This window comes from Tardiphaga sp. (assembly GCF_028290495.1).
In the GTDB taxonomy this organism is placed as follows: Bacteria; Pseudomonadota; Alphaproteobacteria; order Rhizobiales; family Xanthobacteraceae; genus Tardiphaga.
On the sequence record NZ_JAQGJT010000156.1, the window covers coordinates 1 to 57,179 of the forward strand.

Consider the following 57,179-nt stretch of genomic DNA (forward strand, 5'->3'; position numbering starts at 1 on the left):
CGGCGGAGCTGCACCGCAGCGAACAGCGCTATCGTCTGCTGTTCGACGCGTGTCCGCTGCCGATGTATCTCGCCGACATCGAGTCGCACGCCGTGCTGGCGGTGAACGAGGCGGCGTGCGCGCAGTATGGCTACGGGCGCGACGAGTTCCTGCAACTCAGCCTTCTCGATCTGCGCCCCAACGAGGATCGCCTTCGCTTCCTCGCCGTCACACGCGCGCTGGCCAAGTCGCAGAACCTCCACGAGCGCACGTACGCCGGCCTGTGGCGCCATTTACAGAAGAACGGCACCGTGTTCGAGGTCGAAATCTTCGCGTGCCTAACGGAGTACGAAGGGCGGCCCGTTCACCTTTCCGTGGCGCTCGACGTGACGGCCCGCCGGCGCGCCGAGCGTGCGCTGCGCGAGTCGCAGGATCAGCTCCGTCGCGCGCAGAAGATGGAGGCGCTGGGGCGTTTCGCCGGCGGCATCGCGCACGACTTCAATAACCTGCTCACCGGCATCGTCGGCTCGCTCGATCTGATGCGGACGCGGCTGGCGCAAGGCCGCACCGAGAATGTCGCACGCTACATTGATGCCGCGATGAATTCGGCCAACCGCGCCGCGGCGTTGACGCATCGCCTGCTGGCGTTCGCGCGCCGCCAGCCGCTGATTCCGAAATCGATCGACGCCAATGCATTGGTGATTTCGCTGGAGGACCTGCTGCGCCGGACTATTGGCGAACGGCTCGATCTGGAGATCGTTGCCGCTCCCGATCTGTGGTGCACGTTGTGCGATCCGAACCAGCTCGAAAGCGCGCTGCTCAATCTGGCCATCAACGCTCGCGACGCGATGCCGGACGGCGGCAAGCTGACCATCGCCACGGCCAATACCCCGGTGGCTCAAGCGCGCGCCGATGCGCCGGCGTTGGCGCCGGGCGACTACATCTGCATCAGCGTCGCCGATACCGGCACCGGCATGAGCGCGGAGGTGGTGGCGCGCGCGTTCGATCCGTTCTTCACCACCAAACCGATAGGGCAGGGCACCGGATTGGGCCTGTCGATGATCTACGGCTTCGCGCGGCAGTCGAATGGCCATGTCAGCATCGACAGCCGGCCGGGTCGCGGCACCACGGTGAAACTGTATTTGCCGCGCCATTGTGGCGTCGTAGCAGGCGATCTCGTGACCTCGGCACGTGACCCCGCTCCCATCGCCACTGGCGAGACGGTGCTGGTGGTCGAGGACGAGCCGGTGGTGCGTGCTGTGATCATGGAGATGCTGCACGACGAGGGCTATCGCGTGCTCGAGGCCGTGGACGGCCCATCCGGCCTGCGCGTGCTGCGCCGGGAGGGGCGCATCGATTTGCTGGTCACCGATGTCGGCCTGCCCGGCATGAACGGCCGGCAACTTGCCGACCAGGCGCGCGAAACGCGGCCCGGGCTGAAGACCTTGTTCATCACCGGCTATGCCGAAAGCGCCGCCGTCGCCGAAGGCTTTCTGCAGCCCGGCATGGAGATGATCACCAAGCCGTTCGATCTCGACAACCTGTCGCAACGGGTGCGCGAGATGGTGAACAGGTAATTGCACCGCCGCCATCTAACACGGGTGGAACAATCTTCCGGGTTCTCCGGCGCAATCTAAATTCATGCGGCCTCCGCACCACAAACCTCGAAATCCCATCGGCTGATTCGTTCCCGCTCCCGCCGCGCAATTCAGTTCGCGCTGTATCATATCGCACCGGAACCTATCGAAGCGCGGCGGCTTGTTACGGGCAATTCGAAGCGATCATCCCGATCGCATGGAGGACATCATGATCCGTCGTATTCTCGGAGCTACTGCCATTGTCGCCACGCTGGTGATTCCTGTTCTCGCTCAGGCCCAGGGTGTTCCCGGCGGCGTCGAGCGCGGCGCCCGTGACGGTGAACGTGCTGCCGGCCCGGTCGGCGCCATCGTTGGTGGAACCATTGGCGGCGTTGTCGGCGGCGTCGCCGGCGTTCTCGGTGTCGATCAGCGTCCGCGCTTCCGCACCTATGCCGTGGAACAGCGTCGCCCGTCCTATACCTACAACAACGAAGTTCGCGTCGGCGCCGTGCTGCCGGGTGATGGCGTAACCTATTACGACGTGCCGACTGAATACGGTGCTTCGGGATACCGCTACACCGTCGTCAACGGCCGCACGGTTCTGGTCGAGCCGTCGTCGCGCCGCATCGTCGAAATCGTTGAATAATTTCGACTGAAGTTCCATCAATCAGGCCGCCTTCGGGCGGCCTGATTTGTTTGTTCTGTGGCGATTGGCAGCAGTGGTCACGACTCGCGTTTTCACGTAATGTGTTGCTCGAAATAACACCTTGCGGCGGGCGCGAATGCCGCCGGGATCCGGAGTGACGTGGCCCTTGAACGTGAGCGATTCGCTGCTGCCGCGGTCTTTGAAATTCCCGCTAGCCTCGGCCCGCATCATCGCCAGATCGATCTCCCCGCAGGCGTGCAGCCCTATCGCATCGATTGGGTGAATGTCTCCGTGATTGGTGCCATTCATGCGCTGGCCTTGCTGGCGCTGCTGCCGATCTATTTCAACTGGACCGCCGTGATCGTCGCGATCATCTGCGCGCGGCTGTTCGGTCTGATCGGCATCAATATCGGCTATCATCGCCTGCTGACGCATCGCGGCTTCAAATGCCCGAAATGGCTGGAGCATGGCTTCGTCGTGATCGCGATCTGCTGCGCCGAGGACACGCCGGCTCGCTGGGTCGCCGTGCACCGCCGCCATCACGAAAAGTCCGACGAACAGCCCGATCCGCACAGCCCGCTGGCCGGCTTCTTCTGGGGCCATATCGGCTGGCTACTGGTGAAGAACCCCGATCTGTCGCGGCTCGGCATCTACGACCGCTACGCCAAGGACATCCTGCGCGATCCGTTCTACCTGACGCTGGAGCGCCATCTGTGGCAGCTCAAGATCATGCTGATCCAGCTCAACGTATTCTTCTTCGCCGGCTTCCTCGCCGAACTGGCGATGGGCGGCACGTGGTCCGAGGCTGTGATCTTTGCGCTCAGCGTCGTGATATGGGCGGTGTTCGTCCGCACGGTGTTCGTCTGGCACCAGACCTGGGCGGTGAATTCGCTCACCCACATGTGGGGCTATCGCAATTACGCCACCGACGAGGACAGCCGAAACAACTGGTTCGTCGGCCTCTGGGCGCATGGCGAGGGCTGGCACAACAACCACCATGCCGACCAGCGCTCCGCGCGCCACGGCCATCGCTGGTGGGAGTTTGATACCACCTACCTCACCATCCGCCTGCTCGAAAAATGCGGGCTGGCCTGGGATGTGGTGCAGCCGAGAAATCTCAAGCCGTAATTCGAGATATCGGAGCCGCACTGCAACTTTTTGCCACAATCGGCGTTAGAGCTGCATCATGACAAAGCCCGATATCTGGTATGTGGCCTTCGGCCCCGACAAATCCATAAGATCCGATGCGAGCGCCGCTGGCACCGTGCGAACGACCAAGACCTTCAAGTCGGAAATCGACGCCAAGCTGTTCGCCAAGCAGATCATCGCCAAGGGGTGGACCGCCACGGCGGGCACGCTGAATCCGCATCAGCCCAAGCAGACCATCCCCGCCTCGAAGATCGAGCAATGGGCCGACCCCGGTTTCGCGGGGTAGGGCCTTAGGCCTGCCCTGTCAGGAACGGATTTGTCATGCGCTCCTGGCCGATGCTGGAGCCCGGGCCGTGGCCGCAGATGAAGCCGACATCGTCGCCGAGCGGCAGTAGCTTGGTGGTGATCGATTGGATCAGCTGCTCGTGGCTGCAGCCGGGGAAATCGGTGCGGCCGACCGAGCCTGCGAACAGCACGTCGCCGACATGGGCGAACTTCATCGCCTTGTTGTAATAGACCACACTGCCCGGCGAATGGCCGGGGCAGTGCAGGATGTCGAAGTTCAGCCCGCCGACACTGACGCGGTCGCCTTCGTTCAGCCAGCGGTCCGGGGTGAAATTGCGCACGCCGGCCATACCGTATTTGGCGCCGCTTTCCTCGACGAGATCGAACAGAAACCTGTCGTCGATATGCGGGCCGATGATCTCGACCTTCAGCGCGTCGCGCAATTCGGCGGCGCCGCCGACATGGTCGATGTGACCATGCGTCAGCCAGATCGCCTCGACATTCACATTGGCCTTGGCGATTGCGTCCCGGATCAGCGGCACGTCGCCGCCGGGATCGATCACCACCGCTTGCCGGGTGGTTTCGTCCCACAGCAGCATGCAGTTCTGCTGGAACAGGGTGACGGGAATGATGACGGCGCCAGCGGCGGCTTTGTGCTCGTTTTCATGGCTCATCGCGCCACAATGCTGATTTTTGCGGGCGAGCCAAGGGGGAATCCGCTATAATCTTTCGCATGGAATCGACCGTTGCTCCTCTCACGCTGGCGCCCCCGCTCGATCGTCGCCAGTCGGAAACCGCGCTGGCGATCGCGCGCGGCACGGCGCGACTGCTGCGCGGCCTGGGATTTTCCTGTCTCAGTGAGGTGTCATTGCCGTCGGGGCGGCGTGCCGATCTGGTGGCGCTGAACGAGCGGGGCGAGATATGGATCGTCGAGATCAAGTCGTCACTGGCCGACCTGCGCGCCGACGACAAATGGCCGGACTACCGACTGCATTGCGACCGGCTGTTCTTCGCCTTCACGCAGGATCTGTCCTGCGATCTGTTTCCCGGGGATACCGGACTGATCGTGGCGGACGCCTATGGCGCACACATCCATTGCGAGGCGCCGGAGCATCGGCTGCCCGCGCCGACGCGGAAACTGATGATGCTGCGCTTTGCCACAACGGCCGCGCAGCGCCTCAACCGGCTGCATGACCCACAGGGTCATGCAGAATTTCTCAACGAAGTGTAGTTTCTCCCCCGCATACTCACTTGTCATCACCTGCGAAAGCAGGTGATCCAGCATAAACGGGCCTGAGTTTACCGGGGCGCCCGATCAAGCCGGGCGATGACAGGGAGCATGTCGTGAAAAGAACTCGTGATGGTCGCCTCTCAGCGCGGCGCGCGTTTCGCGAGAATCCGCTGCAAGGTGCGGCGGTGCATGTTGAGCCGGCGTGCGGTTTCCGAAACGTTGCGGCTGCACATTTCGTAGATGCGCTGGATGTGTTCCCAACGAACGCGGTCGGCCGACATCGGGTTGTTCGGCAGTTCGGATTTTTCGCTGCCGCTGGCCAGCAATGCTGCGACAACGTCATCGGCATCGGCCGGCTTCGACAGATAATCGACGGCGCCCATCTTCACGGCGGTGACGGCGGTGGCGATGTTGCCATAGCCGGTCAGCACGATGGCGCGCGCATCCGGCCTCTGCAGCTTCAGCGCCGACACCACATCGAGCCCGTTGCCGTCGCCGAGTCGCAGATCGACGACCGCGAAGGCGGGCGCGGATTTGCCGATATGCGCCAGGCCTTCCGAGACGGAGTCGCAGGACGTGACGGTAAATCCGCGGGTTTCCATCGCGCGCGACAGCCGCTCCAGGAACGGCTTGTCGTCCTCGACGATGAGGAGCGAGCGGTCGGTCTGGCCTGTCAGTTCGGCGATGGCGTTCACGTGCGGATACCCTCCATGTTCTTATGCATAGTATATGGCGTGGGCTGCCGCCCCGCCAAGGGCGCAAGCGCCGGAATGGCGGCATCGTGAAGCAAATGCACGCATTTCCCGGCGGCTATTGCCGTATTTGAAGGGCGCAGGCACCATTCGCGGCGTGTTGTCGCAGTTGCGTCGCAACACATCGCCATGAGAGCCGCCGTAAAGGACGCCACTACCGCCATGCCTATCGACGAAACCTCGATCCGCTACGCCGGTTGGCGCATTGTCGGCGTCTGCTTTTGCCTCGCGACATTCGGCTGGGCGCTGGGCTTTTACGGGCAGAGCGTCTATCTCGCCGAGTTGCAGCGCGTGCATGGCTGGCCGGCCTCGACGGTCGCGTCGGCGACCACGTTCTTCTATCTGATCGGCGCGCTGCTGGTGGTGTTCCTCAGCGAGGCGATCCGCGCTTTCGGGCCGCGCGCCTGCCTGCTGGTTGGCGTCGTCGCGATGGCCGGCGCCACGGTGCTGCTCGGCCAGATCACCGCGCCATGGCAGCTCTATGCGGTCAACGCCTTGCTGGCATTCGGGTGGGCCGGCACCAGTCTCGGCGCTGTCACCAACACGCTCGGCCTGTGGTTCGACAAGCGGCGTGGCATGGCGATCAGTCTGGCGCTCAACGGCGCGAGCTTCGGCGGAATTGTGGGCGTGCCGCTGTTGGTGGCTGCGATCGCCCACTTCGGCTTCTCCGGCGCAATGATCGCGGCGGCGGTTGCGATGGTCGTGACGCTGGTGCCGGTGATTCTCTTTTTCGTGGGCAAGCCACCGAGCGAGCGATCATTGATCTCCGGCAATCCCGCGGACACGCAGACCTCGCCGCAGATTCGCACAAGGGCGTTTCGCGATGTCGGCTTCCTCACGCTGATGATCGCGTTTGCGCTGGCGCTGTTCGCACAGGTCGGGTTCATCGTTCACCTGATCTCGTATCTCGATGCCCTGATCGGCCGCGAGCGCGCCGCCGGCGCGATGGCGCTGATGACCCTGATGGCGGTGATCGGGCGGGTGCTGTTCTCGGCGGTGATCGACCGGCTGCCGCAGCGGCGCGCTTCGGCGGTCTGTTTTCTCAGCCAGGCGGTGGCGCTGGTCGTTGTGATCAACGCACGCCAAGATGCGCTGCTGTTTTTCGGCTGTGCGCTGTTTGGCTTCTCCGTCGGTAACCTGATTACGCTGCCGGCCTTGATCGTGCAGCGCGAGTTCGACGCGCGGTCGTTCGGTGTGCTGATCAACCTCATCACCGCGGTAACGCAGGTCACCTATGCCTTCGGCCCCGGCATGATCGGCTGGCTGCGCGATCTCTCGGGCAGCTACGCGGCGCCGTTCTATGCCTGCATGGCGTTGCAATTGGTCGCGGCAGTGCTGATCCTGCTGCGCGCAGCGCCGATCACACCACCCGCTGCGTCAGCAGTTCTTCCAGATCGAGCCGCCGATTGAACATCGCGATGCCGCCGTTGGTGTCGCGCGGCCACTCGGCTTCCGGGCGGTCCCAGTACAACTCGACACCGTTCTGGTCGGGGTCGCGCAGATATAGCGCCTCGCTGACGCCGTGGTCGGCGGCGCCATCCAGCGTGATGCCGGCCTGCAGCACGCGGTGCAGTGCGTCGGCCAGCGCGGCGCGGGTCGGATACAGGATCGCGGTGTGATACAGCCCGGTCGTGCCGAGCGGCGGTGGCTCGCCGCCCTTGCTCTCCCAGGTGTTGAGCCCGATGTGGTGGTGATAGTCGCCGGCGGCAATGAACGCCGCCTGGTCGCCGTAGCGCTGCGTCAGTTGGAAACCGAGCACGTCGCGGTAAAAACCGAGCGCCCGTTCGAGGTCGGCGACCTTGAGGTGCACATGGCCGATTTTCGTGCCCGCGGCGATCGGCTTTGCTTCGTCGGCCATGTTGTCTCCGTATGCGATGACAGAGTGCCAGATCTATGCACGCTTGCCGCCTTCGCAAGCGTGGAGACCTCGCAATCCCGCGGGGGGGAACGAACCCGCTTATCTGATCGGCGGCGCGTACTGGACGCCGCCGGCGCTCCACAGCTGGTTCAGGCCGCGCGGAATCCGCAGCTTCGAGCCAGCGCCGATGTTGCGCTCATAGACCTCGCCATAGTTGCCGACACGGCGGATGATGCGCGCCGCCCAATCCTTGCTGAGGCCGAGTTCCTCGCCATAGGCGCCCTCGGTGCCGACCAGTCGCATCACGTCAGGCTTCTTCGATTTCAGCGCCTCGTCGATGTTCTGCGAGGTGATGCCGAGTTCCTCGGCGTTGATCATGGCATAGAGCGTCCACTTCACGATCATCATCCAATCGTCGTCGCGCTGCCGTACCACTGGCGCCAGCGGTTCCTTCGAGATCACATCGGGCAGGATGGTGTGGTCCTCTGGCTTGCCGAGCGTCAGCCGGAGTGCATAGAGCTGCGAGGCGTCGGCCGTGAAGGTGTCGCACTGCCCGGACGCGTAGGCCTTCGTGACGTCGTCAAGTTTGCCGAATTTCATCTCAGTATATTTGATGTTGTTGGTACGGAAGTAGTCCGCGAGGTTGAGCGCGGTGGTGGTGCCGTCCTGCACGCAGACCTTGCTACCGTCGAGGTCGAGCGCGCCGTCGATGTTGCGCGCCTTCGGCACCATGAAGCCCTGGCCGTCGTAATACGACACCGCCGGGAAGTATAAATCATACGACGTCTCGCGCGACATGCTCCAAGTCGAGTTGCGGCTGAGAATGTCGACCTTGCGGTTCTGCAATTCCTTGAAGCGGTCGGTGGCGTCGAGCGGCACGAAGCTGACCTTCTTCGCGTCATCAAAGATGGCGGCCGCGACCGCACGGCAGAAGTCGACATCGAAGCCGGTCCAGTTGCCCTGGGCGTCCGGCGTCGAGAAGCCGGGCAGGCCGGTGTTGACGCCGCACAGAACCGCGTCGCGCTTGACCGTGCGCTTCAGTGTCTTGGTGTCGTAGCGCTCATAGGTGATCGCGGCGGCCGCAACCGCCGTTGCGGCGACGAGGCCGATTGCGAGGCCCGTGGCAAAGGTCCGTTTCATCGACATTGATTCAACTCATGCGTTATCGGGAAAATTTTGCTTTGAAATCGAAGCGGGGATTACAGCTCGGGCTTTTGTCGCACGATGACTTTGGTGCCGACCGGGATTCGGTCATACAGGTCGGAGACGTCGGCATTGACCAGCCGGAAGCAGCCGGACGAGATCGCGGTGCCGATCGTGTCGGGTTGGTTGGTGCCGTGGATGCGATACACGGTGGCGCCGAGATATAGCGCGCGGGCGCCCATCGGATTGCCGGGACCGCCCGCCATGAAGCGCGGCAGATAGGGCTGCCGCGCGATCATCTCCGGCGGCGGCGTCCAGTCCGGCCATTCCGCCTTGCGCGAGATCTTCAGCAATCCCTGCCAGGTGAAGCCGTCGCGGCCGACGCCGATGCCGTAGCGCAGCGCGCGGCCATTGCCCTGCACGACATAGAGGTGACGGTCCGCGGTGGAGATGATGATCGTGCCCGGCGCTTCGGTGGTGCGGTACAGTACCATCTGCTTCTGGAATTCGGGCTCGAGCTGTACGGATTCGTCCGGCATCAGCCCGGGCTCGTCGCCGCGGTCGGACTTTTGCGCGAAAGCGGGCGCAGCGGCGAGGATCAGCCCGGCGGCGGCGATGATGGAAAGCCAGTGCGCGCGTGGGAAAGACATCTCGCAAGTCTCCGTTCGTCATTTCGGCAGATTTTACCACGGCCTTGTTAACGGTACCAGAGAGCGCGCCGCGCGCATGTCCAGGGCGCGGTGCGGCATCCTTCGCTGCTCCGCGGTGCCATGCTCGTATTGCATCGCGTCCGAGGCAGGAGAGGTTACCGTTATTTGATCCATACCCTTATACCGTAACCGATGATTGCGACGGTTGCGACGCCGCCGGCCCACAGCGTGATGAACCACGCAAGGCGCTGCAGCAGCGGACGCTCTGTCTGGTGCGGGACGGGCGGCATCAGTGATATCCCGCGCCGGCCTGCACCTTGCCGCGAAACACGTAATAGGCCCACCCGGTGTAAGCGAGGATCAGCGGCACCAGCACGCCGACGCCGTAACTCATGAACACCAGACTGTTGTCGGGCGCCGCCGCCTGCCAGATCGTGATGCTGTGCGGCACGATATAGGGCCACATGCTAATGCCCAGTCCGGCATAGGACAGCGCGAACAGCAGGAGCGACAGGAAGAACGGCCGGTAGTCCTGCCGCGCGGCCAGCGCCCGCAGCAGCAGCAACGTCACCACGCTCACGGCGATCGGCACCGGCGCAGTGGCCAGGACGTTGGGCCAGGCGAACCAGCGCGCGGCATATTCGGCGTTAAGGAACGGTGTTGCGAGACTCACCGCGCAGATGAAACCGAGCATCGCAAACAGCAGCCACCAGCTCATCGCATAGGCTCGTTCGCGCAATTCACCCTCGGTCTTCATCACCAGCCAGGTCGCGCCGAGCAGGCCGTAACCTGCGACCAGCGCAAGCCCGGTGAGCAGGCTGAACGGCGTCAGCCAGTCCCACCAGCCGCCACCATAGTGCCGGCCGCTGACGACGACGCCCTGCAGGATCGCGCCAAGCGCGACGCCTTGCGCCAGCGTCGCCAGCAGCGAGCCTCCGGCAAAGGCGATGTCCCACAGATTGCGCTCGCGCGTCGTGCGCCAGCGGAACTCAAATGCGACGCCGCGAAACACCAGCCCGAGCAGCATCGCAATGATCGGCGTGTACAGCGCCGGCATCAGCACGGCATAGGCGAGCGGAAACGCCGCCATCATTCCTCCGCCGCCCAGCACCAGCCAGGTCTCGTTGCCGTCCCACACGGGGGCGACGGTATTCATCATCACGTCGCGGTCTTCCTTTTTGGGAAACAGCGGAAACAGCATGCCGAGGCCGAGGTCGAAGCCGTCCATCACGACATAGACGAACACAGCGAAGGCGATGATGAAGGCCCATACGGTGGCGATGTCGATCATGCCCGTCATGATGCGTGTCCCTCCGGAGGCAGTACGGGCGCGATGCCAGCCGCACGCACCGGGGCTTCGCCGCGGGGGCCCTGTTCGCCGTGATGCGGTGGCGCCGCCATCAGCCGGAAAATGTAGATCGTGCCGGCGGCGAACACGATGAAGTAGACGATGATGAAAGCGACCAACGACGATCCAACCGCCGGTGCGGCCAATGGCGAAGCCGAATCGACGGTGCGCAGCAGGCCGAACACCGTGAATGGCTGTCGCCCGGTTTCCGTCGTGATCCAGCCGGCCAGCACGGCGACGAAACCGGCCGGCCCCATCACCAGCGCGAAGAGATGCAGGAAGCGCGACTGGTACAACTCGCCGCGCCAGCGCATCAGCAGGCTGGTGAGACCGAGCCCGAGCATCAGGAAGCCGATGCCGACCATGATGCGGAACGACCAGAAGGTGATCGGCACCGGCGGCCAGTTTTCACGTGGCACGGTATCGAGCCCGGCGAGCGGCGCGTTGAGGTCGTGCTTGAGGATGAGCGACGACAGTTTAGGCACCTGCAGAGCATAATCGACGCGGGCCTCGCGCTGATTGGGCAGGCCGAACAGGATCAGCGGCGCGCCGTCGGGGTGGCTCTGATAGTGACCTTCCATCGCCATCACCTTGGCCGGCTGGTGTTCCAGCGTGTTGATGCCGTGCTGGTCGCCGGCCAAAATCTGCAGCGGCGCCACCAGTGTCGCCATCCACATCGCCATCGAAAACATCACGCGGGGGCCGGCGAGCCGGAAGTCCCGCATCAGGTGAAACGCGCCGACGGCGCCGACCACCAGCGCCGTGGTGAGATAGGCCGCCAGCACCATGTGGACGAGGCGATACGGGAACGACGGGTTGAAGATAACCTTCCACCAGTCGACGGCGACGAATTGTCCGGCTTCGTTGATGGCGTAGCCGGCCGGCGTCTGCATCCAGGAGTTCGCCGACAGGATCCAGAACGCCGAAATGGCCGTGCCGATCGCGACCATCAGCGTGGCCGTGAAGTGCAATTTGTGGCCGACGCGCTCCAGCCCGAACAGCATCACGCCGAGGAAGCCCGCCTCGAGAAAGAAGGCGGTGAGCACCTCGTAGGCCATCAGCGGGCCGATTACCGCGCCTGTCTTGTCGGCGAAGGCCGACCAGTTGGTACCGAATTGATAGGACATCACGATGCCCGAGACGACGCCCATGCCGAAGGCGACCGCGAAGATCTTGAGCCAGTAGTTGAACAGATTGAGGAATACTTCGCGGCCGGTCCACAACCACAGCCCCTCGAGCACCGCGAGATAACTGGCGAGCCCTATCGAGAACGCCGGGAAGATGATGTGGAACGACATCGTGAACGCAAACTGCGCCCGCGCCAGCACGATCGCATCCCAGCCCTCGAACATCGCGCCACCCTCGTTCGGATCGGACTAAATGATAACACGGCAGCCGCGCCGAGCCTATCGCGCCGCGGTGGACACGTTGTCCATGGGTGAAGGTCTCTCGCGCAGCAAACAGAGAGCAAAAAAAAGACCCGGAAGGGAGGCATCCCGTCCGGGTCGAAGGCTGGAGGTTAAACGTAGAAAACTAAAATAGGTGGCTCACGCCGCGAGGCTATCGATGCCCGCGCTCTTCAGCAGTTCGGCAAGCTGCTTGCGGGCATAGAACATCCGGGTCTTCACGGTGGAGGCGGGGATCCCGATCAAGCCGGCGACCTCTTCGACCGATTTCTCATGGTAATAGACCAGGCTGACGATCTCGCGATGCGCCGGCGACAGTTTGGCGACACAGGCGCGCAGGATGGCGCTGGTGCGGCTGCGGTCTAGTGACGCCTCCGGCGTATCCGCCTGATCGGCGATCTGCATCACATCGTCCTGGTCGATGTCCTCGTGCTTGCGCTGGCGCAACGCAGTCAGCGCCTTGAAGCGTGCGATCGACAGCAACCAGGTCGAAACCTGCGAACGGCCCTCGAACTGGCTGGCGGTGCGCCAGACGTCGAGGAATACCTGGCTGACCAGATCTTCCGCAGACGCGGTGTCGCGCAACATGCGCAGGACGAAGCGATAGACCCGCACATGGTGCCGGGCATACAGCGTGTGCATTGCAGTCCGGTCGCCGGTGGCAATCTTCTCCAGCAACATCTCGTCCGAGGTGGCGCGGGCAGCAAGGATACCTTGCTGGCCTGCGGCGTTGATGGCGATGACGTTCTGCATGATCGGCTCCCGTTGATGCCGCTCGGGCGGCTTCGTTGGGAGGAGTGTTAAGGAACTCCGGTTTCAGCACGTCTGCGCGACAAGCGGAAAATGGTTTCATGCCACCGGGGAATTGTGTCGTCGCACACCCCGCGACGAAACATTCAGGCATGAAATGTCAGCAATTTGAATGGCTTGATTACGCGATAACCGCCGTTTATGGCGGCCTTCCGTAGATCGGTATTTGCTCGTCGGGCTGCAACCAAATCGAGGTTGACGTTTCGCGCCCCGATGAGGCTCAGGCCTTGTCGCCGGCCGGCGAGAACAGGTAGCCGCCGCCGCGGATGGTGCGGATTACCGCGGGCCGCGTCGGATCCGGCTCGATCTTGCGGCGAATCCGCATGATGCGGAGATCAACCGCGCGGTCGAAAGCCTCGGCGTCGCGCGCATTGGCCAGTTCGAGCAGCCGCTCCCGCGACAACACCCGCTTCGGGTTGGCAGCAAATACCTTGAGCAGGCCGAATTCCGACGCCGTCAGCGGATGTTCGTTGCCCTCGTCGTCGCGCAGCGCCTGCGCTTCCAGATCGAGCCATTTGGTGCCGAACCGCACCAGATGGTCGCGGGTGGATTTCGCCGGGGCTTCGGCGGCTGCAGCTTTCGGCACGCTCCGCCGCAACACGGAACGGATTCGCGCCATCAGCTCGCGCAGCTCGCACGGCTTGGCGATGTAGTCGTCAGCGCCGATCTCCAGGCCGACGACGCGGTCGATCGGGCTGGCGGTCGCGGTCAGCATGATCACCGGTACGTTGATGCGGCCCTTGAGGTCGCGGATGATCGACAGCCCGTCTTCCTCGGGCATGTTGAGATCGAGCACCACGAGGTCCGGCAGCTTGGTCTCGATCTCCGCGCGCAGGCTCGTGCCGCCGTCGCACAAGGTCACGGCGAAGCCGTGCATCTTGAGATAATCGCCGACCATTTCGCGGGCGGGCGCTTCGTCGTCGACGATGATGATGTGCGGGCTCTGGCTCATGTCACGCTTTCGGTTGTGGGCAGCGTGATGGTGAAGGTGGCGCCCTGCCCGGGGCCGGGGCTTTCGGCGGTAACCTCGCCGCCATGCATGTCGACGATGCGCTTGACGATGGAAAGGCCGAGGCCGGTGGAGCTTTCGCCGCCGGTCGGCTTGGCGGACAGCCGCTGGAAGCGGCCGAACAGCCGGTCGAGGTCTTCAGGCATCAGGCCCGCGCCTTCGTCACTGACGCTGATATTGATATCGATGCCGTCGCAGCTCACCGCCATCGTGATGCCGCCGCCGATCGGGCTGTACTTGATGGCATTGCTGACCAGGTTGTCGATGGCCTCGCGCATCCGGTCGGCGTCGCATGAAATGAATTCGCGATGCTCCGGGACCGCCACCGTGATCGCCTGCTGCTTGTTGACGGCGGAGGGCTTGTTGGCCTCGGCAACATCCGCGACCAGCGCGGAGATGTCGACAGGCTCGCGGCGGATGGTGATGTCGAAGGCATCCGCCATCGCGTCGTTGATCAAATGATCGACCATCGCAGTCAGCCGCTTGGTGGCGTCGCGGATGTGATCGACTTGAGCCGCGATATTCTCTTTCGGCGATCCCGCCCCGATCAGTTCGGTCAGCATCTCGGTCCGTCCCAGGATGACGCCGAGCGGGTTCTTCAGGTCGTGTGCGACGGTGCCGAGAATCTCGTTCTTGAAGCCGTTGGCGCGCTGCAGCCGCAGCCACTGCGCCGACAGACGGCGGTTGGCCTGCATCAAAGCGCGGGTGCGCTGCGCGACGCGGTCTTCGAGCTGGCTGTTGGCCTCGTGCAGTTGCTGGTACAAAATTACATTATCGAAAGCGATCGACAGCCGGCTGCCGAAGATCTCGACCAGCGCGCGGTCGGTCTCGGACAATTGCCGCTCGGCCTGCAGCAGCACCACCACCTCGCGGCCACTGCCGGTGCGGATGTACAGCACCGTGCGCTGGTCGGCGAAGTCGTGCTTGCGGCGGCGGAAAGCGTCTTCGACCATCAGCCGCAGATCCGGATCGAGCGATTGCGGCGTCGGGCAACCGATAAAGCGGCTGTAGCAGCCCGATCCCGCCAGCACCGCGAAATCGTCGCCGACCACGCCGCTGTCGCGCAGCACAAGTATTCCAGCGCAATCGACATTGAGCAACGACGCGATCTGCGTCAGTACGCCTTCGGCAAGCCGCTGCATCGACTTGAAGTCATACAACGTGGACGCCGCGTCGATAATGATCTCCAGCCCGCGACGCGTCTGCACCATCCGCTCAAGCTGCTGGTAGCTGCGCAAGGCCGCGGTCAGCGAGGTGAACAGCTTGTCGGCGGTGAGTTCGGTCTTGGCCTTGTAGTCGTTGATGTCGTAGTCAACGATCACGCGGCGCTCCGGCGCCTGGCCGGGCTGGCCGGTGCGCAGGATGATGCGAACGGTCTCGTTGTGCAGTTCGTTGCGGATGAACTCGACGAGATCGAGGCCGGCGGCGTCGGTTTCCATGATGACGTCGAGCAGCACCGCGGCGATATCCGGGTTGTCGCGCATCAGGGTCTCGCCTTCGGCCGCGGAATAGGCCGACAGGATCTCCAGCGACTGGCCGTTCAGCGAGTAGTCGCTGAGCGCAAAGCGCGTGCCTTCGTGGACCGCGTGATCGTCGTCGATCACCGCGATCTTCCATTTGCGCGCGGTGGATTCCACCGGCACTTCGCCGGCGTCTTCGATCAGATAGAGGACATCGTCCTGCTCGGCCATGGCGTGGTCCCGTCGGTTGTTCCCGCGGCGGTGGTAGCTCGCGGCATGATAATGCGAAAAGTAGTGCCTTGTCCCAGTCTTGACTCCAGCATCATCCGGCCTCCCAGTTGCTGGGTTACCAGATTGTAGACGATGTGCAGTCCAAGGCCGGTGCCGCCTTCGTTGCGGCGCGTCGTAAAGAACGGGTCGAACGCCTGGCGCTGCACGTCGGGCGTCATGCCGGCGCCATTGTCGGCGAAGCTGATCTCGATATCGTCGCCGCGCAACCGGGCGGTCAGCGTGATCGCGCCGGGGCGGCCGTCGGGGAAGGCGTGGTTGGCGGCGTTCAGGAACAGGTTGGTCAGGATCTGGCCGTAGGAGCCGGGATAGCCGTCAATCATCAGCCCATCCGGTACGTCCACCGTCAGCGTGATCGGCGACTTCTTCAGCACCGGGCGCAGGCTGGCGATGATCTGGTCGGTGGCTTCGGAGAGGCTGAACTGGCGCCGTTCGGCATGTGATCGATCCACCGCCACCTGTTTGAACGACTGGATCAATTCGGCGGCGCGCTGCAGGTTTGAGACCAGTTGCTGCGCTGCATCCTGCGATGTCCTCACGAATTCTTCGAGTTGCGAGCGGCGCAGCGGCGTGTTGCCGCGCAACTCGGCCTCGAACATTTCGGAGCGTCGGGCGAAGGAAGACGCCACCGTCAGGCTGATACCGATCGGATTGTTGACCTCATGCGCCACGCCGGCGACCAGCCCGCCCAATGCCGCCAGTCGTTCGGCGTCGATCAAATTCTGCTGCGCGGCATATAGTTCGAGCAGCGCGCTCTCGGCCTTTTCCTTCGACGCTCGCAATTCCCCTTCGGCATCGCGCCGGGCGATGGCGTTCTGCCGGAAGACCTCGACGGACCTGGCCATCGCGCCGACTTCGTCGCGGGCGCCGGTGCCCAGCACCTGGCGGTCGAGGTGGCCGGAGGTGATGGCCCGCATCGAGCCCATGATCTGCTGCAGCGGCAGCCGGATGCTGAGCGCAATGACGATGCCGGCGATGATGATGACGAACAGGAAGAAGGTGGCGATCAGCAGCACATTGCGGGAAATACTCGCCAGCGTATGGTCGAAGGTCGTCTGCGCCTTCTGCTCGCGCTGCCGCATCAGGACCGACAGGCCGTCGATCGCAGCGATCGTATCGGCCTGGCTGGCGTCGATCGAGTTGCGCAGCAGGTCGGTGCGGCTGGTGAGTTGTTCGGAGAGTTTCCCTAGCCCCTCGCGCAGCGCGACCGCACGGTCCTTCAGCCGCTGCAAGGCGATCTTCTGCAGGTCGTTGTCGGCCTGCTCGGTCATCACCGGGATGGTGCGCTCGATCGTCTCGGTGTTGCGGCGGGCATCTTCGGCGGCGGCCGAGGCCAGCGACAGATAATAGGCATTGGCCGCCACCAACATCGCGGTGAAGGCCTCGCGGGATTTGCCGAATGTCGGCCAGATCAGCGCGTCGCGCTGGCCGGTGGCGCCCTCGATGATCGAATACAGCCCGGCCATGTCCTTGGCGGGCGCCAACACCTGCTCCTCATAGGTCCGGGCGATGGTGGTCTGTAGGCTGCGCAATTCGCCGAATCCACTGAGAAAGCGCTCGGTAACGCGCTCCAGTTCCGCGACCGAGCCCGACAGCATCGGGTCGGTCGAGGCGCGGCTGCTCAGGGTGCCCAGCACCGCCTCGCGCAGCAGCAGGATTTCGGCGAACAGTTCGGGGCTTGGCTGGTTGATGTAGCGGTGGATCAGGTTTTGCAGCCGGCTGGTCTCGCTCTCCAGCAGCGCCAGGATCTGGTCGGACTGCCGGACCTGACGGACATCATCCCAGGCCGAGGACAGAACCTGCGAGCCGCTCCAGATCAGCCCGGCCAGCACCAGCACCACGGCAGAATTCAGCGAGGCGATCGACAGGATGCGCCAGCGGATCGGAATCGCGCGCACAAGCCCGATGAGGCCGGTCCGGCCCATGGCCCCCAGCCCCCTTTGCCGCTGCGAAACTCCACTGTCCTTGGTCGTCACCACGGGTATGTCACGCGACCTTGCAAAAGGTTCAAACGGGGCAGGCAGGGGACCGGCTGTGTGGCCGCTCCCCGATGCGGCAAGGATTTGCCGGGCGGCGGGCCGCGTCAAGCGGGCAGAACGGCCGGATCATGAACTATTAAGTTACACCGGCCGACTGAACTATAGTTTCACTCCGAAAAAACTCCCCCTACAATCAAGACCGCTAACGCCGTCCGGCCGCAGCGCGGTTGTGTGCGGAACAGGTCAGAAGCAGGCAGGCGATGTTCAAGTCGATGGTTCGAATTCCGGCACTGGTCGCGCTGGTGGCCGCATGGGTCGCGCCCGCACAGGCGGCCGTTGAAATCCAGTGGTGGCACGCAATGTCCGGCCAGCTCGGCCGGCAGCTGGAAAAGCTCGCGACTGATTTCAACGCCACCCAGACCGGCTACCGCGTCGTCCCGGTCTACAAGGGCAACTATACCGAGACAGTCAATGCGGCGATCTTCGCCTTCCGTTCGCGCAGCCAGCCGGCCATCGTCCAGGTCAACGAGGTCGCCACCGCCACGATGATGGCGGCGAAGGGCGCGATCTATCCCGTGCACGAGCTGATGCGCGACCAGGCGGAGGCGTTTTCGCCGGCCGCCTACCTGCCGGCGGTCACCAGCTACTATACCGACATGGCCGGCAACATGCTGTCGTTCCCCTTCAATGCCTCGACGCCGATCCTGTACTACAACAAGGACCTGTTCCGCGCCGCCGGGCTCGATTCCGAGACGCCGCCGCGCACATGGTCCGAACTGGGTGGAGCCGCCAAGCGCCTGCGCGCAGCGGGTGCGGCGTGCGGCTTCACCACGTCGTGGCCGTCCTGGATCAACGTCGAGAATTTTTCGGCGTTTCACGATCTGCCGGTCGCGACCCGGGGCAACGGTATGGCCGGGCTGGATGCGGTGCTGACCTTCAACAATGCCGCGATGGTCCGCCACATCGCGCAACTCGCGCAATGGCAGAAGACCAAGGTGTTCGATTATAGCGGTCGCTCGACCTTGGCGGAGCCGCGCTTCCAGAACGGCGAATGCGGCATCTTCATCGGCTCGTCCGGCACCCGTGCCGACATTCTGGCCAATGCGAAGTTCGAGGTCGGCTACGGCATGCTGCCGTACTGGCCGGATATCGCGGCAGCCCCGCAGAACTCGATCATCGGCGGCGCGACGTTGTGGGTGCTGCGCGACCGGCCGCGCGAGGAATACAAGGGCGCCGCCAAGTTTTTCGCGTTTCTGTCGCAGCCGGACGTTCAGGCCGCCTGGCACCAGAACACCGGCTACCTGCCGATCACCCGCGCAGCCTTCGACCTGACGCGCGCGCAGGGCTTCTACGACAGCCATCCGGGCACCGCGAAATCGATCGAGCAGATGACCTTGAAGCTGCCGACGGAAAATTCCCGCGGCTTGAGGCTAGGCTCCTTCACCTTGATCCGCGACGTGATCGAGGACGAACTCGAACAGGCCTTCAGCGGCCGCAAGTCCGCCCAGGCCGCGCTCGACGCCGCCGTCGAGCGCGGCAACAAACTGCTGCGGCAGTTCGAGCGGGCGAATCCGGATCAGTAGGGATGGATGCGAATCTGGCTGTGACGCGAAGCTGCCGATAGCTTCGCTCTCCTACCGAATCGAGAACCGCACCGGCACCGTGAAGCTCAAGGAGGCCTGCGTCATTTCCGGCGGGAAGGCCGGCAGTGGCTGGGCGCGGCGGATCATGGCCATCGTCTCGGCGTCGAGCTCCGGCACCCCGGAGGAGCCGGCGAGCCGGCTGCCCAGCACCTGGCCGCTGCGGCTGACGGTAAAGTTCAGCATTGCCACGCCTTGCTTGCCGGCGGATTTGGCCTCGCTCGGATACTGCTTGTAGCGCTGCAGATGCGCGGCAAGCCGGTCGCGATAGGACGGCAGCGCAGCTGCGGCGGCAGCAGCACCGGCAGACGCGGCAGAGGCCGCGGCGGCCTGACGGTCGGCGCGCGGCGGCGCGGTCGTGCGCGGCGCTGGCGGCTTTTCGCTGGGCTTCTTCTTGACCTCGGCGGGCACCGGCTTCGGCTTGACCTCGGGCTTCGGCGGCTCGGGCGTCACCTTGGCGGGCTCCGGCGGCGGCGGGGTCGGCTCGATCTTCTGTTCGGGCGGCGCCTCGACGGCCGGCTTTTCCACCGGCGGCGTCGGGGCCACCTGTTCCTCGATCTTCTGCGGCTGCACCGGCTCCGGCGGCGGTTCGGCCGGCGCCTCGGCCTGCTGCATTTCCGGGCCGGGCGCGAGATCTTGCTCCTGGATTTGTGGCGCGGCCGATGCCGGCGCCATGTCCACCATGATCGCGGGCATTTCGGCGCCAGCCTTCGCCTGCTCGCGATACCAGGCGATACCGCCGGCGATCAATCCGACATGGATGGCGACGATGACCACTGCCGAGCCGACCCAGCGCAGGGTGGTGCGGCCGGTCGGGGCATGCAGCGCGAATTCATTCATGGCGTGTTGGTGCGTCCGTCGAGGCCGACCAGCGCGACCTTGAGATAGCCGGCGTTGCGCAGCAGGTTCATGACCTCCATCAGGTCGCCGTAGCTGACGGCCTTGTCGGCCCGCAGGAAGATGCGCTCGTCCTTGTTGTTCTTGGTTGCGCCATCCAGCGCGCCGCCCAGCGTGTCGCGCGGAATGATGTCTTCGCCGATGCCGATCGTGAGGTCGGGCTTCAAGGTGACAAAGACCGGCTTCTCCGGACGCGGTGACGGCTCGATAGCGCTGGCCGGCAGGTCCACGCCGAGATCGACGGTCGCCAGCGGCGCCGCCACCATGAAGATGATCAGCAACACCAGGATCACGTCGATGAACGGCGTGACGTTGATTTCGTGCTGCACGTCGAGGTCATCATCCCCGCCGCCGCGCGTGCGTCCACCCAGTCGCGCGCCCACCGGACTACTCCGCCGCCCGGGCGACCGGCACATTGCCGCGCCGGCCGTGGTCGCGGCTGATCAGCAGCATTACCTGTGCGGAAGCGTCGCCGAGCATAGCGCGATACGAGGTCACGCCGCGTACCAGCTGGTTGTAGATCACTACCGCGGGAATCGCCGCGACGAGGCCGAGCGCGGTGGCCAGCAGCGCTTCGGCGATGCCGGGCGCGACTACTGCGAGATTGGTGGTCTTGGCTTCGGAAATACCGATGAAAGCGTTCATGATGCCCCAAACGGTGCCGAACAGGCCGACGAACGGCGCGGTGGCGCCGATCGTGGCGACGACGCCGGTGCCGCGCGAAATCCGGCGCGACATTGCGAGTTCGACACGCTCCAGCCGCAGCGCAATGCGCTCCTTGAAACCGTCATCGAACACGCCGTGCGATAGCATGCCGTGCGACAGCGTCGTCTCGCGCACCGCGGAATGGATCAGCTGCGCCACCGCATCGGTCTTGCCAGCGCTGTCCTGTTCGACCGCGGCAAGCGTCGTATCGCTTTCCAGCAGCTTGAGGCGGCGCTTGGCGATGCTCCGTTCGCGCGCGAGTTCCAGCGTCTTGGCGAGCCACACGGTCCACGTCACCAGCGATGCGAAAGCCAAACCTACCATCACGGCCTTCACCACGATGTCGGCGCCCATGAACATGCCCCAGGGCGACAGGTTGTGCGGCAACGTCAGTTCGGTCGCCGCGGCCAGAGCTGCATTCGGCAACAGAGTGACAGCCGTCAGCGCAGTGACGAGATGGGTCGGGAGATGTTTCATAGAGGCTGCGTTCCGTCGGTCGAGGTGCGTAATGTCAGGGATGATGATGGCGAGATTACCGCGCCTGATGGGCGATGTCGCCACCGGGCGGCTGTGTGCAGTGCAGAATGGAGCTATTCCAACCATCGTCAGAATCGCAAATTGGTGAACAGCCGGACGCCGAGGCCGGGTTGCAGCACTTCCGCCTTCTTGAAGGAGATGTGGTTGCGAACCTGCTCGTCGAGCAGGTTGTCGCCGACGATGCCGAAGGTCATCTCGCGCAATCCGCCGTCGGTTCTGGTGAATGTGTGGGTATAGCTGACCTCGGCCTTCAGCAGATTGTAGCCGGCGGTCGAAGTCTCGTTGAGCGCGATGTCGTCCTGCGTAAAGGCGTGCAGCAGGCCTATTCGCGTCTGCCATTGCGCGCTGCGCCACCAGACGCCGCCGCCCACGCGCATCGGCGCAATGCGCGGTACACTGCTGCCGTCCGCGAAGGTCGCGCGCACCACGTCGAACTGGCCGTCGATGCCGAACATGCCGTCGCCGAGCGGGGCGATGTCGAGTTGCGCGGCGATCTCGGCGCCGCGGAAATTGGCGTCGCGCTGGCCGTAGGCGACCTGCAGCAATGGCCCCGCCGCGCCGCAACTGGCGAACACGTCGGTGCAGAAATTGCCGGTCAACTGCTTGTAGATGAAATCGAGATAGCGCGTGTAATAGAGGCTGGCCTCGAAACGTAGCTGACCGGTGGCGCGCTTCAATCCGACCTCGAGCGATTCAGCGGTCTCCAGCTTCAGGTTGGGATTGCCGATCACGAAGGTGCCGGATGCGCCGTCCGAGCCGCGTGAAAACAGTTCGGGCGCGGCCGGGGCGCGCTGGGCACGTTGCGCACTTAGTGACGCGACCATGTCCCACGGCAGCGATTGCAGCAGCCCCACGCTGAAACTCTTCGGCGCGAAGTCGCGCGTGGCTTCCGACTGCGAGAATATATCGGGCGGCGGCAGGAAGTTCGCCGGAAACACCGGCGCCAAGCCCGATACCGTAATCCCCTCGATGCGGCCGGCAGCCTGCAATTTAAGGGTTTCATGGAGCTGGATCTGCTCGAACGCGAAGCCGGCCACCGCGTCGGTATTGGTCGGCGCGAGCAATCCGCCGAGAGAGCCCTGGGTGCCGAGCTTGCGGTTGCTGGCTTGGATGCCCCAACTGCCGGTCAGCGCGCCCATGGGCGTGGCCACCGCGGCGTGGTCGATCTCGAAGCGGCCCTCGATCTCCTTGTTGGTGATGGTGTTGAGCACGCCGTCGGCGGCGAGGCCGAGTTCGTCGTGCTTGTAGTCGCTGACGCCGAACGAAAAGCGCACCGCGTCGATGCCTGCCACGGGCGCGCGCCACTCGCCCTTGCTGGTGACCTTGGTCTGTTCGAGGCTGATCCGCGAGTTCTGCCGGGCGTCGTTGATCCCCGGAATATGATAGGTGCTGGTAATGTGCTGGATCGCGGTGCCGATATAGCCGCCGTCGAAGATATACGAGCCGCCGATCGCCTGGCCGGCCGATATCAGGCTTGTATTGGCCTGCACGCCGCCGGGAATGCGGTAATCGCCGGCCGTGCGCCCATAGGCATCGACGTGGATGGCGACATGCTCGCCGCTGGCGTCCACGCTGGCCGCGCCATCCATGCCGCTGTCCACCGATGTGGTGCCGCCCTTGAGGCGCGCGCTGAAATGGTCGGGCACGAGATTTTGCGGGATCCGGTTGTTGGTGGCGTTGACCACGCCGCCAATCGCCTGGTTGCCATAGCGCAACGTCGCCGGCCCACGGATCAGTTCGACCTTGTCGGCCGACAGCGGGTCGATTGGCACCTGATGATCCTGGCTGAAATCCGAGGCGTCGTGCGTGCCGATGCCGTTTTCCTGCACGCGGACGCGGTAGTCGTCGAGGCCGCGGATGTTGGGTCGGCTGGCGCCTGGCGCAAAGGTCGAGGCGGCCACGCCGGGTTGGGTCGACAACAGATCGGCCAGCGACGCCGCCGTCGTTCGCTGCAGGTCGGCGCCACTCAGGCTGGTGGTGGACTGGAAGGCGTCGGTGGCGTTGCCGGCCTTCTCGCGGTCGGTCGCGACCACGATCTCCTGCAGCACTTCCTGGGCCTGCAGGTGGCCGCAGCAGGCGGCCGTCATCAAGGCGGCAGTGGCCGAGGCCAACGAGTTCCAGGACCTGAACAACCCCACGCGATACTCCCTCGTGCGAACGCTAATGCGAATTATTCGCAATAAGGGATTGGAACCCGGAGCTTGTCAAGCGGGATGCGTTGGGCAGGTCGCACACGCCCGGCGGGACGGACGCCTGCTCCGCGGCGGGAACCGATGGCTGGCCGGGGGATTAGCCTTGTTCATATTCGACGCGCCGAGCCGAAACGTTCGCCGCACTATCGTTCTGCCGCGCTCTCGCCACGGGGAGCATCGAGATGCTTCGGAGCAAAGCGGCATGACTCAATTGAGCAGCATCGACGAAGGCCGCGGGGCACAAGCCAAGGTGGCCAAAGGTCGGGTCATCGAAACCGATATCCCCGCGCGGCTTGATGCGCTGGTCTGGAGCGGTTTTCACACCCGCGTCGTGACGGCGCTCGGGATCACCTGGATTCTCGATGGCCTCGAAGTGACCCTGGCGGGTGCGCTGTCCGGCGCGCTGAAGGAAGATCCGTCGATGAGGTTCTCGAACTTCGACGTCGGACTTTCGAATTCGGCCTATCTCGCCGGCGCGGTGATCGGCGCGCTGGGATTCGGCTGGTTGACTGACCGCATAGGCCGCAAAAAATTGTTCTTCATCACGCTGGCGCTCTATCTCAGCGCCACCGCGGCCACCGCCTGCTCGTGGAATCTGGCGAGCTATGTGCTGTTTCGCTTTCTCACCGGCGCCGGCATCGGCGGCGAATACACCGCGATCAATTCGACGATCCAGGAACTGGTGCCGGCGAAGTATCGCGGCTGGACCGATCTGGTGATCAACGGCAGCTTCTGGCTCGGTGCTGCGCTCGGCGCGGTCTGTGCCATCGTGCTGCTCGACCCCGCGGTGGTGTCGCAAGCCTATGGCTGGCGGCTGGCCTATTTCACCGGCGCACTGCTTGGTCTCGTCGTGATCTTCATGCGGCTGTGGATTCCCGAAAGCCCGCGCTGGCTGATGATCCACGGCCAGCCGGAGCGCGCGCAGAAGATTGTCGCGGAGATCGAGACCTCGGCGCATCAGAGGGCCGTTCCATCCGCCTTGAAGCTGTTGCCGAAGATAAAATTGACAATGCGCGACCACACGCCGCTGCGCGAAGTAGCAACGACGCTGTTCGTGCTGTACCGGCAGCGCTCGCTGGTCGGTCTGGCGCTGATGGTGGCGCAGGCATTTTTCTACAACGCGATCTTCTTCACCTATGCGCTGGTGCTGACGGATTTCTTCGGCATCGCCTCCAATCAGGTCGGCTGGTACATTCTGCCTTTCGCCGCGGGCAATTTCCTCGGCCCGCTGCTGCTCGGCCGGCTGTTCGATACGCTGGGTCGCCGGCTGATGATCGCGATCACCTATGGCGTCTCCGGCGTGCTGCTGGCGATCTCCGGCTATCTGTTCTCGATCGACGTGTTCAGTGCGCAGACCCAGACCATCGCCTGGATGGTGATCTTCTTCTTCGCCTCGCCGGCGGCGAGTGCAGCCTACCTCACGGTCAGCGAGACCTTCCCGATCGAGGTTCGCGCGTTGGCGATTGCGGTGTTCTATGCGATCGGCACCGCGATCGGCGGCGTAGCGGGTCCCGCATTGTTCGGCGTGCTGATCGACACCGGTTCGCGGCAGAGCGTGTTCGCCGGTTACCTTCTCGGCGCCTTCCTGATGATCGCCGCGGCAGCGATCGGGTGGCGCTACGCCATTGCGGCGGAACGCCAGCCGCTTGAATCCGTTGCCCGGCCATTGGCCGTTGTGGAGTAGAAGATGACGATGACCGACGATCCCACCAAAGCCACCACAGACAACACCCGCGTGCCGGACCCGATTCACGCGCCGGGCGCGGTGATGCCGCCGCTCGGCGAATGTGCGCTGCTGCTCGACATCGACGGCACGCTGCTCGACATGGCGCCGACGCCGCGCGAAGTCTGGGTGCCGCCGGAACTGGCAACCGCGCTCGGCCGCTTGTTGCAACTCACCAACGGCGCGCTGGCGCTGGTGTCGGGCCGTTCGCTCAACGACATCGATCTGATTTTCGCGCCGATGCAGTTTCCCGCCGTCGGCGGCCACGGCGCAGAGATGCGCCTCACGCCGGAAAATGAATCGGTTGCCGCGCACGCGCCGCCGCTCGACAAGGAACTGAAGCGCCGGCTCGCTGCGATCGCCAAGCTCAGTCCCGGCATTCTTCTTGAGGACAAGGGCTATTCACTGGCGCTGCACTATCGCCTTGCTCCGCATGCCGAGCAGGCGATCTACGATGCAGTGTCCGCGATTCGCGCCGACCTGCCGAACGCGCCGATCGAGGTGCTGCCCGGCAAGTTCGTTTGCGAGATCAAGCATTCCGGCTTCACCAAGGCGACCGGCGTGATCGAATTGATGACGCACGCGCCGTTCACGGGGCGCCGTCCGGTGTTTATCGGCGATGACGTCACCGATGAGACCGTGTTTGCGATCATGCCGGGCATGAACGGTCTCGCTTTCTCGGTCGGCCGTCACGCGCAAGGCGTCGCGGGTCATTTCGGCGAGCCGAACGATGTGCGTGCCTGGCTGTCGCAACTGGTGAAGAATTCGAAATCCATCGGTTGACGCAGTGATTCGCGGCCTTCGTGATGGAACTGTTGCTGACAACAGGTTCCATCACGCTCCGCCCAAGTTTGGTTTCAATTAGGTCGAATGGTGGTCTGGAACCATAATGATGAACAGTCGTTTATAATCGACTGAAAATTTTTGGAGGGGACCCCAAAGTGAACCTCGTCGTCGTTTCAAACCGCGTTTCACGCGCATCGGCCAACGAGCCGATGACAGGGGGATTGGCAGCCGCGCTGCTGCCGGTGGTTGAAAAATCCGGTGCCATTTGGGTGGGATCGAGCGGGCGTGTGCGCGACGGCGCGCAGAAGGAACCGTTCGCCGAGATTGAGACGCTGGGCGCGGGCGCGCTTGCGATGCTCGACCTGCCGGCCGCGCATTATGCCGGCTATTACGAAGGCTTTGCCAATTCGGCGCTGTGGCCCGCTTTGCATTCGCGCTCCGATCTGATCCGTTCCTCGCACGAGGATTACAAATCCTATCGTGAAGTGAACTCGTTCATGGCGCGGGCGCTATTGCGCTTCCGCAAGCCGGATACCGTGTTCTGGATCCAGGATTATCACTTCCTCGCGCTTGGCGCAGAATTGCGCGACCTCGGCGTGACGCATCCGATCGGCTTCTTCCTGCATACGCCGTGGCCGACACGCGCGATTTTTGGCGGCGTGCCGAATCATCGCGAGCTGGTCGAGGCGATGCTGGCCTATGACCTGATCGGCTTCCAGACCGATGATGACCGCAACAATTTCCTTTCCTATGTCGAAAACGATCTCGGCCTCGACATTGCCGGCGGCGTCGTCGCCTCCAGGTTTGGCATGTCGCGCTGCGCCGTGTTCCCGATCGGCATCGATCCCGCGAGGTTCGCCGCGCACGCCGCGAAAGCAGCGTCGCATCCCGACGTGTCACGGCTGCGCCGCAGCCTGAACGGCGAGAAGCTGGCGATCGGCGTAGATCGCGTCGATTATTCCAAGGGCCTGGTCAATCGCCTCACGGCGTTCGACCGCATGCTGACCCTGCAGCCGCAACTGAAGCGAACGGTTTCGCTGCTGCAGATCGCGACCCTGTCGCGCGGCACCATCGAGGCCTATGGCGATCTGCAGAACCAGCTCGCCAAACTCGTCTCCGACATCAACGGCCGCCACGGCGAGGTCGACTGGACGCCGATCCGCTACCTCAACAAGGGCTTCAGCCAGACCGTGCTTGCCGGCCTCTACCGCACGGCGCATGTCGGCCTGGTCACGCCGCTGAATGACGGCATGAACCTGGTCGCGAAGGAATATGTCGCCGCACAGAACCCGGTCGATCCCGGCGTGCTCGTGCTGTCGAAATTTGCCGGCGCTGCCAATGAGCTCGATGCCGCGCTGCTGGTCAATCCGCACGACATCGACGGCATGGCCCGCACCATCGCCACCGCTTTCTCGATGCCGCTCCCGGAGCGGCGGATGCGCTGGGAGGCGATGATGGCCAGACTGCGCGCCGGCACGATCCAGGACTGGTTCTCGGATTTCGTCGAGGCCCTGCAGGACGCTCACGCCGCTGGGGCCAAAGCCACCGGCGATCACCCCCCGGAAGATCCGCCGATGGTGTGGCCCACCCGGTCGTTCAGCGCGATTGTCGGCAACCGGTTCCATTAGGGGAGCTCGGGGCGAGCGCCCGGGCTGCCGCCATGCCGCCGCGGGCATAGCATGCGGCGTTTGCGGACTTGCGCGAGCGCGAACCCGTGCGAGCCCGATCAGAACCGGTTTTTAGCCCCGACAAGGCTCCGGGGGCGCCAAATCCGCCCGTTTTGCCAATGCGTTGCGAAAAACTCGGCTGCACGGCCCGCGGTCCCTTGCAAATCAGCTCCCGGCCCGTCATGAGAGGGCGCGCGGGAGAGATGGCCGAGTGGCTTAAGGCGCACGCTTGGAAAGCGTGTGTGCGGGAAACCGTACCGTGGGTTCGAATCCCACTCTCTCCGCCAACGTTAACCATCTGATTTCTTGACGATTTTTTAGGCCTGCTGCCCCAGAATACACGGCAGCGTACACATGGCTTCTTATCTTTGGCTTCGTGGTCAAACCTGGTTCTTTCAAATCAGGCCTCCCAATGACCTGAAACCGATGCTGGGTTCGTCGCCATTTAGGGTTCGTCTGCCCGTACAGAGCAATCGAGTGGCGTCCCGTTACGCCCGTCATCTCGCTGGCTGGGCAGAGCGATGGTTTTCATTGATGCGCTACCGCGGCTTCAATCGTCTACGGATCCACACTGCCGAGGGGGACGAGTCTTGGACAGAAGAAGAATACCGCGAATCGCAGGCTGCGATCCGTCAGCGGTTCACCGACTTTCTCCTGGCCGAGGTTCAAAGGATCAATCGGGACGCGATTGAACTCGAGGACATAGACAGGCGAATGAAATCTTCGGAGTCGACCGAACCTTCCGTGGTCGCCGAAAAACAAAAACACCTTTTTGAAAAAGTTCACGCTGGCTGGAATGAGTTCGCGAAAACCCTTATCGAAGACTACGACAATGTTTTCACAGATCTGCAGTCAAACTCGCGCGCCTTTCGTAGCACAAAACAAGATCTCGAAGATCTCAATGAAAATTATAAGGATGATTTTCATGATTGGAAGGATCGAGTCTCGCAAGCATCCGCCAAAGCCAGTAAATTTGAAGCTGACTTTCACGCCGCCAATAAAAAAAGCACGCGCCTGTTAGGTAAAGTCGAGATAGCCCTAGACGGAAATAAAAAGATCCAAGAGGAGCTTTTATATAAGGGCCCTCTTCTCAGCGAATGCTTCGAAGAATTTATAGAAACCAAGACCAAGCAATTGCCAAGTGATTCTCGCGAACCCGCCTACTTCAAACACCGATTGAACGCATTCATCCGCCTAGTCGCGGACAAGCGAATTGCGGATTACGATATTCAAGATCTAAATGATTTTGCCGAAAAGCTACAGTATCTTCCTAAGCGACACACCGTCGATCCAAAATGGCGCGGGATGACTTTAGAAGACGCGATTGCTGCAAACAAAAAAATCTCCGAGGATGATCGTGAAGAGTCCCTTTCGTATGGGACCGCCAGAGTAGGTTATATAGGCAAAATAAAAACAGCGATCAGGTGGCTTTGCGCGAAACACAAGGTTCGTTATCCGTTCGACTACAGATACGTCCATATTCCGAAAGGGATGCCGCTTCCGGAAGACCGCTATCCTCTTTCGAAGGATCAACTAAACGCCTTGTTTCGAGAGTGTACTCGGGACGCAACTTTAAAGCGGCCGGATGACGTTTGGCTTCCGCTACTCGGATATCTCACGGGCGCTCGATTAGGTGAACTTGTTGGTCTCCGAACACAGGACGTAAAGCTAGTCGACGGCGTTTGGACCGGGCGGTTGTCCGCAAGGGTTGAAAGCGAAAAGTCACTAGCTTTGAGCAATCGAAAACGAAAGCGAGCTCATAAAAGGGGAAGAAAAAATCGACAGGTCAAAAATCCGGATAGCATACGGCGCTTTGCGCTCCATCAGAAATTCGAAGATTTCGGATTCATAGATTGGGTCGATCGGCAACGTGACGAGGGGCACATTTATCTGTTCCCAGAGCTTCACGACAAGGTTCAGCGCCCGAGTGGTGCGGCATCGAAGCGAATGCAGCGTCTGTTTGAAACTCTCGAAATGGACTCGGAATACGTCTTCCACTCGTTGCGCCACAATTTCAAGGATTGGACGCGCGGGGGGAAGGTTGACGAGCGCACAATTGCGCTCCAAGCAGGCCACTCTCTTGAGGGGGTAGCCCTGAACTATGGTTCCAAAATCCTCACGCCGAAGGAACTACTGGAGATTGCGTCTCTCCCGATCGAGAAGGGCGTGGACCTCGATGTGTTCAAAGATGTTTTTGTAAAGACATCCCGCAACCCGTATCGCAAGAAGCCAACACCAGCTTTGATTCGAGAAATGGCGGATGAGGTCCAAAGCGATTCGAGCGACATAAGCAAGATTGCTGAGCGCCCATCCCGTCCCACCGTTCGCGACGACGGCGAAGAGGCGATTAGTGTGCGCAAGTTGCGATCCGACCTAGGAATGTCGCAGAAGGAGTTTGCGACAGCCTACGGATTTTCCTGTGGCGCAGTGCGCGACTGGGAACAAGGTCGAACGAAACCCGGATATTCGGCGCGATCTCGCCTCTATGAAATCGTCCGGGATCCCGAGCGAATGATGTCGTCGCGAAGTGGTTGGCCCGATAGCTGACGTTATCGAGAGTTTATGCCAGATGAGAGGTTACAATGAAGCGTGGATTCCGTAGATAGGTTGCCGCAGATGGCGCCATGTCGGAATTGATTCTTTTGGATAATCAAGCCTCCGCGGCCGACGCTCGGCACTTGCGCGATGCCATGCTCTGATAGATTCGCTTCCGAATTGCCCACTGCGCGTCATGCAACGCCAGTGCTTCCAGCCTTTGATCGCTGTTCGACGTCTTGACGGAGGCTGAGATCGCTGCTCGCATCATTCAGATGCTCTCTTCGATAGATAAGCCAGTACCAGCGGCTTCAGATTTCGGGGCTTGTGCCCGCGCGCGCGTCTCGTTCAAGATCGCTCACTTCCGCGCCCCCGAAAGCCGGGGGCTTGTGCAGTTCCGCGCTGCTGCGCGGCTGCCTGCGGCAAACCTTTGAACGCGGCGCTCTAGCGCGCGGGCCTAAGGGCCCACGAAGCCGCGCGAGGTGCATGGCTTCATGCTTCATCCACCAGAGGATCTATCATGAGCAACTCAGCCAACCGTCCCAGCCACATTGTATATGCAGTGACGAAAGCCGGCGAACGCAATTTCTGGAACGTGATCGGCGCTGCCTGGGTACACAGCGACGGTTGGGGCTTCAATGTGAAGCTCGATTACCTCCCATTAAACGGCGCAGAGATCGTCATTCGCAGGCCGAAGGGCGACGACGTCGATGATACGTCAGGAAACTGACTTAAGGGGCCGCTGCGCAGCGGCCCCTTTCTTCTTGCCTCTACGCATGTCTCGAGGAGAACTTTACCAACTAATACCAACGACTTTGTGTAGCCCAACTAGCTCGCTGCAGACCCGCAGCGCATTACGGTATTGTCGCCCGATCCTAGCGCGATAGGCCGTGTGCCGGCGAGACTCTTGCGCAAGTCGTAAGCGATTCCCACCTGAAGCTTTGAGCGGTTGTCCTGCGCGCGCTGAGAAAGATAGGAAAGCGAAATGAGCTATGTAATCCGCGAGACGGCTGCAGCCGTCGTTGCAGCGGCTTCGGATTTCATCATCGGAGGCTGCGCGCCGACGCCGGCCGCTCAAATCGAGGGGTCTTACTCCTCCGCATTGAAGAGTCAGAAAGAGCACGACAGAGCCATCGGATCGACGCCGGTCATGGTAGAATTGCTGAATTCGTGGACGATCGACACTCGGATCGGCTGGCTGATCAGTAACTTTGAGACCGACGAACGCTATGTCCACGCATCCAATGTCGTACGGCGAGCCATGATGGCCGCTCCGATCGGATTTCCGCTCGAAATTGAACGGCGCTGGCAGAACCGCGCTAGTAAAACTTGGTAATTAGCATCCGCCAGAGGTCGAGATGCCGATGCCGGCTTGACTGTTGAATGAAAGCCAAGAGAAAATAGCATGCTGAGAGTTTCCGCGACTATCATCGTTAGCATCCTCGCAGTTCTGGTTGGCTATCCTTGCGTGGCTGCGGTAGCGCACGGAGTCGACCCGGGGATGTGGCCGTCTGTTGTGATGACGCCACAGCAGTGGCTCGCCAGCATAGTAGATTCTTACGCCCTCCCCAACCTCGCGGCACTGCTGGCCATGGCGGGGGGGCAATCTCCGGCTTTCGCGGGTGGCGGCCTTCCGCAGCTACTAGCCGTCGCTTCCTTCCCTATCGCTTTCTTCTTGATGTTTTCATCTACAAAAGGTGGCGCCCGCAAAGATCCGGACGCGCCACATGGGGCAGCGCGGTGGGCCAATCGTGCCGAGAGGGCCATGATGGATCGCGGGGTGGAATTTGGTGTCGACATCGAGACCGGAAAGCCAATCCGGGCAGCGGTCGAGGGCAATATTCTAACGATAGCGCCGCCGAGGTCCGGCAAAACCAGCGGCTTAATCATACCGAACATGTTGGTGTCTTCTACCAAATCATGGAACGGGCCGGCTGTCGTAATCGACCCGAAAGCCCAAGCTTACCGAGCCGTCGCTCAGCGTCGTCGGGATGCGGGGCGGGTTGTTCGGTGTCTCGATCCTATGAACTTGGCTGGTGGCAGCGATCGATGGAATCCTCTCGCGACACTCGACCCGAGTAACATCATCTATCTGCAACGTGTCGCGCGCGCGCTTCTTCCGGCAGCGGTTTCGGAGGAGAACGCCTACTTCCAGAACCGAGCAGTCGATGCGATCGTCGCGGCGCTGCTTGCCGCGCACAAGGTGGGCGGTGCTACGCCGCAATCGGTCTCTGACCTTCTGTCAAACGCCGAACGGCTTGGCGAGATCCTCAAGGACATGGAAGGAGCCACCGTTAGCCGCGTGCGGGAGCTCTTGACGATGGATCCGAAAACGCGCGATCCGATTTTGTCCACCTCGCAGCAATCGTTTCAATGGTGCGATGACCCACGGCTGCAACATTTAACTTCGGAAAGCACATTCTCACTTGCCGACCTCTGTCGTGGTGACGTCGACCTGTTTATCAACCTCCCAACCGAAGATCTTGATTCTTTGGCACCCTTCATCAGATGGTTTTTGACAGACCTTTTTGCCGTTATCCGTCGCAATCGGGTAGCTGAAAGATTGATCATTTTCGTGGATGAGACCCGCACGTTATCAAGAAGCCGCGAATTAATTGGGGCCTCGGGGGAGTTACCAGGCTACGGCGCCAGCCTTTGGACCTTTTGGCAGGACTACTCGCAAATTATCTCCGTGTACGGCGATCACGACGCTGCGACTTTGCTGCGGACGGCCGAGTTCGTGACGGTGTCCGACCCTGCGGCCGTCGACCCAGATGCACGGGAATTCTGGTCGCGAGCGTTGAGTGATTTTTCGATTTTTGAACAGACCAGCGTCAGTGAAAGCGGTAAAAGCAACCATAAAAGTACCTCCGAGTCGCCGCGCGCTGTCAGGCTGATGACGTCGGAAGAACTTGGCCGCTTAGCTTCTACGGATTTGATTTTGTTTGCGAATAGCAGCCGCTATGCAAAACGTCCGATGCGGCTGCGCAAAACGCGCCACGACGATCATCGATTCGCGGGATTGGCGGCGCCGGTAGCTCCGGTCGGCGTAACATAAGTGAAGCTGTTCTTCAGCAGCCAGCGCTCATTCACTTCTGTCGCTGCATAACCTCGACCGTTCAGCCAGTGGCGTAGCACGACTGTTCCATATTTCGCCTGCATTGCGACGGCGGGCGAGCGCGCATTCCAAGCGCCATGCAGGATCGTATTGTCCGGAAGGTGCCAATCGACGAGCCACGTTTGGTCTGAGCCGACGATGCGCGTACCGGTGTTGCACCAGGCGACAAGGCCGGGCACGCCGCAGGCAACCAGCACAACCAGCGCCATGATGCACTTATAGCTGCAAGCCCGCCGCAGTCTCCGGATCAGACCGGTCGGCCGCCACCGCCGAAATGCAAGTCGGAACGAGACTGGCAGCGCAGAGCGAACCGAGCTCGCTAATTCGGTCTGATCGGCGAAAGTTAATTCCGGATCATTCAAATGAGCCATACGGATGCGGGGAGGGGATGCCATCAGCGTTGCCAAGTGGGCTCGGCTGATTTGGATGACGTCCTGCTCAGCGTTCAAGGCGTCCTGCCGTGCTTTCCGGAGCGTGTCCGCGGCAGCGGCACATAGGGAGGATTGCGCTGGCGGTTGGACGCCGGCATCGAGTGTCCGCCGAGCCGCCGGCATCGGCGGTCTGGACGTGCCGCCCCACCTCCGTGTGAGCAGTTTCTGAACGAGATCGAACAGCTTCATCATGTCACCAGCCATTCGGCCACCAAACGCACCGATTGCATCACGTCGAGACGGACACGGGTTAAGTCGCGGCGGATCCGGCTGCCCTGGGCAATTCCGAACTTGGCATGTAGCGCCTTTGCGTCGAGCTTTGCGATCGAAGCCAGGCCGCCGGCCTGCAAGATCGCCGCCGCCTGCTCGTCCATGACCTGATTCATCAAGCAGGCCACCGTCGCACCGGCGGCGACCTTTGACAGCATCTTCGGGTCAATCTCGCCCTCAACCCGGTTTTCGATAACGAAGCGCATCCCGGTGAAGGGCTCCGCGATCGAGAGGAGCTTCGGAACCCAGGCGAGAGCGCCGGGCTCCGCCGTAGTGACGACGAGGACGCCGAATTCGATACCGGCGGCGGCGAAATCCTCAGTCAGGTCGGCGATTACAGGCAACAGTGAAGCCGCCGTATTCGCCCCGATATCCACGATGGTCGGAAGCGAGGCCGAGGCGATGGCGTCGATCACCGGATCGAACTCCGCGCGCGCCGCAGCGCCGCCGGTGCGTTCGATAGCTTCGCGGTCGGCTCGCGTTTGGAAAAACTTGACCCGCTTGCCAAGCTCGAGCATGCGCTGGCTTGAATCGACTTCGATAAGAGGGGCTCCCGCGATGACCTCCGCCAGCCCGCGCGAAATCAGCGTTTTGCCGACACCCCCCTTGTCCTGGCCCACCAGCAGCACCTTTGTCATGTCGGATCTCCTTTCAGTATCGACGGAAGGCGGCCTTTGAACGCTTGATAGCGGATGGACGCTTCGCTATCGGTCGCGGTAGCCGCCGTAGCGTCCTTTCGTCCAAGGCCGGCCGATCGCGCAGGTATGCGAGAGGTTGCCGAAAATGGTGCGGCACTAGCGTCTTGCCGATGCCGCCTTTGGCCTGAGTTACCAAAAGCGACCTCTTCATGGCGAATCCGCCTTCAGCAGCGACCGTACGCGGTCTTCGAATTCTTGACGCCTGATGCTCGCTTCGCTGTCGGTGGTGGTGACCGCCGTGGCTTCCGTTCGACGCAGATCGGCGGATAGTGTAAATGTATGAGGGTTTGCGGGTATCGGTGCGAGGTCTCGTCGTTTAGCGCGAACCGACAAGCGGGCTTCGCGTCGCTGCTCGCGTTTTTCGATGGCTGAAATGAGCGCAGTCAGTCGGCGGGCTGTAATCGGCTGGCAATCGCCGCCTTGCACAACGCCTTGTTTAGCCAACGCGGAGGCTATGGCTGCCCAACTAAATTTCTGGATACGAAATTCACGGATCAACGGGAGTATGGGTTCAATGATCGCGGTCGCGCCCGTACTACGATGCGCGTGATTGGAGGCTGCGCGCACCGCTTGAGCGGTCGCGCAATCCTTGATCAAGCGTTTGGAATCGATCTGCATATTCGCAACATGGGGACGATGTTGATGCAACGCCAGCGTGCCAACGCCGTCCGGTCAACTCGCTCATTCGGTCTTGCGGAAATTCGGTGACGAGTCCAATCCGATTAAAAACAACCCGCCACGCCCGTCAGGGAGCCCGCCCAGCACGATCTTCGCGCTAACGCGGGACCCATGGCGAGACGTTCTCGATCCCTCTGTAGGAGCGTCGTGCGCCGACCAGGGCGATAGTCATTTTTTTTAAGGTCAGCACTATGGTCCGCCGGATTGGTGGAAAGCAGCCCATTGCGGTGCCTCGCGGCGCAGCGGAGCGTGGAAGATGCTTCTTTGGTGACGCATCTCCGCAGGCATGACAGTCGCGTTTTATAGCCGTTTTTCTTAATACCAACGGGGCCAATGAAGGCCAACACGTTCCAGCGATTTCCAGCGGAATTCCGCCAGAAGGCCAAAGAATTTTCCTATCACACCCCACGCACTGAAGATGCAAAGTCGAATTTTCGCGTTCGAAATGTTCGGAGCCGCCGTTGCCGATCGTGGCGGTCGCCTCCATCTCTGGCGTAACTTCAATCGTGCAACAGGTAGAGATCCGGATGACTACCGCGAGGACGATTCGCTTCAATGTCGAGATCGCGGCCGATCTTGCCGCCGCGATCACCAGGGCGGCCACGGCGAACAACGTGGCGGCCGAGGACATCGTCAATGATTGCGTCCGCCAGCATTTTGAAACCGCGCTGCGCCATCGCGTGCTCATGCAGCGCCAGAACGATGTCGACGAGGCGTTGATCGAGCTCGCGCGTCTCGTTGGCCGCCTGAGTGCCGGATCGGGCGAGCCGCAGGAAAGCATCTGCCGATACCGTCCCGCGGACGCCAGGTGACGGCAACATTGCATGCGCTGGGCAGTGGCCGCGGCGCCGGCGCTTACTATACCGAGGATCCCAATCGGGAGGCGCGGCCTCGGTCGCGCGACAATTACTATGCTCGCGACGACGGCAGCGGGACCTGGTGGTCGACCGCGTCCAGCTTGGTCCGGAACGGCTCGCCTGTCGATCGAGAGACGTTTTGGGATCTCTGTGCCGGGATCGATCCGCGTACCGGCAAAGATTTGGTGCGAGGATCCGGCGAGCGGCACCGCGCCGGATGGGATATTACTTTTTCAACGCCGAAAAGCTTCGGAATTCTGTGGGCCGCCGGCACTGCCGAGCGGCGGGCTGCCTTGGAGAAGATTCAGCAGGACGCCGTCGACCAGGCTTTGCAGTTCGTCGTCGATGAACGACTGGTTGAGGTGAGGCTGGGTGCCGGGGGCCATTTGCGCGAGGCGCCGAGCGACATCCTGGTTGCGAAATTCCCGCACTTCACCTCGCGGGAAGGCGATCCCACCTGCCACACCCACTGCGTATTGTTGAACGCAGCCCGGTCGTCGGCAGATCGGAAGAAGTATCGGACCCTTGAGCCACGACAGGTCTATGCTTGGCAGGTCGTCCTCGGAGCGTCGTTCAGAACAGCACTTTCGCAAAAACTGGTCGAAATGGGGTTTTCCGTGAGAGCCGCCGGGCGGGACCAGTTTGAGATTGCCGGCATTCCGGATGCCATGATCGAACGGTTCTCGAAGCGCTCAAAGCAAATCAAAGCCCGCGTCAGAGAAGGTGCATCGGCTGCCGAGAAGGAGGTCGCAGCACTCGCAACCCGCCGTGACAAGGCCAGCGTGCCGGCGGGAGACGAACTGGAACGCCGCTGGCAACAAGAGTTCGCGATTTTCGACATCGATCCATGGGGGGCGGCATTGGAGGCGGGACGAATGCCTCAGCCCCAAAGAGCCTCGGCACTCGACCACGATCTTGATCCGCCGGAAGTCCCTGGGGATGCGTGCGTGGCTGTGGCGGCTTCGAAAATCTTCCGCACCGAGAATGTCTTGAAGCGAAAAGCATTGCTCCACCGGGCGTTGGTCGAAGCAAGCCTACAGGGGACCGACATCAAAAGCGTCTATGCAGGAATAGCAGAGCATGAGACATCAGGAGAACTTGTTCGGCTTGACCGGCATGAGATAGCGCAGCATTGGACCACGGCCGCCATTGCCGCCGACGAGGCAAAATTGCTACGTCTGGTAAAGGAGCGGATGGCCGGATCATGGTTTCGACCCGAGGCGATCGAGGTCGCCCTGAAAGATGCTTCCAGTCTTTCGGAAGAACAGCGTCAGGCGATCCGTGATGTGACATCGGCCGAGCCGACGTCCGTGCTGGAAGCTGGCGCTGGCACCGGCAAGACGACGCTGGCAAAAGTGGTCGTGGAGGCCGCTAAAAAATCGGGTCTCAGTATTGTAGGCCTTGCACCATCTTGGGTTGCGGCAGATGAATTGGCTCGATCGACAGGTATCGAAACATTTGCGATTGCGCGCTTCCGGCACGAACTCGCTGTCGGCAGACGGCGGGCGCCAGATGCCAATACACTTGTCATCGTTGACGAGTCCGGAATGGTCGGGACACGCGACATGGCGGCGATTTTTGATGCTTGCACGCCTGCAACGACCTCCGCGATCGACGGGAGTCAAATACGCTCTACGCCAAAAATTCTACTGTGTGGCGATCGACGCCAATTGGCTTCGGTGACTGGCGGAAGTGCACTCAGGGCGGTTTCCGACTTGATCGAGCGCAGGTCGACATTGACGGGAGTCCGGCGCCAAACCATCGATTGGCAGCGCGCTGCATCGGTTGCAATGGCGCAGGGGGATTCGGAGGCCGGCATGCGCGCCTATGCCGAGCATGGTCGCATCGAGATGGTTGCCCGTTGTGAAGACGCGCAGGCGCGAACTATCAAGGCCTGGCAGGATCTCCGGCAAACCCATGGTGATGACGTTATCATCGTGACGCGACGGAACCGCGACGCCGTTTCCCTCAATCTCGCGGCTCGCGAGGTTCTCCGTGAAGATGGACTGATACAGGGCAAGGACGTGAACCTGACGGCCATCGATCGCGATAGTGGTTTAATGCAATTGCCTATCGCCAGAGGGGACCGAATTCGCTTCGGCGAGACCCTTCACCAACATGGGATACGGAATGGCACCCGGGGGAATGTCGTAAGATACACTCAAGGAGTCGATGGATCGGTTCATCTTGCGATTCGTCTCGACGATGGCCGTTTAATTGAAGATGCCTGGTCAGGCTTCTCGCACAAGGGACGTCATCACCATGCGGGCATTCCAAGGATTGTTCATGCAGTCGCAGGATCGGCCTATTCCGTCCAAGGCCGCACCGCCCAGGCTACAGTACATCACATCGCGATCTCTACTGACGCTCGCGAGACTTATGTCGCCTTGACCCGTCATCGTCACGATGTACGGATCGTGGTCGAGAGCGAACGGCTGGACGCCGGCTGCCGCGCCCGTCAAGAAGATCCTAGGATGCCACCGACAAAGTTAGCATTGCAGGAATGGCTTTTCGGTGAAGCCTCGCGATACAATGAAAAGGCCAATGTTGTCGATCATGTTGCAGACCGTGTGCGGTTTATAGAAACGGGTCTAGTCGAGTTGACCGATGTGAGAAAGAGAATTGGCATCAACATCGGCGCGATGGTAAAAGTAGCGCAGCGCATTGAGGTGGCTGCGCGATCAATCGGTTCCGAAGGAAGCCGCTTTATCGCGGAATTGAGCCGACGAGCGATGAGTAGGGTCCCAGACACGCGAATGTTGAAAAGTGTTAAGATGATAGTTCAGACTATCGAATCGTGGGATACGTCCTCGACTAGGTTGCGCCACAAGCCTGCCCGGGCTGAGTACGATCGATAGCAACTAGTCTAATCGGCACTTTCGCCAATGTGCTTCGGATTGTTATATCCGGCGAATTTTCGAGGTTTTGACGACTAGGAAGAATGGTGCATCCCGAATAATGTCTCGCGCGATCCGGTGCTCAATGCTCTGCCGTGGGGATGAGCGGCTGCGATATGCCAGTCGCCAGGTCTGGGGAGCGGCTCCCGCGTCTATTGTTGTCGAACGGCGGTCGGACCGCCACCCGCGGTATTCGCTACGTCGCGAGGTTTGTGCGTTACCAGAGATCATCCTTTCTGATGCATTTGCATCAGAAAGGAACTCGCTCGATCAAACCGTCTCGCGTGGGGCTGCCACCACCACGCGGGGCTGGTTCCGAGTGGGCGGGCCACCAGGCTGTTCTCTCTGGGCTCCGTGAAACGGATCGGCAGGTCCATCCTGATCGCAAACAATGCCAACAAAATCGTCGGTCAGCTCCAAGTCTACCGTTGTACCGCAGGCACTAGCTAGACCCCGAAGATAAAATTTCGAGGTCGATATCGCTCGAGTATCAGGGCTTTTGGCAATTATTCCATGAATCCCCTGAGCCCCCGGGTTACTTCTCGCCCCGGCCCCGGCGCAGATGATTGAGTGTTTCGATCGAGTCGCGCCCCGAGACCGACGCTGCGGTCTGCCAACGACACTTTCGATTGCCGGGTAAGAATCGGAGCTTGAAATTAAATCGATGGGTTTATTCCAGGCCGGCGTCCTCACGGGACCATTTGGGAAGTATCCATGGACAAGCTGCAAGCCGAAATGCTCGACCCCGATCGTTCGGTCGGGACGGGGCCGCCCGAACAGGAACACGAAGCCGACTTCACCGATACGGGCCGGCTTGTCGCGCTGTGCGATGGCGTCTTCGCCATCATCATCACGCTGCTCGTTTTGGAGATCCATCGGCCAAGCGCCACGCCAGGCGCGCTGGCGCACGAACTCCTTAAGGAATGGCCGTCCTACATCGCTTACGCCGTGGCGTTTCTCTATGTCGGCGTCATCTGGCTCAACCATCACTATCTTTTCGAGCGGCTTCAGAAGGTGGATTTCGCCTTGAACTGGATCAATCTCGGCGTGCTCGGTACTGCCGCGCTGATCCCGTTCCCGACGGGCGTGTTGGCGGGCGCATTTCGCGACGGCGACCTGATGGACCAGAAGGCAGCGGTGATTCTCTACGCATTGATTGCAGGCTCGATGTCGGCTGCCTGGGTGCCATTATTCGCCTACCTGCATCGTCACCCATCTCTGGTGAAGGCGAACGTCTCGTCGGGAATGTTCGCCGCCCAGGTGGCGCGGCCTCTCATCGGAGTGCTGCTCTACGCTCTTGCGGGTCTGCTCGGATGGTTCGTCCATCCTGCGGTGGCGGTGGCGATCTTCATCTTCATGGTCGCTTACTACGCCGCAACCAGCAAAGGCATCCGTGGGTGGAAACCACGCCGTCGGCACCGGGAATTGGGTCGCCGGGCGGCGCCGGGGCATCGACCTGAATGAAGACCGTTAGGGCACAGCCATGCACATAGGCGCACCGCTCGGCGGTCCGAAGACCTGAAGCGAGATGTCAGGGGCTTTCAAAAATTGCCAGCGACTGACGGCGGCTCAAATGGCTCCGGTCGCCGGTCGATGCCGAGACGTTGCCGTTCGCCTCCGCGACCCGAGCGATGATCTTCGCCGCCGTGACCACCTCCGATTTGCTGAGTGCCGCGTAACCGAGGAGAATACTGGATTCTTCATATCCACTCGCGCGGTCGAATGCGCCTCCCGACGAAATCGTATGGACGTAGACGCCTTCGTCCTGCAGCCGTTGCTTGAAGATCTGTGCCGGCCCCACCCACTCGGGAAGTACCCACATTACGTGCATCCCGTTTTGGGTGCCCCTGAGATCGATGTTTCCGAAGTCGGCCGACAGGCGCCGGATGAGCTCCTTCAACGTGTCGAAGTAGGCTTTGCGTATCAGGCGAAGATGCCGCTGGTAGGTGTCTCCGCGGAGAAAGCCAGCGAGGATCGCCTGATCGAGCCAAGGGTGGCCATAATTGCTCATGGTCTTCACGGCGCGCGCTGCGCCGACCAGCGCAAGCGGGAGGATGACGTACCCGGTCCGGACCCCGGCCCCAAGCGCCTTTGAAAAGGTGCCGAGATAGATCACACTCTCTCCGTCGCTGGCGCCGGCAAGCGAAAGAAGCGGGCGGCCGCCGTAGTTGAAATCACAGTCGTAGTCGTCTTCGACGATGTAGGCACCTGTGCGGTACGACCAGTCCAGCAATGCCTTGCGCCGTTCGCTCGACAGGGCAGACCCCGTCGGGAACTGGTGCGACGGTGTGACGTATGCGAGGCTGATATGGTCATCCGGCAGCAGGTCCGTACGGATACCTTCGATGTCCACGGCGACCGGGCACAAGCGCGCACCGTAGCTCTCGAAGGTGTGGGCAGCGCCGCCGTAGCATGGATTCTCGACTACAACGCCCGTGCCGTTCGCCACGAACATTTTGGCGAGGAGATTGAGGCTCTCCTGCGTCCCAGCGGTCACGATCACCATGTCGGCGGTGCAGTGATATCCCCTGGTCGCCGAGACGTGTCGGGCGATTCCTTCGCGAAGCTCCGGCACTCCCGCCGGATCTCCGTACTCGACCAGTTTCGCCGCAGACGATGCAAGCACCTCGTCGGCGAGACGCCGCCATGTCGAGAGCGGAAAATTGTCCCGGTTCGGCCGACCCGGCCAGAAGTCGATCGCGGGCTTGGGAAGACTCCTGTTGGGAATCGTCAACGTGTGGCCTTTGAAGACTACCGGGGCGCGGATCGCGGCCGCAACAGGCCTCGATACATCCTTCGGCCCGTCCATCGCGTTGCAGTCGTCGGGGATGACATCGGTGACCTTGGTGCCGATCCCTTTCAGCGTCTCGATGTATCCTTCGCTGAACAGCTTTTCGTAGGCATGGGTCACGGTATTTCGAGAGACATCGTATTGGACGGCGAGTTCTCGCGAAGAGGGCAGTTTTGTACCGGGCCTAAGATGACCGACGCGGATGAACTCGCGAATCTGGTTCGCGATCTGATGCTGAAGAGGTTTGTTGGGGTCTCGCGAGAGAGACAGTTCGATCAACATTCGGGACCATCGTTGAGTGCCCAGATGCAGAAACTAGCAATAAATATGCCACAGCCACCTTTCGGTGCCGCTGCCCACATGGGAGTGAAAGCCCCATCTCAAGCGGGAACGGTAACCTGCAACCCGTCCAATTCGGGCGTTACGACGATCCGGCAACTCAATCGGGAATTGGGGCGAACGTGGAATGCACAATCCAGCATATCAGCCTCCGGGTCGGCCGGCTCGCCGGTCCGCGCGAGCCAGTCGCCTTCGACCCAGACATGACAGGTCGCACAGGCGACCGATCCTTCGCAGTCGCCGGCGACGCCTAGGTCGAGGGGCCGCAGAGCTTCCATGACCGTGACGCCGTCATCGCACTCGACCACGTGGGTTGCTCCGCTCGCGTCGCAGACAGTTATGGTCGTCATGATGATCCTACTTGTGCAAAGTCGGCGGGCCGAGAGCCGGTGGCCTCAATGTCAAACGCCGCGGCGACGAAATTCCGGTGCAGCCGTTCCGCGGTCAGTCTAAACGACGGCAGACGCTCGCCGATGTTCTGCTTGAGCGTCGCGGCCCCTTGGGCTCCCAGCGCCTTTTCCAGGCTGGCTTTGTATTCCGGGATCCGCTCCCAATCCCCAACAGTCGTATCCGTGATCTCCACGTGGCACTGGAAGCCATAGGCATGGCGCCCCCACCGGAACGATTGCACCGGACAGGCGGCGTTCGAGGCGAGGATGACTGCGCCTTCCGGAAGGCGCTGCACTTCGGCGCCGTGCCATTGCAGCGTCTCGATGGTCCGGCCGAATCCGTCGAACAGCCGATCGTCGCGGCCGGCCGGCGTGACCACCACTTCGGCGAGCCCGACTTCCGGCAGCTTCATCAGCCCGACCTTGCCGCCCAGCGCTTCCGCGAGCAGCTGGTGACCGAGACAGATGCCGAGGTAGGGGCGTCCGAGATCCTTGACCCAGTGGCGGATTGCTTCCATTTCGGACTTTAGCCACGGGAACTGATCATGCTGCCAGACATCCATCGGGCCGCCCATGACAGCCATGAGGTCGAAGCCGTCCAAGGCGGGGATGCCTTCACCCGCATCAAGTTCGACGGTGTGCCATTCATGTCCTTCCGCCGCCCAGAAATCGCGGAGGGTGCCGGGATGCTCGACGTCGAGGTGCTGCAAAACGAGAATTCGCATTTCGATCTTCCAGGTTAATTGGTGGCTTGCGGGGTCCGCGCTGCGGATTCACCAGCAGGATTTCATGTGATCCAGGATCCGGGCGAGCTGCGGGCTATCGGGTTCGCGCCACGCGCTCAGGACCGAATAGTGGTCTCGCCCTTCGACCGGATAGAGGATCGCCCGATTGCCGGCTGCCGCGTAGAGTTCGTAGAAGGCCTGAGACTGACGGTGAAATTCTTGGGTCTCGTCGTCGCCCCAGATGATCAGCAGAGGCGGAGCGTTCGATCGGATGCAGTGGATAGGACTGCATCGGAGGATCTGCTCCGCGGTAAGCTGCAGCTTGGGCTGCAGCCAGGTGTAGCGAAGCGGCGCCAGATCGTAGAGACCGCTAAATGGGCTCCCGCCTTTTATGGTGTCCGCCGGCAAACCGTACAACTTCTCCCAGTCCGTCAGCGCGAGCATGGCTGTAAGGTGGCCGCCGGCCGAGTTGCCGGTGACGTAGATTCTGTTGCGGTCTCCACCGAAACTCTCGGCGTTCCTGTAGAGCCAGGCGACAGCCGCTCGGCACTGCCGGACGACCTCATCGATGGTGACCGAAGGACAGAGCGCGTAATCCATGACGGCCATCGTGATGCCGTGCTCCCGGGGGGCGATCGATGTCCATCCCAGCGTGTCCTTGGTCGGGCGCACGTCAGACCAATAGCCTCCATGCATGTAGAGCATGATGGGCGCGCCTTTTTCCGACGCCTTGTAGATGTCGAAGCGTTCCGCCAGCGTGGGACCGTAATTAACGTTGGCCAGCCGCCACGGAGCGGTCAGGACGTTCTTGTTGACCTCCGCCCGTCCCGCACGCAGAGCGATGAGACCTTCCGGCGTCGTCACCGTGCGTTCGGTGTCGTATTCTTCATCGAGCGCGTCTTGGGTTTCGAACTGACGATACAGGGCCATATCAACGAGACTCCATGCGTAGGCAAAACGACCCGCGGGGATCGGGAGGTCCCCGCGGGTGACTGTCAATAGATCTCGAAGTATTCGTTCTGCTCCCAATCGGTGACCGCCGAAAGGAACCGACCGAGCTCGCACTTCTTCAGCAGAAGCATGTAATTGTGGAATTCAGAGCCAAGCTCCTGCTTCAGCACCTCGTCCTTCGCGAATGCGTCGATCGCTTCCATCAGGCTGCCGGGCAGCAACGGACGGTCGGCAAGGTAGGCGGCGCGCACCGGCTCGCCGGGCGACAGTTTCTTTCGCATGCCGTCGCGGCCAGCGATCAGTTGGGACGCGATGTAGAGATACGGATTGGCCGTGGGCTCGCCGATGCGGTTCTCGACCCTCGATCCCGGGTCGTTCGGGCTCCCGATGACACGCAGCATCGAACCTCGGTTTTCATGAGCCCATGCGGCCTTCACCGGAGCGAAACCGTCGGGGCGCTGCCGCTTGTATCCGTTGACCGTGGGGGTCGTGAGGAGCGCCGTCCCGGACGCGTGCTCGAGGAGGCCAGCGACGTAGTTCATTCCCACGTCGGATAGTGGGCCCGGCTCGTTGTCCGCGACGAAGGCGTTGCGTCCGTCCTTGGTGAGCGACTGATGCATGTGCCAACCGCTCGGAAAGACACCTTCGACCTTCGGCACGGCCATGAAGCTCGCGTGCAGACCGGCTCGCCGGCAGAGCTGCTTCACGGCCGTCCGGAACAGCAGGGCGGCGTCGGCCGCCTCCAGGGCGTTCATCGGAGAGAACGTGACTTCACACTGTCCGGGACCCCATTCGTCCTCCAGCGTGGCGAGCGGTAGGCCCAGCTTTTCGACATTGTCCTGCAGCATCGTGAGGATGCCTTCGATCTCGTCTCCGCGGGTCTCAGTGAGATACTGGTAGCCGTGAGCGATCATCGACACTTCCGGAGGCGCCGGCGGAAATCCGGACGACCGGGGATCGAGCTTCGGATCCTCCATCCGGAATACGTAGAACTCGAACTCCAGGCCGACCGTCATTCCATAGCCCTCATTCGACAGCCGGCTAAGCTGGTCGCGCAGCACCTGGCGCGTCGATAGCGTGCACGGCTTTCCGCTGGAGAAGTAGGCATCGCTCAGACACCAGCCGGTGTCCTTCACCCATGGAAGCATCCGGAAGGTCGAGGGGTCGGGCACCAGCACGCCGTCGCCCAGTCCGACGAGCTCGGGAATGTTGAGCGCATTCTCCGCGCTGAACGGCGGCACAATGGGATGGTTGGTGGTGTCGACGATCGCCGGCAGCAACTGGAAGTCTTTGCCGCTGCGGAGGCTCGACTTGAACTCTTCGGCCGTCACCGTCTTTCCGCGTACGATACCGTGCTGGTCGCCCCAACCGATCCGGATGTTGCGAATGCCTTCCGCATCGATCCGCTTGACGAGTTCGGCCGCCTGCCTTGTCTGCTCGTCGCTCCACAGCCCATGACGTTCAATGAATTTCGCGGAAGTGTTGGACATTCGCCGTCGCCTTTGTGATGCGGTTGAAGATGCCGGTGGGCTATGGGCGATAGTTGGCCGGGGCACTCCGAGCGTGAAGAGCCACCCTTGCCGAAATCGATGAGCCACGATCGGCCTATACGTTGGAAACGATCGTTTGGACGCCCAATCGATGTCATTTCGGCAAAAGCCGTCATTCTAGGCTGTCGGACGCAGGATTTGACGAAGGCGGGCTGCACAAGCTCACAGCGACTCGCCCAGAAAAACATCGTCAGCCGCCTAAAAATCAGATGATTCAGTGGCCTCATCGCGAGCAGCATTCCTGGTCCTTTACCTAGCGCGCGCCCCGCAACCAACTGACCACCGATCCTGTGAGCGAACGACACCGCTGCGCCGGATTACTGAGCACCCCATTCCTCCAGGAGCGCGCGATGTCCAACAATCTCCGAAATCTCACTTTGCTATCCGCCGTACTTTTTTCCGTGTCTGCGGCGTCGGCCAAAGACTGGTATCCATTGTCCGTCGATGTTTCCGAACCGCCGTTCGCCGCAGATGCCAAGGTGCGGCAGATGGACTACGTGCCGATCAAGGCGAGCGCGAAGCACCGTATCTGCGTTTCGTTTCCGCACATGAAGGACGCCTATTGGATCGGTGTGGACTACGGCATCATCGACCAGGCAAAGCAGGCTGGCGTGCAGATCCAGTTACTGGAAGCGGGCGGCTACACGAATCTCAGCAAGCAACTCTCGCAGATCGAAGACTGCATCGCGGCCGGTGCGAAGGCTCTGATTGTCGGCGGCATCTCGCAGGATGCGCTCACGAACACCGTCACAAACCTCAAGTCGAAGGGAATCCCGACGATCGACGTCATCAACGGCATCAACGCGCCTGTGGCCGGCAAGGCATTGGTGTCATGGCGTGTGCTCGGAAATATGGTCGGAAAGTACCTCGCCAATCTCCATCCTGCGGGATCTCCAACCGTGAAGATCGCATGGCTGCCGGGTCCCGCTGGTGCGGGCTGGGTCGAGAGCAGCAACGTCGGATTCCTCGAGGCCCTCAAGGGCTCCGCGGTACAGGTCGTCGATACGAAGTACGGCGACACCGGCAAGGAGGTGCAGGCCAAGCTGGTCGAGGACATGATCCAGGCGCATCCCGACATCAGCTACATCGTCGGAACGGCAGTTACCGCGGAAGCTGCGGTACCTATCCTCCGCTCGCGCGATCTGAGCGACAAGATCAAGGTCGTCGCCGACTACTACACTCCCGGCATCGACCAGGCGCTGCGCTCCGGCAAGATCGTCGCCGCTCCGACCGACAAGCCCGTGATTCAGGGACGGCTGGCGCTGGACCTCGCGGTCCGTGCGCTGGAAGGCAAGCTCGAGCACCCCCACGTCGGACCGATCCTCGAGATGGTGGACAAGGACAACGTGAAGGCGCTCGACATGTCCACGACGCTCGCGCCGGCTTCGTTCAAGCCGACGTTCTCCGTCGACTGATCCGGACGCGACGCCGGCCTCGGGAAACATCGGGCCGGCGTCGTTCCCGATCTCGTTCTCCGCAGCACCGCGCCCTCCAACGACATCGATGCGAGCGCCCCATGACCCTTCAGCAGTCGAACACCGCGTTCACCCGCGCCGCCGGCGATCCGCCGCTGCTGGAGCTGGTGAAGGTCAGCAAGCGATATCCGGGCGTCCTGGCGCTCGATCGAATGGAATTCACCTTGGAGCCCGGCGAAGTGCACGTGCTCTTCGGCGAAAACGGCGCCGGGAAGTCCACGATGATATCGATCATCGCCGGCGCGACGCAGCCGACCGAGGGCACCGTCTTGATGAAGGGCTACCCAGTATCGGTCGGCAGCGTGCACGAAGCCCGCGCCCTCGGCATCACGACCGTCTTCCAGGAATTTTCGCTCGTCCAGTCGATGTCCGTCGAGGAAAACATGTTCCTTGGCTCCGAATTGACCAAGGGCGGGCTGTTGGACAAGCGTGCGGCACGGACCGCCTGCAGGGAGATTCTGGACCGGCTCGCGTTTGATCTCGATCCCAGGCAGATCGTATCGACGCTCTCCCGCGCCGAGCAGCAGATGGTCGAGATCGCACGCGCGTTCCGCGCCGACCTTTCGGTCCTCATCCTCGACGAGCCCACTGCAAGCCTCACCGACAAGGAGACCGACCGCCTCTTCGAACTTGTCGCCCAGGTGAAGGCGCGGGGCGTCGGGATCATCTACATCACCCATCGGATGCAGGAGATTGACCGGATTGCGGATCGGATCACGATCCTCCGGGACGGCCAGTTCGTCGCGACCGTCGATGCACGCAAGGCAAATTCGGAGGATCTTCTGCGGCTCATGACAGGCCGTGTGGTCGGGCAGGTCTTTCCCGACATCGAGACCAATCCCGGCGAGGTGAAGCTCTCGCTGGACAAACTCTCGACGGTGTCGCGATCGGTGCAGGGTGCGTCCATATCCGTGCGCGCCGGCGAGATCGTCGGCTTCGCCGGCCTCATAGGCTCAGGCAAGTCCGAGGTCATCCGGGCGGCCTTCGGTCTGGAGCGCCTGGCAAACGGACGCGTGCTTCTCGGAGAAGAGGACGTCACGGGTAGCTCTCCACGGCAGTTGCTCCGGAAGGGGTTCATGTACCTGCCAGGAGACCGCAAAGCAGAAGGTCTGATGATGGTGCGACCTTGCCGCGAAAACGTGACGCTCGCGGCTCTCGATGAGATCGTAGGACCGACGGGTCTTTTGCGGCGCTCTTTCGAAGCCACCGCCAGCAACCGCATCCTGAAGCAGATGGAGCTCCATCCGTTCGCGCCCGAAACGGCCGTGGAACGGTTTTCGGGAGGCAACCAGCAGAAGGTCCTGCTCGGACGCAGCCTGACGAGGCCGTTGTCCGTCTACGCCTTCGACGAGCCGACCGTCGGCGTCGACGTCGGCACGCGAGTAGCGATCTATCGCTTCATCCAGAGTCTCTGCGACGCCGGCGCGGCGATTATCCTCATCTCGTCCGACCTGCCCGAGATCACGAACCTCTGCCACAGGGCCTACGTGTTCGCCGGCGGACGCGTGCAGGCGGAGCTCGGCAAAGAAGGGCTGACCGAAGAGAACGTGCTTCCGCACTTCTTCGCCCGCCGGTCCCATCACTAGCAAACAGCCAGGAGCAGCCCATGTCGACCATCGTACAGGATAAGCCCGCGAACAGCCCGCCGCAATTCCTCAAGAAGGCATTCGTGCGGCTCGGAATTCTCCCGTTCCTGCTGGTGCTCGCATTGATCGTGTTCTCTGCGATGTCGCGGCAGTTCTTCGCCGTCGAAAATCTCACCAACGTGGTGCGGCAATCCGTCTTTCTCGTCATCGTCTCCCTCGGCCAGATGATGGTCTTGCTCGCCGGCGGCTTCGACCTATCCGTAGGGACCATCATCGCGTTGACCTCGGTCGTCACCGCGACGGCGATGGCGGCCGCTGCGGTGGCCTTTCCGGACGCCATCCCGTTCGCAATCATGCTGGGATGCCTTGCGGGAGCGCTTGCGGGTGCCGTCATCGGTGCGATCAACGGCACGGGCGTCGCGTTCTTCGGCGTCTCCCCGTTCATCATGACGCTCGGCGTCTCCTCGATCGGATTCGGCGTGGCGCTTTTCATGACCGGCGGCACCCCGGTCTACGGGATGCCGCCCGCTTTCGGGAATACGATCGGATTCGGCAGGTTCATCGGGGTCCCGACTCCCATCTGGATCGCGATAGTCCTCATCGGGCTGTCGTATCTCCTCGTCAACTGGACCCGTTACGGACGGGCCCTCTACGCCGTCGGGGGGAATTCGCGGGCGGCGCTCCTTTCCGGAATCAACACAAGCCGCACGCAGTTCTTCGTCTACCTGCTCTCCGCGTTGCTGAGCTCCATCGCCGGCGTGCTTCTGACAGCCCGCCTCGATTCAGGCGAAGCGAACATCGGTAGTTCGATGCCTTTGGAATCGATCGCAGCCTGCGTGATTGCCGGCGTGAGCCTGAGGGGCGGAATCGGAAAGGTGGAGAACGTCGTCCTGGGGGCGGTCTTCATCAACATCGTCCAAAACGGCATGAATCTCGGCCAGATCGAGTCCTACCTGCAGACCGTCGTGATCGGCGTGATTCTAATCTTCGCGGTGATCGCGGACCAACTGAGGCTCCGCTACGTCGCCGACCTCCGAGACTAGGTCCGACCACGGATTCACCAGCGACCGAGACTTCGACGCATTGCGCCCGGTGGTGGCACCACCGTCATGTCGCCGACCGGCTCTGTGCGCCTTCTTCGAATTAATGCAACGCGTGCCGCAAGCCAGCAGAGGTGGAGAAAAACATGTCGATTCAAGACATCGTCAAAACGACATGCCCAAGAGATTGCTACGACGCCTGCGGGATCGCCGTAGTCCGCAAGGATGGCAAGATCGCGAAGGTGCTCGGCGATCCGGACCATGCCGTGTCGGAGGGGCGTCTCTGCGGAAAGTGCGCCATCGCTTACAACGGCGTGTGGCGTGACGAGAAGGCGAGGCTCAGTCGTCCGCTTCGGCGCATCGGAGCCAAGGGCGATGGACTCTTCGAACCCATTTCCTGGGACGAGGCGCTGAAACTGATCGCCGAGCGCTTCAAAGACATCATTGCCGAAGCGGGCGACGGCCGCCCGATCGTTCAGACGCACTATACGGGAACTGTAGGACTGATCGGAGGATGGTTTCCGTCACGCTTCTTCAACCGGCTCGGCGCGACTGAGGTCGATCCCGACACCGTTTGCAACAAGGCGGGCCATGCCGCCCTTGAACTGACCTTCGGGGACTCTCTCCATGCGTTCGATCCCCGCACGATCAGGGACTCAAAGACGCTGCTGATCTGGGGCGCCAATCCGTCGCACTCGGCTCCCCACCAGGACAGGGTGTTCGTGAAGAAGGCTCGCGCAGCGGGCACCAAGGTGATCGTCGTGGATCCGATCGGTCACGGTACCGCCGCCGCGGCGGATCTTCACCTCAAACTCGCCCCTGGCACTGACGCGCTGCTGGCATTCGCATTCCTGCACGTGATGCAGGAACATGGCCTGGTCGATAGCGATTTCCTCGAACGACACGTCCACGGCGCCGATGCGCTGCTGCCCGGAATAGCGCAAAGCACGCCGGCGCGGGCAGCGGCCCTGACCGGCGTTCCGGAGGAGACGATCGTGGAGGCCGCGCTCGCCTACGGAAACGGCCCTTCGCTTTTGTGGCTGGGACAAGGCGTGCAGCGCCAACCGAGCGGCGGAAACGTCTTCCGCGCGTTGTCGGCGCTGGTTGCCTTCTCGGGTAATCTCTCCAAGCCAGGTGCGGGTTTCCTGTACATGAACGGTGCCGGCGGACGCGGCGTCGACATGTCCACGGTGATTTGTCCCGAGCTCGCGGTCGGCGGCACCGGCATGGTGAGCCACATGGATTTCGCCCAGGTTCTCGCCGACCCGGCGAGATCGCGTGCGCTGGTCAACTGGAACAACAATCCCGCGGCCTCCTCTCCGCAGCAGGCTCAGCTTCGGAAGGCTCTGAAGCGGGAGGACCTGTTCCATGTCGCGGTCGATCTCTTTCACACCGACACCACCGCGTATGCCGACGTCGTGTTGCCCGCCGCCAGCTTTTTGGAGTGCGACGATCTCGTCCTGTCCTATTTCGACCTGACGCTATCCGCTCAGGTGAAGGCCGGCGAGCCGCTCGGGGAAGCACTGCCGAATTCGGAGATATTCAGGCGGCTCGCGGCGGCCATGGGGTTCACGGAACCCGCACTGTTCGAAAGCGACGACGCTCTCATTGAGAGACTTCTGGAGCAGACCGCATTCAAAGGCGGCTTCGCCGATCTTGCGAAGAAGGGGACCGTGACGCTGTTCGCCGAGCCACGTCTCCAGTTCGAAGGCGGCAGTTTCGCCACACCGTCTGGGCGTATCGAGCTTTCAAGTTCGCGCGCGGCCGATCTCGGACTTTCCGCCTTTCCTACGCCGCATGCGGACGCGCCGCCCGCGCCCGGCCGAATCCGAATCCTTTCCCCGGCGTCCATGTGGCAGATGAATTCAAGCTACGGGAACGACGAGACGATCAAGAAGCGTCTCGGCCCGCCCGCGGTGCAGCTGCATCCGGATGACGCAGCCCGCAACGGCCTCGTCGCCGGCGACACCGTCAAGCTCAGCAACGCCAGCGGGCAACTCGAACTGGTGGTCGAGATTTCCGCGATGACCCAACCGGGGGTGGGTGTGGTCTACAAGGGCCGGTGGCCGAGCAGTGCCCCCGACGACGCGAACGTCAATATCCTGGTTTCGGACCGGAAGAGCGATTTCGGGGAAAGCACCACGGTCCACGCCGCTGAAGTCGACATTCTCCGGATGGGGACCTGCCGATGAGTATTACCGAGGCCGACGTTGCGGTGATCGGCGCAGGTCCGGTCGGTCTGTTCGCCGTGTTCGCGCTCGGCCAGGTTGGCCTCAACGCAGTGGTGGTCGACGCTCTGAGCGAGGCCGGCGGGCAATGCGCCGCCCTTTTTCCGGAGAAACCGATCTACGACATCCCGAGCCGGCCGGACATCACCGGAGCGGCATTGGTCGAGGCGCTTCTAACCCAAGCGCGGCCGTATGCTCCGGATTTCCGGCTGGGACGTCGCGCCGTTTCGATTTCAGATATGGACGGCGCATTCGAAATCGCCCTCTCGGATGGTTCGTGGCTCCGCGTGAAGGCAGTCGTCATCGCGACCGGTGGAGGCGCATTCGGCCCCAGTCGGCCGCCGCTGGCGGGGCTGGACGCCTTTGAGGGGCAATCGGTCTTCTACTCGGTGCCGGTCCCTGCCCGCTTCACTGGGAAGCACGTGACGATCGCGGGCGGCGGGGACTCCGCGGCCGATTGGGCGGTCCATCTCGCGGAAATCGCAGCCTCGGTGACCGTTGTCCACCGCAGGCCAACGTTTCGAGCGGCCGATGCGACCGTCGCTGCCATGGCCCGCCTTGTCGAGGAAGGCAAGATCCGCGTCGTGGCTCCGGGAACACTCGCCGGGCTGGAAGGGGAAGGCACCACGCTGCACGCTGTTCGGATCGATCGTCCCGGCAGCGAACTGCTGAGAGTGCCGGCCGACGCACTTCTCTGCTTCTACGGTTTCGCGAAGGACGTCTCAGCCCTTTCCGCGTGGGAAGTCGGTGCACACCGTGAAGGCATTCCGGTCGATCCCCGCACGTATGCCACGCAACGCACGGGAATCTTCGCCATTGGTGACATCGCGCACTACCCCGGAAAGCTCAAATTGATCTTGACTGGCTTCGCGGAGGCCGCCGCGGCCGCCCACGCTGCGCGCCAGCACATCCTGCCGGGTCGCAATTTTCATTTCGAGCATTCTACTTCGAAAGGGGTGCCGTCGAAGCCGTGACGCCGCGGCCATGCCGACAGTTCGGCGGCAACAAACGGAGTGTTCGCGCGAAGGCCTCCCCGTACATCGGTGATGCGCCGCCGCGCGCAGTGTATCGCCTTCAAGACGCGCGCACCGCGTGGCGGCTCCGGCAAATCACGCCTGCAGCAAGGCCCGACGGAGTTGAATCGAATGGACAACAATGCGGAATTCGCTTCCCAGACTTCATACGTGAATGAATATCTGCACTTCATATCGGTCGAATCGTCTCTTGGCTTCGTCTTGACCGCGATCACGCCGCGGGGGCTGCGCGCCGTCTTTCTCGGCGACACGCGCGAGGAGTTGGAGCAGGATCTCCGACGGGAATTTCCCTGGAGCAAGCCTGAATACAACCATTATGGCCTGGAAGGCATCGGCGCCCAGATCGTCAAATGCGTCGAGACGCCACGGCTCGATTTCAGCCTTCCGTTCGACATCATCGGGACGTCCTTCCAACTGGAAGTATGGCGGACGCTTAGATCCATCCGGGCCGGAAAAACCGCAACGTACTCCGAAATCGCAGAGCGCATCGGTGCGCCTGGCCAAGAACTTTCGGTAGCCCAAGCCTGCCTGACGAATCGGCTTGCTGTTGCAATTCCGTGCCATCGCGCTGTCGGCGACGATGGCGACATCGGCGTGTACCGTTGGGGTCTGGAACGCAAAAAAGCTTTGCTGCAGGCCGAAGCCGACGTTTAGACTACCCCTGTGCCTGCTCGGGGCGCTCGCCCCGCGCAGCATAGCGTATCACCGACGCAGTGAACTGCCCCAACCGTCAATAGCGGAACTTTCTCACGAATCAGGGATCGCTACGTGAGGTGCCAATTTCGGATCCGGTGTGGGATCGCCCTGCGAGAGACGTATCGGAATTGCGCGCGCCTATCTGTCAGAAGCACAGTCGTCATTATCGTCGCCCGGCATTGTGTCGTTCACTCTGGCGGCGACTTCGTCTAGACGAAGACGAATGACCTTCGTCGTCTTCCGTTCCTTCTCGCTTGGCTGGCTCGCGTAACTCCATAGGCCAGGAGCGAGCCGAACCTCGCCGCTCGGAGCCGCGAGCGATTGAGTATCGCCGCTCCTCAGGCTTTGCGATAACTCAATTGCGGGACGCGAACCCCCGACTGCAGAAATGGATTCCTCAGATGCAAATCGCCGTCTCAGCTTGCTTTCAGCGGACGGTAACGAGCGAAATTTTCCTGATTGCTTGACCACTCTTCGGGGGTCGCGGGTCGCATCAACCCCAACTGCGTCATCGCAGCCACACCGTCGAACAATATCTGTTCCCGCTCGATCCTGCCGTTTCTCACTGTCAGCACCGTCGTGCCCGAAATCCACATCTTCCGCCCCGAGTGCTCGCGAAGGAGCCTCGTCGCGAAATCGCCCATGGCTTTTCCAGTATGGGTGCCGCCGCCTTCCCAACGGACGACGACGAGATCGCCTTCAGCGATCATGTCCCCGACGGGACGGAAGCAGAGATCGGGGAATGCGGCCCGATACTCGGACATGAAGAGTCTCATATCGAGATGGCCTGCTCGCGTACGATGCAGCGAGGGCACCATGTGGATGGCGGGAGCGGCGAGTTCGGCGACGATGCCTTCGTTGTAGGTCTCGCCCCAGTATTCGTCGAACCAGCGCGTGATGATGATCTTGTTGTATTGTTCGCGGAGGATGCACATGCTCGGTCCTGACAGTTTGTTCGGTCCTGTCATTCTACTGGAGCGGCCACCCGGCACACTCCGTTCTCTGCCCTTGAATTCGGAGCGGGTGCCGTTCCGCCTACCAGCCCGGATACAGCGCGACGAGGATGCCCCAGTCTGCAAGGACGCCGCTTCGGCGCATCTCGCCCACCGCGTCGACGGCGTGCCACGTGCATGGCACACGACGGAGCCAACGATTGTCCTTGCCGCTGCGATAGAGCCAGACGATCGTCGCGGCGAACATCTGCTGCGCGGGCGACATCGCCCGGTAATCGGATCGCCACGTTTCCATGGCGAAGGCATCCACCGCATCGACATGGTAGTCGTACCCAGTGGGTCGGATCGCCTGGTGATGGCGCCCGGGCCCCCCTTCGCAGAACAAGGCCGTCAAGGCGAAGCGTTCGATCGACGCGCGAAGGTGATCGTTGAACGGCGCCCCGCCCGGCACGGTCTTCGGAGCAGTCGCCCCGGTCAGGTTTATGAAGATCCGAGCCTCGGTTTCGTCCATGTCGAAACGGTTCAGGACAAGTCGGGTCAGGCGATATTCGGGAAACACCTCCTTCGCTTCGACAGAATCGGAGGATGACAAGGACAGTAGAGTTCGGACACTATCGCTGCCGGCGCCACTTAGGATTATGTCCGCCTCGGAAGCGATGGCAGTCCCGCCCGGGGGATCAGCGATGGTCATATCATCAGATCCCGCCACGGCGAATGGTTGTGCTGCTCCCTTCCGAGGAGGCTACGCTTCCGACGAACACCCCAGCGATATCCCGAGATGGAGCCGTCCTTCTTGATAACGCGGTGGCACGGAATGAGGATCGCGATCGTATTCGAACCAATTGCCTCGGTGACATCGCGGGCGTCACTCGTTCCGAGCTTGGCCGCCAGTGCGCCGTAGCTGGTCGTCTCTCCAGCCGGGATTTCCAACAGCATGTTCCAGACCTTCTTCTGGTAGTCGCTGCCCCGCATATCGAGCGCGATCGCCGCATCCTGTTTGGGGTAGTCCACGATGCATTTGAGCCGCTCGACCGTCCCCGCCAGGCCATCTTGGTCGTTCACGACGGAGGCGCCCGGCAGGCGACTTTCCCGCGCGTTCAACATGGCCGTCCGGTTTTCGCCGAACTCAAAAGCCAGCAGGCCAACGCCGGATACGGCTGCGATGAATTCGCCGAGGGAGCTTACTCCCCAAGCATATCGGATTTGTTCTTGCATATCTGTACTCTCTGCGGTGTCGACCGATCTCAGCAATCGCTATTTAGCGTCGTGAAAGATAATGCCGACGGTATGGCGCAATCCGGAGCGGACTCGGCTGACGCCGTGCCGGAGGTTCACCCGGTAGTTGCCCTTGCTGCCCTGAACGGGCCGATTATGGACGGCGAATGCCACGGCATCGCCTTGGCGCAGCGGGACGACCTCGGCGCGGCTCTGCATGCGGGGCCGCTGTTCGGTCAGTACGAACTCGCCGCCGGTGAAATCCTTTTCCGGCTCGGAAAGGAGGATCGCCACCTGGAGCGGAAACGCAAGATCGCCGTACAAATCCTGATGCAGGCAATTGAAGTCACCCGGCACGTATTGAAGGAGCAGTGGTGTCGGACGGGTCTGTCCCGCTTCATGGCACTGCTCGAGGAACGCGGCGTGCTTGTCGGGATACCGAACCTCGATCCCCATCCGACCGTTCCACTCGTTTGCGATGCCGGCAAGCCGCGGATAGAGCGCCGTCCGGAGACTACCGAGAAGGTCAGGAAGCGGATACTTGAAATATTTGTACTCGCCCTTTCCGAAGCCGTGGCGCGCCATATGGACGTGGCTGCGGAACTGGCCTTCCTCGGGATAGAGACCCGCGATCCGCCGGCACTCGTCCGGGGACAGGAGTTGGCGGATCACCGTGCAACCGAAGCCGCTCAATTCGTCGGAGAGGTCTTTCCAGTCGTATCCGGCGACGCGGGCCTCCGCGGACTTTGCCGCGGAGGCGGGCGTCGTGACTGCAGCGGTGGTCTTCATGCCTTGGCTTCCTTGTCGATCAGGGACCGCTTGAGTTCCACGCCCCAGCGATAGCCGGAGATCGTGCCGTTGCTTCGGACGACGCGATGGCACGGGATGCCGAGAGCGATCGCGTTCGCGGCACAGGCGCCAGCGACGGCGCGCGCACCGTTCGGCTCGCCGATGCGGCATGCGAGGGCCGCATAGGTGATCGTCGCCCCGTATGGGATCGAAAGGA

The 57,179-nt window shown here is 62.1% G+C and carries 53 protein-coding genes and 1 tRNA gene (1 of these 54 running past the window's edge); 24 read left to right on the forward strand and 30 right to left on the reverse strand.

What is annotated here, in order from left to right:
* The coding region (locus JWQ24_RS23125; protein ID WP_299813035.1) for a response regulator at positions 1-1,556 on the forward strand (1,556 nt) is incomplete at its 5' end.
* Between the two features lie 229 nt (positions 1,557-1,785).
* Entirely contained in the window at positions 1,786-2,202 is a 417-nt protein-coding gene (locus JWQ24_RS23130) for a DUF1236 domain-containing protein (RefSeq protein WP_299813038.1), read from the forward strand.
* Positions 2,203-2,223: 21 nt separating this feature from the next.
* Here JWQ24_RS23130 and JWQ24_RS23135 read toward each other — a convergent pair whose 3' ends face one another.
* Positions 2,224-2,511 carry a hypothetical protein gene (locus JWQ24_RS23135; RefSeq protein WP_299813041.1) on the reverse strand — a complete coding sequence of 96 codons (288 nt, stop codon included), beginning with the start codon at positions 2,509-2,511 and terminating at the stop codon, positions 2,224-2,226.
* Here JWQ24_RS23135 and JWQ24_RS23140 point away from each other — a divergent pair.
* Positions 2,494-3,330, forward strand: coding sequence for a fatty acid desaturase (locus JWQ24_RS23140; RefSeq protein WP_299813043.1), 837 nt, complete (start codon positions 2,494-2,496; stop codon positions 3,328-3,330). The two genes, JWQ24_RS23135 and JWQ24_RS23140, sit on opposite strands and share 18 nt — an antisense overlap.
* Before the next feature lie 58 nt (positions 3,331-3,388).
* Positions 3,389-3,637 carry a hypothetical protein gene (locus tag JWQ24_RS23145; protein WP_299813046.1) on the forward strand — a complete coding sequence of 83 codons (249 nt, stop codon included), beginning with the start codon at positions 3,389-3,391 and terminating at the stop codon, positions 3,635-3,637.
* Between the two features lie 4 nt (positions 3,638-3,641).
* Here the strand turns inward: JWQ24_RS23145 and JWQ24_RS23150 are convergent, their stop codons facing one another.
* Entirely contained in the window at positions 3,642-4,310 is a 669-nt protein-coding gene (locus tag JWQ24_RS23150) for an MBL fold metallo-hydrolase (RefSeq protein WP_299813049.1), read from the reverse strand.
* Between the two features lie 59 nt (positions 4,311-4,369).
* Here JWQ24_RS23150 and JWQ24_RS23155 point away from each other — a divergent pair, with 59 nt between their 5' ends.
* Positions 4,370-4,867, forward strand: a complete 498-nt coding sequence (locus JWQ24_RS23155; protein WP_299813051.1) for an MmcB family DNA repair protein — start codon at positions 4,370-4,372, stop codon at positions 4,865-4,867.
* Between the two features lie 140 nt (positions 4,868-5,007).
* Here JWQ24_RS23155 and JWQ24_RS23160 read toward each other — a convergent pair whose 3' ends face one another.
* Positions 5,008-5,562: an ActR/PrrA/RegA family redox response regulator transcription factor gene (locus JWQ24_RS23160; RefSeq protein ID WP_299813054.1), complete on the reverse strand. Its 555-nt coding sequence runs from the start codon at positions 5,560-5,562 to the stop codon at positions 5,008-5,010.
* Positions 5,563-5,748: 186 nt separating this feature from the next.
* On the opposite strand from JWQ24_RS23160, the gene JWQ24_RS23165 reads away from it, so the two are divergent.
* A complete protein-coding gene (locus JWQ24_RS23165) occupies positions 5,749-7,029 on the forward strand; it encodes an MFS transporter (protein WP_299813059.1) in 1,281 nt (426 codons plus the stop codon).
* Here JWQ24_RS23165 and JWQ24_RS23170 read toward each other — a convergent pair.
* The 10 genes from JWQ24_RS23170 to JWQ24_RS23215 form a co-directional block, all read right to left on the reverse strand.
* Positions 6,980-7,477: a VOC family protein gene (locus tag JWQ24_RS23170; protein WP_299813062.1), complete on the reverse strand. Its 498-nt coding sequence runs from the start codon at positions 7,475-7,477 to the stop codon at positions 6,980-6,982. The genes JWQ24_RS23165 and JWQ24_RS23170 overlap by 50 nt on opposite strands.
* A 99-nt stretch (positions 7,478-7,576) precedes the next feature.
* Positions 7,577-8,617 (reverse strand): amino acid ABC transporter substrate-binding protein, encoded by a 1,041-nt coding sequence (locus JWQ24_RS23175; RefSeq protein WP_299813348.1) that lies wholly within the window; start codon positions 8,615-8,617, stop codon positions 7,577-7,579.
* A 59-nt stretch (positions 8,618-8,676) separates the two neighbouring features.
* Positions 8,677-9,270, reverse strand: coding sequence for a L,D-transpeptidase (locus tag JWQ24_RS23180; RefSeq protein WP_299813065.1), 594 nt, complete (start codon positions 9,268-9,270; stop codon positions 8,677-8,679).
* A gap of 161 nt (positions 9,271-9,431) precedes the next feature.
* Complete coding sequence (locus tag JWQ24_RS23185) at positions 9,432-9,560, reverse strand: DUF2474 domain-containing protein (protein WP_299813068.1); 129 nt, start codon at positions 9,558-9,560, stop codon at positions 9,432-9,434.
* Positions 9,560-10,570 carry a cytochrome d ubiquinol oxidase subunit II gene (gene cydB, locus JWQ24_RS23190; protein ID WP_299813071.1) on the reverse strand — a complete coding sequence of 337 codons (1,011 nt, stop codon included), beginning with the start codon at positions 10,568-10,570 and terminating at the stop codon, positions 9,560-9,562. Before cydB ends, JWQ24_RS23185 begins: the two co-directional genes overlap by 1 nt.
* Positions 10,567-11,970, reverse strand: coding sequence for a cytochrome ubiquinol oxidase subunit I (locus JWQ24_RS23195; protein WP_299813074.1), 1,404 nt, complete (start codon positions 11,968-11,970; stop codon positions 10,567-10,569). The genes cydB and JWQ24_RS23195 overlap by 4 nt, the downstream gene beginning before the upstream one ends.
* A gap of 195 nt (positions 11,971-12,165) precedes the next feature.
* Entirely contained in the window at positions 12,166-12,777 is a 612-nt protein-coding gene (locus JWQ24_RS23200; RefSeq protein ID WP_299813077.1) for a sigma-70 family RNA polymerase sigma factor, read from the reverse strand.
* Positions 12,778-13,054: 277 nt separating this feature from the next.
* The gene (locus JWQ24_RS23205) at positions 13,055-13,786 is read right to left on the reverse strand and encodes a response regulator (protein ID WP_299813080.1); all 732 of its coding nucleotides are present in this window, start codon (positions 13,784-13,786) and stop codon (positions 13,055-13,057) included.
* Positions 13,783-15,534: a DUF3369 domain-containing protein gene (locus tag JWQ24_RS23210; protein ID WP_299813083.1), complete on the reverse strand. Its 1,752-nt coding sequence runs from the start codon at positions 15,532-15,534 to the stop codon at positions 13,783-13,785. Before JWQ24_RS23210 ends, JWQ24_RS23205 begins: the two co-directional genes overlap by 4 nt.
* Positions 15,504-17,516, reverse strand: a complete 2,013-nt coding sequence (locus JWQ24_RS23215; RefSeq protein ID WP_299813086.1) for an ATP-binding protein — start codon at positions 17,514-17,516, stop codon at positions 15,504-15,506. Before JWQ24_RS23215 ends, JWQ24_RS23210 begins: the two co-directional genes overlap by 31 nt.
* A gap of 314 nt (positions 17,517-17,830) precedes the next feature.
* On the opposite strand from JWQ24_RS23215, the gene ugpB reads away from it, so the two are divergent.
* The gene (ugpB, locus tag JWQ24_RS23220; RefSeq protein WP_299813089.1) at positions 17,831-19,153 is read left to right on the forward strand and encodes a sn-glycerol-3-phosphate ABC transporter substrate-binding protein UgpB; all 1,323 of its coding nucleotides are present in this window, start codon (positions 17,831-17,833) and stop codon (positions 19,151-19,153) included.
* 51 nt (positions 19,154-19,204) lie between these two features.
* On the opposite strand, the gene JWQ24_RS23225 is transcribed toward ugpB, so the two are convergent.
* The 4 genes from JWQ24_RS23225 to JWQ24_RS23240 all read right to left on the reverse strand — a co-directional run bounded on the left by JWQ24_RS23225 (position 19,205) and on the right by JWQ24_RS23240 (position 23,487).
* Complete coding sequence (locus JWQ24_RS23225; RefSeq protein ID WP_299813092.1) at positions 19,205-20,050, reverse strand: energy transducer TonB; 846 nt, start codon at positions 20,048-20,050, stop codon at positions 19,205-19,207.
* Positions 20,047-20,490 carry a TonB system transport protein ExbD gene (exbD, locus tag JWQ24_RS23230; RefSeq protein ID WP_299813095.1) on the reverse strand — a complete coding sequence of 148 codons (444 nt, stop codon included), beginning with the start codon at positions 20,488-20,490 and terminating at the stop codon, positions 20,047-20,049. The genes JWQ24_RS23225 and exbD overlap by 4 nt, the downstream gene beginning before the upstream one ends.
* A 4-nt stretch (positions 20,491-20,494) precedes the next feature.
* Positions 20,495-21,289 (reverse strand): tonB-system energizer ExbB, encoded by a 795-nt coding sequence (gene exbB, locus JWQ24_RS23235; RefSeq protein ID WP_299813098.1) that lies wholly within the window; start codon positions 21,287-21,289, stop codon positions 20,495-20,497.
* Between the two features lie 128 nt (positions 21,290-21,417).
* Positions 21,418-23,487, reverse strand: coding sequence for a TonB-dependent receptor (locus tag JWQ24_RS23240; RefSeq protein WP_299813101.1), 2,070 nt, complete (start codon positions 23,485-23,487; stop codon positions 21,418-21,420).
* A gap of 256 nt (positions 23,488-23,743) precedes the next feature.
* Here JWQ24_RS23240 and JWQ24_RS23245 point away from each other — a divergent pair, with 256 nt between their 5' ends.
* The 8 genes from JWQ24_RS23245 to JWQ24_RS23280 all read left to right on the forward strand — a co-directional run bounded on the left by JWQ24_RS23245 (position 23,744) and on the right by JWQ24_RS23280 (position 33,310).
* Complete coding sequence (locus JWQ24_RS23245) at positions 23,744-25,225, forward strand: MFS transporter (protein WP_299813104.1); 1,482 nt, start codon at positions 23,744-23,746, stop codon at positions 25,223-25,225.
* A gap of 3 nt (positions 25,226-25,228) precedes the next feature.
* On the forward strand, positions 25,229-26,047 hold the full coding sequence (otsB, locus tag JWQ24_RS23250; RefSeq protein WP_299813113.1) for a trehalose-phosphatase: 819 nt from the start codon (positions 25,229-25,231) through the stop codon (positions 26,045-26,047).
* A gap of 158 nt (positions 26,048-26,205) precedes the next feature.
* Positions 26,206-27,678 (forward strand): trehalose-6-phosphate synthase, encoded by a 1,473-nt coding sequence (locus JWQ24_RS23255; protein ID WP_299813116.1) that lies wholly within the window; start codon positions 26,206-26,208, stop codon positions 27,676-27,678.
* A gap of 236 nt (positions 27,679-27,914) precedes the next feature.
* Positions 27,915-28,004 (forward strand) — tRNA-Ser (locus tag JWQ24_RS23260).
* A 67-nt stretch (positions 28,005-28,071) separates the two neighbouring features.
* On the forward strand, positions 28,072-30,264 hold the full coding sequence (locus JWQ24_RS23265; RefSeq protein ID WP_299813119.1) for a tyrosine-type recombinase/integrase: 2,193 nt from the start codon (positions 28,072-28,074) through the stop codon (positions 30,262-30,264).
* A gap of 508 nt (positions 30,265-30,772) precedes the next feature.
* On the forward strand, positions 30,773-30,982 hold the full coding sequence (locus JWQ24_RS23270; RefSeq protein WP_299813122.1) for a hypothetical protein: 210 nt from the start codon (positions 30,773-30,775) through the stop codon (positions 30,980-30,982).
* Positions 30,983-31,237: 255 nt separating this feature from the next.
* The gene (locus JWQ24_RS23275) at positions 31,238-31,588 is read left to right on the forward strand and encodes a hypothetical protein (RefSeq protein ID WP_299813125.1); all 351 of its coding nucleotides are present in this window, start codon (positions 31,238-31,240) and stop codon (positions 31,586-31,588) included.
* 165 nt (positions 31,589-31,753) lie between these two features.
* Entirely contained in the window at positions 31,754-33,310 is a 1,557-nt protein-coding gene (locus JWQ24_RS23280) for a type IV secretory system conjugative DNA transfer family protein (protein WP_299813128.1), read from the forward strand.
* Here JWQ24_RS23280 and JWQ24_RS23285 read toward each other — a convergent pair.
* From JWQ24_RS23285 to JWQ24_RS23295, 3 genes are all read right to left on the reverse strand, one after another.
* Positions 33,259-33,993, reverse strand: coding sequence for a hypothetical protein (locus JWQ24_RS23285; protein WP_299813131.1), 735 nt, complete (start codon positions 33,991-33,993; stop codon positions 33,259-33,261). The genes JWQ24_RS23280 and JWQ24_RS23285 overlap by 52 nt on opposite strands.
* Complete coding sequence (locus JWQ24_RS23290; protein WP_299813133.1) at positions 33,990-34,709, reverse strand: hypothetical protein; 720 nt, start codon at positions 34,707-34,709, stop codon at positions 33,990-33,992. The genes JWQ24_RS23285 and JWQ24_RS23290 overlap by 4 nt, the downstream gene beginning before the upstream one ends.
* A 207-nt stretch (positions 34,710-34,916) precedes the next feature.
* On the reverse strand, positions 34,917-35,387 hold the full coding sequence (locus JWQ24_RS23295; protein ID WP_299813136.1) for a hypothetical protein: 471 nt from the start codon (positions 35,385-35,387) through the stop codon (positions 34,917-34,919).
* A gap of 521 nt (positions 35,388-35,908) precedes the next feature.
* Here JWQ24_RS23295 and JWQ24_RS23300 point away from each other — a divergent pair.
* The 3 genes from JWQ24_RS23300 to JWQ24_RS23310 all read left to right on the forward strand — a co-directional run bounded on the left by JWQ24_RS23300 (position 35,909) and on the right by JWQ24_RS23310 (position 40,665).
* Entirely contained in the window at positions 35,909-36,259 is a 351-nt protein-coding gene (locus JWQ24_RS23300) for a hypothetical protein (RefSeq protein WP_299813139.1), read from the forward strand.
* Entirely contained in the window at positions 36,256-39,162 is a 2,907-nt protein-coding gene (gene mobF, locus JWQ24_RS23305) for a MobF family relaxase (RefSeq protein ID WP_299813142.1), read from the forward strand. Before JWQ24_RS23300 ends, mobF begins: the two co-directional genes overlap by 4 nt.
* Before the next feature lie 753 nt (positions 39,163-39,915).
* Positions 39,916-40,665: a TMEM175 family protein gene (locus JWQ24_RS23310; protein WP_299813145.1), complete on the forward strand. Its 750-nt coding sequence runs from the start codon at positions 39,916-39,918 to the stop codon at positions 40,663-40,665.
* 67 nt (positions 40,666-40,732) lie between these two features.
* On the opposite strand, the gene JWQ24_RS23315 is transcribed toward JWQ24_RS23310, so the two are convergent.
* The 5 genes from JWQ24_RS23315 to JWQ24_RS23335 form a co-directional block, all read right to left on the reverse strand.
* Complete coding sequence (locus JWQ24_RS23315; protein WP_299813148.1) at positions 40,733-42,274, reverse strand: PLP-dependent aminotransferase family protein; 1,542 nt, start codon at positions 42,272-42,274, stop codon at positions 40,733-40,735.
* A 98-nt stretch (positions 42,275-42,372) separates the two neighbouring features.
* Positions 42,373-42,681, reverse strand: coding sequence for a 2Fe-2S iron-sulfur cluster-binding protein (locus JWQ24_RS23320; RefSeq protein WP_299813151.1), 309 nt, complete (start codon positions 42,679-42,681; stop codon positions 42,373-42,375).
* Positions 42,678-43,445, reverse strand: a complete 768-nt coding sequence (locus tag JWQ24_RS23325) for a type 1 glutamine amidotransferase (RefSeq protein WP_299813154.1) — start codon at positions 43,443-43,445, stop codon at positions 42,678-42,680. Before JWQ24_RS23325 ends, JWQ24_RS23320 begins: the two co-directional genes overlap by 4 nt.
* Positions 43,446-43,493: 48 nt before the next feature.
* A complete protein-coding gene (locus tag JWQ24_RS23330; RefSeq protein ID WP_299813157.1) occupies positions 43,494-44,375 on the reverse strand; it encodes an alpha/beta hydrolase in 882 nt (293 codons plus the stop codon).
* A 65-nt stretch (positions 44,376-44,440) separates the two neighbouring features.
* Positions 44,441-45,886 (reverse strand): glutamine synthetase family protein, encoded by a 1,446-nt coding sequence (locus JWQ24_RS23335; RefSeq protein ID WP_299813160.1) that lies wholly within the window; start codon positions 45,884-45,886, stop codon positions 44,441-44,443.
* A 410-nt stretch (positions 45,887-46,296) separates the two neighbouring features.
* Here JWQ24_RS23335 and torT point away from each other — a divergent pair, with 410 nt between their 5' ends.
* The 6 genes from torT (at position 46,297) to JWQ24_RS23365 (ending at position 53,963) form a co-directional block, all read left to right on the forward strand.
* Positions 46,297-47,361: a TMAO reductase system periplasmic protein TorT gene (gene torT / locus JWQ24_RS23340; RefSeq protein ID WP_299813164.1), complete on the forward strand. Its 1,065-nt coding sequence runs from the start codon at positions 46,297-46,299 to the stop codon at positions 47,359-47,361.
* Between the two features lie 101 nt (positions 47,362-47,462).
* The gene (locus JWQ24_RS23345; RefSeq protein ID WP_299813166.1) at positions 47,463-49,007 is read left to right on the forward strand and encodes a sugar ABC transporter ATP-binding protein; all 1,545 of its coding nucleotides are present in this window, start codon (positions 47,463-47,465) and stop codon (positions 49,005-49,007) included.
* Between the two features lie 20 nt (positions 49,008-49,027).
* Positions 49,028-50,050, forward strand: a complete 1,023-nt coding sequence (locus tag JWQ24_RS23350; protein WP_299813168.1) for an ABC transporter permease — start codon at positions 49,028-49,030, stop codon at positions 50,048-50,050.
* A 143-nt stretch (positions 50,051-50,193) separates the two neighbouring features.
* A complete protein-coding gene (locus JWQ24_RS23355) occupies positions 50,194-52,239 on the forward strand; it encodes a molybdopterin-dependent oxidoreductase (RefSeq protein WP_299813170.1) in 2,046 nt (681 codons plus the stop codon).
* Positions 52,236-53,249: an NAD(P)/FAD-dependent oxidoreductase gene (locus tag JWQ24_RS23360; protein WP_299813172.1), complete on the forward strand. Its 1,014-nt coding sequence runs from the start codon at positions 52,236-52,238 to the stop codon at positions 53,247-53,249. Before JWQ24_RS23355 ends, JWQ24_RS23360 begins: the two co-directional genes overlap by 4 nt.
* Before the next feature lie 72 nt (positions 53,250-53,321).
* On the forward strand, positions 53,322-53,963 hold the full coding sequence (locus tag JWQ24_RS23365) for a methylated-DNA--[protein]-cysteine S-methyltransferase (protein ID WP_299813351.1): 642 nt from the start codon (positions 53,322-53,324) through the stop codon (positions 53,961-53,963).
* A gap of 458 nt (positions 53,964-54,421) precedes the next feature.
* On the opposite strand, the gene JWQ24_RS23370 is transcribed toward JWQ24_RS23365, so the two are convergent.
* From JWQ24_RS23370 to JWQ24_RS23390, 5 genes are all read right to left on the reverse strand, one after another.
* Positions 54,422-54,940: an ester cyclase gene (locus tag JWQ24_RS23370; protein WP_366521462.1), complete on the reverse strand. Its 519-nt coding sequence runs from the start codon at positions 54,938-54,940 to the stop codon at positions 54,422-54,424.
* Between the two features lie 100 nt (positions 54,941-55,040).
* Positions 55,041-55,649, reverse strand: coding sequence for a hypothetical protein (locus tag JWQ24_RS23375; protein WP_299813174.1), 609 nt, complete (start codon positions 55,647-55,649; stop codon positions 55,041-55,043).
* On the reverse strand, positions 55,646-56,173 hold the full coding sequence (locus JWQ24_RS23380; protein ID WP_299813176.1) for a methylated-DNA--[protein]-cysteine S-methyltransferase: 528 nt from the start codon (positions 56,171-56,173) through the stop codon (positions 55,646-55,648). The genes JWQ24_RS23375 and JWQ24_RS23380 overlap by 4 nt, the downstream gene beginning before the upstream one ends.
* A gap of 39 nt (positions 56,174-56,212) precedes the next feature.
* Entirely contained in the window at positions 56,213-56,962 is a 750-nt protein-coding gene (locus JWQ24_RS23385) for a 2OG-Fe(II) oxygenase (protein WP_299813179.1), read from the reverse strand.
* Positions 56,959-57,179: the end of a methylated-DNA--[protein]-cysteine S-methyltransferase gene (locus JWQ24_RS23390; protein ID WP_299813182.1), read on the reverse strand. It continues 352 nt past the right edge of the window; 221 of the gene's 573 nt are visible here — the last part of the coding sequence; its start codon lies beyond the right edge, outside the window; it ends in the stop codon at positions 56,959-56,961. The genes JWQ24_RS23385 and JWQ24_RS23390 overlap by 4 nt, the downstream gene beginning before the upstream one ends.

Coding starts and splice junctions, on each gene's coding strand:
- JWQ24_RS23130 (WP_299813038.1), top strand. CDS start 1,786: ATGATCCGTCGTATTCTCGGAGCTACTGCCATTGTCGCCACGCTGGTG.
- JWQ24_RS23135 (WP_299813041.1), bottom strand. CDS start 2,511: ATGAATGGCACCAATCACGGAGACATTCACCCAATCGATGCGATAGGG.
- JWQ24_RS23145 (WP_299813046.1), top strand. CDS start 3,389: ATGACAAAGCCCGATATCTGGTATGTGGCCTTCGGCCCCGACAAATCC.
- JWQ24_RS23150 (WP_299813049.1), bottom strand. CDS start 4,310: ATGAGCCATGAAAACGAGCACAAAGCCGCCGCTGGCGCCGTCATCATT.
- JWQ24_RS23155 (WP_299813051.1), top strand. CDS start 4,370: ATGGAATCGACCGTTGCTCCTCTCACGCTGGCGCCCCCGCTCGATCGT.
- JWQ24_RS23165 (WP_299813059.1), top strand. CDS start 5,749: ATGAGAGCCGCCGTAAAGGACGCCACTACCGCCATGCCTATCGACGAA.
- JWQ24_RS23170 (WP_299813062.1), bottom strand. CDS start 7,477: ATGGCCGACGAAGCAAAGCCGATCGCCGCGGGCACGAAAATCGGCCAT.
- JWQ24_RS23175 (WP_299813348.1), bottom strand. CDS start 8,617: ATGAAACGGACCTTTGCCACGGGCCTCGCAATCGGCCTCGTCGCCGCA.
- JWQ24_RS23180 (WP_299813065.1), bottom strand. CDS start 9,270: ATGTCTTTCCCACGCGCGCACTGGCTTTCCATCATCGCCGCCGCCGGG.
- JWQ24_RS23185 (WP_299813068.1), bottom strand. CDS start 9,560: ATGCCGCCCGTCCCGCACCAGACAGAGCGTCCGCTGCTGCAGCGCCTT.
- cydB (WP_299813071.1), bottom strand. CDS start 10,570: ATGACGGGCATGATCGACATCGCCACCGTATGGGCCTTCATCATCGCC.
- JWQ24_RS23195 (WP_299813074.1), bottom strand. CDS start 11,970: ATGTTCGAGGGCTGGGATGCGATCGTGCTGGCGCGGGCGCAGTTTGCG.
- JWQ24_RS23200 (WP_299813077.1), bottom strand. CDS start 12,777: ATGCAGAACGTCATCGCCATCAACGCCGCAGGCCAGCAAGGTATCCTT.
- JWQ24_RS23205 (WP_299813080.1), bottom strand. CDS start 13,786: ATGAGCCAGAGCCCGCACATCATCATCGTCGACGACGAAGCGCCCGCC.
- JWQ24_RS23210 (WP_299813083.1), bottom strand. CDS start 15,534: ATGGCCGAGCAGGACGATGTCCTCTATCTGATCGAAGACGCCGGCGAA.
- JWQ24_RS23215 (WP_299813086.1), bottom strand. CDS start 17,516: ATGGGCCGGACCGGCCTCATCGGGCTTGTGCGCGCGATTCCGATCCGC.
- ugpB (WP_299813089.1), top strand. CDS start 17,831: ATGTTCAAGTCGATGGTTCGAATTCCGGCACTGGTCGCGCTGGTGGCC.
- JWQ24_RS23225 (WP_299813092.1), bottom strand. CDS start 20,050: ATGAATGAATTCGCGCTGCATGCCCCGACCGGCCGCACCACCCTGCGC.
- exbB (WP_299813098.1), bottom strand. CDS start 21,289: ATGAAACATCTCCCGACCCATCTCGTCACTGCGCTGACGGCTGTCACT.
- JWQ24_RS23245 (WP_299813104.1), top strand. CDS start 23,744: ATGACTCAATTGAGCAGCATCGACGAAGGCCGCGGGGCACAAGCCAAG.
- otsB (WP_299813113.1), top strand. CDS start 25,229: ATGACGATGACCGACGATCCCACCAAAGCCACCACAGACAACACCCGC.
- JWQ24_RS23265 (WP_299813119.1), top strand. CDS start 28,072: ATGGCTTCTTATCTTTGGCTTCGTGGTCAAACCTGGTTCTTTCAAATC.
- JWQ24_RS23270 (WP_299813122.1), top strand. CDS start 30,773: ATGAGCAACTCAGCCAACCGTCCCAGCCACATTGTATATGCAGTGACG.
- JWQ24_RS23275 (WP_299813125.1), top strand. CDS start 31,238: ATGAGCTATGTAATCCGCGAGACGGCTGCAGCCGTCGTTGCAGCGGCT.
- JWQ24_RS23280 (WP_299813128.1), top strand. CDS start 31,754: ATGTGGCCGTCTGTTGTGATGACGCCACAGCAGTGGCTCGCCAGCATA.
- JWQ24_RS23285 (WP_299813131.1), bottom strand. CDS start 33,993: ATGATGAAGCTGTTCGATCTCGTTCAGAAACTGCTCACACGGAGGTGG.
- JWQ24_RS23290 (WP_299813133.1), bottom strand. CDS start 34,709: ATGACAAAGGTGCTGCTGGTGGGCCAGGACAAGGGGGGTGTCGGCAAA.
- JWQ24_RS23295 (WP_299813136.1), bottom strand. CDS start 35,387: ATGCAGATCGATTCCAAACGCTTGATCAAGGATTGCGCGACCGCTCAA.
- JWQ24_RS23310 (WP_299813145.1), top strand. CDS start 39,916: ATGGACAAGCTGCAAGCCGAAATGCTCGACCCCGATCGTTCGGTCGGG.
- JWQ24_RS23315 (WP_299813148.1), bottom strand. CDS start 42,274: ATGTTGATCGAACTGTCTCTCTCGCGAGACCCCAACAAACCTCTTCAG.
- JWQ24_RS23320 (WP_299813151.1), bottom strand. CDS start 42,681: ATGACGACCATAACTGTCTGCGACGCGAGCGGAGCAACCCACGTGGTC.
- JWQ24_RS23325 (WP_299813154.1), bottom strand. CDS start 43,445: ATGCGAATTCTCGTTTTGCAGCACCTCGACGTCGAGCATCCCGGCACC.
- JWQ24_RS23330 (WP_299813157.1), bottom strand. CDS start 44,375: ATGGCCCTGTATCGTCAGTTCGAAACCCAAGACGCGCTCGATGAAGAA.
- JWQ24_RS23335 (WP_299813160.1), bottom strand. CDS start 45,886: ATGTCCAACACTTCCGCGAAATTCATTGAACGTCATGGGCTGTGGAGC.
- torT (WP_299813164.1), top strand. CDS start 46,297: ATGTCCAACAATCTCCGAAATCTCACTTTGCTATCCGCCGTACTTTTT.
- JWQ24_RS23345 (WP_299813166.1), top strand. CDS start 47,463: ATGACCCTTCAGCAGTCGAACACCGCGTTCACCCGCGCCGCCGGCGAT.
- JWQ24_RS23350 (WP_299813168.1), top strand. CDS start 49,028: ATGTCGACCATCGTACAGGATAAGCCCGCGAACAGCCCGCCGCAATTC.
- JWQ24_RS23355 (WP_299813170.1), top strand. CDS start 50,194: ATGTCGATTCAAGACATCGTCAAAACGACATGCCCAAGAGATTGCTAC.
- JWQ24_RS23360 (WP_299813172.1), top strand. CDS start 52,236: ATGAGTATTACCGAGGCCGACGTTGCGGTGATCGGCGCAGGTCCGGTC.
- JWQ24_RS23365 (WP_299813351.1), top strand. CDS start 53,322: ATGCGCCGCCGCGCGCAGTGTATCGCCTTCAAGACGCGCGCACCGCGT.
- JWQ24_RS23370 (WP_366521462.1), bottom strand. CDS start 54,940: ATGTGCATCCTCCGCGAACAATACAACAAGATCATCATCACGCGCTGG.
- JWQ24_RS23375 (WP_299813174.1), bottom strand. CDS start 55,649: ATGACCATCGCTGATCCCCCGGGCGGGACTGCCATCGCTTCCGAGGCG.
- JWQ24_RS23380 (WP_299813176.1), bottom strand. CDS start 56,173: ATGCAAGAACAAATCCGATATGCTTGGGGAGTAAGCTCCCTCGGCGAA.
- JWQ24_RS23385 (WP_299813179.1), bottom strand. CDS start 56,962: ATGAAGACCACCGCTGCAGTCACGACGCCCGCCTCCGCGGCAAAGTCC.